The organism is Rhizobium mongolense USDA 1844 (genome assembly GCF_000419765.1).
Taxonomy (GTDB): domain Bacteria; phylum Pseudomonadota; class Alphaproteobacteria; order Rhizobiales; family Rhizobiaceae; genus Rhizobium; species Rhizobium mongolense.
In genome coordinates, this window is sequence record NZ_ATTQ01000003.1 from 395,350 (window position 1) to 452,505 (window position 57,156).

A 57,156-nucleotide genomic window follows, 5' to 3' on the forward strand; every position below is an offset into this window, starting at 1 on the left:
GAGCAGCGGCGTCACCCAGTCGGCAATGCATTCGTCCATGCTAGAATAGACGCCGACGGCCACTGCGGCCATCATCGCCACGCCGGCGGCCCCCGTCTCATCGCGGCGCGACTGGCGGATCGGTGCGTTAACGGCGGCCGAGAGTGAACGGCGAAGGGCGACCGAGCGTGTTGCGCCGCCCGTGATCCGTAACTCGTCGGGCATCGCGCCCATTGCCGCGTAGCAATCGCGGGTGGCAAGCCCCAACCCTTCGACCACACTGCGCAGCAGGTCGGGGAAGCCGTGGCGCGTAGAAAGCCCCGTGAAGCCCGCGCGTGCATTGGCGTTGACGAAGGGCCCACGTTCCCCAGCTTCGGAGATGTAGGGATGGTAAAGCACCGAACCCGGCCGGCTTTCCGCAAACCAGCCGTCGATGCGCGCAATCAGGTCTGCATGCGAAGCAGGCTTGCCCGCCTCGGCCATTAAGTAGGCGGCGACGTCCAGGATCCAGTCGATGTTGATCGTAGCGCCCATGTTGGTCTGGACCTGGGTGACGATGCCGGGGACGGGCAGAGCGATCACATATCCCGTACCCTCATGATTGAGCTGAACGTTAGCAACAGCCTTGGCACGCATGTGCACGCCCGTCGAACCGATCGTCGAGCAGGCGGCATTGCGAGCGCCGCTGCGCACGCCTGCACCCAGCGCCGTCATCGCCATGTCGACATAACCAAGGCAGACCGGCGTACCGGCAAGAAGTCCGCAGGCCCTCGCCGCCTCGGATGTCAGCGGGTGAGTGATCTCGGTGCCGTCGATGATTTCAGGAAGAAGCGCCCGTCTATGGCTCAGGCCGAGCGCATCGATCACCACCGCATCATATTGCCGCGTCCGGAAGTTGCCGAAGGTAAAGCTCGCTTCGGACGGATCGGTCGCCCGCACGGTTGTCAGGTTGAGATAAAGCCAGTCCTTGCAGTGCAGCGCCGTCTCCGCTCGGTCGAGAAGGTCCGGTGTGAAGCGATCCATATGGGCGAGTTGTGCACCCTGCTGGCAAGTGTTGAGGCCGGTGCCTGTTGCCTCGAAGCGGGCACGGTTCTCATTTCCGCCGGCAAGCGACGTGACGGTCGGTGCGGCGCGCGCATCGAGCCATAGCCAGGCATCAGCGACCGGCATATTGCCGCGGCCGACGAGCCAGGTGCCGTCGCCCTGGCCGGTGACCGCGACGGATGCGGTGCGTGATGCGAGATTGGGTACCTTTTCTCCAAGGCCACGTAACGCGCTGGCGCAATCGAGCCAAGTCTGACCGAGCGCCTGCGTTGCGGAGCCGTCGTCTCCCGTCGTGTATCTGTTGCGTACGGAGGCCGTGGCGATCTGGCGTCCGGACAGATTAAAGGCCACCGCCTTGATGACGGAGGTACCGGCATCGATCCCGATGATGATCTTCTCAGTCGATGTCATCGCAGGACTATCTCGCCTCTATTGCGAACGCCTCGGCGGCTGTTACGCGCGTCCAATTCATCTGAAGTCCTCCCGATCGGCAAGATTCGTTGGGGATTCGGCATCCGGCTGCCAACTGCTTCGGTCCTTCTGTGGCCTGCGGCAACGCTCTGCCTTTTGCAAATCCTCGATGAAATATGTAGCGGAACCTCAGACAGGCGCCTCGTTGCGGAACATAACATAATGATACCATAAGACCAGTAAGATTTTGCTGGCATTGCAATTTTTTTCAGCTAAAATAAATCCCATAAGAGTGAAGAGAGCCTCTTGCGAAATGATGGGCTGCAAGGCCATCGTCGCCAGTCTCTGCTGCGTCGGATCTGAATAATACGCAATCTATACAGTGGGTTATATGCGTATGCCGGGCAGGGAGCGCAGAGGCGAGTTTGTGCGTTTGCTTCCAATTATTCCGCGCTGCAGCGGGAAAAACTGAACGCAAAGTCACGCGTTTTTGCTCACGTTCTCATCAAGTGGCCATTGACACGTGCCGAAAAATATAACATGGTTTTCGACGTAAATAACACAATTCTATCACGGAGGTGCGCTTCCGGATCGAGAGCCCAGGCGGTTGGAGGAGACAGTCGCCGGTCGTGCTGAGGAGGCTTCCAGATGAGGATTTTTGTCCACGGTTGCGGTCCTGCCGGTGATCTGCCGATTGTTTGCTCTGGTGCGGCACGCAACGGGTCCGCCGGTCTGAGATTGCTTCCGCGCGCGCCCTTCTTTCCTAACCGTTCAAGTCAAAGGCCGTCCGGACATGAGTACACCGCCTGATTATGCAGCATCAAAGCCGAGCAGCGGCAATTTCAAGCTCATGGCAAGCGCGGCGCTTGCCGTCATCGTCCTTGGGGCGATTGCGCTCGATACCACGGTCGTCAAGATGGGCTCCGCCAACGATGTCCGCCAACAGGCATTTTCCGCGGAGACTTTCGGCGCAGAGCAGTTCCCGAAGATTAAGGCGAATGTCGAGGATCGGGCCGTTGCGGTCTCCGAGCTTGCGGCCGCAATCGCTGCCGACAAGAAGGCAGCCGCCGACAAATACGGGACTGCGACGAGCACCGGACCGGTGATCCCTGTTACGCTGACGGGTGTCTTCGGCGCCCGCAAGGCGAACATGAGTGAGCTAAAAGTCGATGGGTTGCCTCCCGAGACGGTGGTCCGTGTCCAGACCGGTCCTGCGGTCAATGGCACGGACCTCCGTGACGCGACCGGAACCATCGAATTCGGGCAGTTTACCAACCAGATCCAGTATCAGGATGCCGGTTCGGCTATCAACAACGAGATGAAGAAGGCGGTCTTTGCAGGCCTCGATCCTGACGCGCTGGATGGAAAGACGGCGACCGTGGTGGGTGTCTTCAAGCTCATCAACCCGAAAAACTGGCTCGTCACGCCAGTGAAGGTCGAGGTCAAATGAGCCAGCCGCTATGCAACTCCGGAAGCCGGGGCGAGGTTGTTCTTGCCGCTCGCAACATCGCCAAGTCCTATGGCAATGTTCACGCCCTGAAAGGAGTGAACTTTGACATCCACCGCGGCCAGGTCACGACTCTGTTCGGAGAGAACGGCGCGGGCAAGTCGACTTTGATGAAAATCCTTTCGGGGGTGGTCCAGCCGAGTTCCGGGGAGATCATCCTCGACGGCTCGCCTGTCAGCTTTGCATCGTCGACCCATGCGCGCGGGTGCGGGATTTCTATCATTCACCAGGAGCTCAGCCTGGCACCCAATCTCAGCGTCCGTGACAACATCTTCATGGGTCGAGAGATCATCAAGGGTGGGGTTGTCGACTTCGCCGAGGAAGAGCGTCAGACACGTGCGCTCATGGAAGAGCTCGAGGAAGACATCGATCCGCTGACGCGCGTCGAAGATCTCCGCCTCGGCCAGCAGCAGATCGTCGAGATCGCGCGCGCCCTTTCTATCAATTCGCGTATCCTCATCATGGACGAACCGACTTCGGCGCTGAGCGCCACCGAAGTGGAAGTGCTCTTCAAGGTCATCCATGACCTAACCAGCCGCGGCGTCTCGATCGTCTACATCTCGCATCATCTGGAAGAGGCCCTGCAGATCACCCACCACGCCGTTGTCCTCCGCGACGGGAACATGACGGCCTATGCGGAGCGCAAGGATATCGACCTCGAATGGATCGTCCGCAACATGGTCGGCGAGAACTTCGACCTCGGCAATCCACCGCAAGGCCATCAGTTCGGCGCTGTAGCGCTTTCCATCGAAAACCTGAGTGTTCCCGGTCCTTCCGGCGCTGCCTACAATGCGGTCGACCGCCTATCGTTGCAGGTGCGCGCCGGCGAGGTCGTCTGCATATACGGGCTGATGGGGGCCGGGCGGACGGAACTCCTTGAATGCATCGCCGGTCGCCTGCGTTCGAACGGCGGCAAGGTTCTGCTCGAAGGCCAGGACGTCGGCGGGCTTAGCATCGCGGGGCGCATCGCCGGCGGTCTCGTCCTTGTACCCGAAGATCGCCAGCGCGATGGCCTGGTCCAGACGATGACGGTCGGATCCAATCTGTCGCTTGCGAGCATCGGCGCCTTTACGAAGAGGCTGTTCACTTCCGGTCATCGGGAGCGCGATCTCGTCAACGATGCGATCCGCCGGGTGCATGTGAAGACCGATGGCGGCGCGGCAGCTATCGGCTCGCTGTCCGGCGGCAACCAGCAGAAGGTCGTCATCGGCAAGATGCTGGCAACCCAGCCGAAGGTGATCCTGCTCGACGAGCCGAGCCGTGGGATCGATATCGGCGCCAAGGCCGAAGTGTTCAAGCTGCTCGCGGAGCGTGCCAAGCAGGGACTGGCGGTCGTCTATTCGACGTCCGAAGTCAATGAATGCCTGAGCATCGCGCACCGCATCATCGTTATGCACCGCGGCAGGATATCGGCCGACTTTGGCTCGGACGTCACCAAGGAAAAGATCATGGCAGCCTCCGGCGAAGCCGTGGTCGCGCACTAGCCTGGAATTATGGAGCGCTGAGTATGTCAGTCACAAACATCATCGAGAAGAAGTCAGTTTCCACCGGGCAGAAGCGCAATACCAACGTCGTGCGTCTCATCCTGGAAGGCCGGGCATTTTTTGCGCTGATCGTCATCATCGCAGTCTTCTCGTTCCTGTCACCCTACTATTTCACGCTGAACAACTTCCTGATCATGGCGTCGCATGTCGCGATCTTTGGCATTTTGGCAATCGGCATGCTGCTGGTGATCCTGAACGGTGGCATCGACCTGTCGGTGGGCTCGACGCTGGGGCTCGCAGGCTGCATCGCCGGCTTCATGATGCAAGGCGTCACGCTCAACTATTTCGGCGTCATCCTCTATCCGCCGGTCTGGGCCGTCGTCATCATCACATGTGCGCTTGGTGCTTTGGTGGGTGCCGTCAACGGCGTGCTGATCGCTTACCTCAAGGTGCCGGCCTTCGTCGCTTCACTGGGTGTGCTTTATGTAGCCCGCGGTATTGCGCTATTGATGACCAATGGCCTGACCTATAACAATCTCGGCGGCCGGCCGGAGCTCGGCAATACCGGGTTCGATTGGCTCGGCTTCAACCGGCTCGGAGGCATCCCGATCGGCGTGATCGTGCTTGCGGTTCTGGCAATCGTCTGCGGCATCGTGCTGAGCCGCACGGCCTTCGGCCGTTGGCTCTATGCCTCGGGTGGTAATGAACGTGCGGCCGACCTTTCGGGCGTTCCCGTCAAGCGCGTCAAGATCGTCGTCTATGTGCTGTCGGGTGCCTGTGCCGCGATCGCCGGCCTGGTCTTGTCGTCGCAGCTGACCTCCGCCGGTCCGACTGCCGGCACCACGTACGAACTGACCGCGATCGCAGCCGTCGTCATCGGTGGTGCAGCGCTGACCGGCGGCCGCGGTACGGTTCGCGGCACCATGCTCGGCGCCTTCGTCATCGGCTTCCTCTCGGACGGCCTCGTAATCATCGGGGTCTCAGCCTACTGGCAGACCGTCTTCACCGGGGCGGTGATCGTTCTCGCCGTCCTCATGAACAGCATCCAATACGGCCGCCGGGTCAAATCATCCTGACGGCTTCAAATGAACTTATCCGCGACGGCAGGCTGGATTCCATGAACGCCGATTGGGGAAAGCACCGCCGGGTCTCCGGCAATGACTGAGCTCACTAATGGGAGAGAGACTATGTTTAAAAAAGGCATGCGCATTCTTCTTGCCGCCGCGACTGTGGCACCGCTTCTTGCAGGCTCGGCCTGGGCGGCCGGGATGATGACGATCATCGTCAACGACCCGTCGAACCCGTATTGGCTGACGGAAGGCAACGTTGCCAAAGCCGCCGCCGAAAAGCTTGGCTATACCGCCTCGGTCAGCGCGCACAAGGGTGATACCAACACCGAAAGCAACCTGATCGATACGGCCATCACCAACAAGTCGGTTGCGATTATCCTTGATCCGGCGAATGCTGACGGTTCCGTCGGTGCGGTGAAGAAGGCCGTTGCCGCAGGCATTCCGGTCATCCTCGTCAACGCGGAAATCAACCAGGAAGGCCTGGCGAAGGCGCAGCTCGTTTCCAACAACGCCCAGGGTGCAGCACTCGGTGCCCAGCAGTGGGTCGAAGCCATAGGCGACAAGGGCAACTATGCCGAACTCTTCGGCGCACCGTCGGACAACAATGCCGCGACGCGCTCCAACGGCTATGAGACCGTGCTTTCGCAGTATCCGGACCTGAAGAAGGCTTCCAAGGAAGTCGCCAACTGGGACCGTACTCAGGGCCATAACAAGATGCAGTCCATGCTGCAGGCAAACCCGGACATCGTCGGCGTCATCTCTGGCAACGACGAAATGGCGCTGGGCGCCATCGCCGCTCTCAAGGAAGCCGGCAAGCTCGCCAACATCAAGGTCGGCGGTTTTGACGGTTCTCCGGATGCTGTTGCGGCCATCAAGGCAGGTGAACTCCAGTACACCGTCCTGCAGCCGGTTGCCGTGTTCTCCGAAGAAGCGGTGAAGCAGGCAGACAGCATCATCAAGACCGGCAACACCGGTGCCAAGAGCGAGAAACAGCTGTTCGATTGCCTGCTGATCACCAAGGACAATGTGGATAAGTACACGGGTCCGTTCGTCTTGTCGCAGTAATCGTCGAAGGGGCGCTCGAAAAGGCGCCCCTTTCAGCGACGGCGGCACAGGCTCGGCTCTTCGGATGCCGGAAACGCTAACTTGCGGGCCGCAATCGCCCGTTTCATGTCGCCTTTTTGCCTTGGGGCGGCAATCACTGTACGAAGCTGGGATCCAGAGTTCAGCGACAAGGGTGACCCGTGACACAGAAGACGAGCCAGGGCGACGATCTGTTGGACCAGCTTACAAGCGACAGCCGCCAGACGCGCCAGATCGCTCGCCGGCGCATGATTGCCGAAGCCGTCATGAATGAAGGCTCGATGCGGATAGAAGACCTCACCGACCGTTTCGGGATCAGCCTGATGACTGCTCATCGCGACGTGGACGAACTTGTCAGCCGCGGTCTCTTCAGGAAGACGCGCGGCATCGTCACTGCGGCTGCCACCAATCTCATAGAATCAAGCGAGGTCTATCGCTCGAACCGCCAGTCGGCGGAGAAGAAGCTGATCGCCGAAGCGGCGATGCAGTTCGTGGAGCCGGGGCAGGCGATCTTCTTCGATGATTCGACCACGGTCCTACAGATGGCGGCGCATCTGCCGTCGAAGGTACCGGTCACGGCCATCACCAATTCGCTGACGCTCATGAACGCGCTGAAGGGCATGCACGACGTGACGCTGCTCGCACTCGGTGGACAGTATTACAACTGGTGTAACGCCTTCATGGGTCGCATGACCATAAACGAGATCAGAGGTCTCAGGGCCGATGTCGCGTTCATCTCCATGTCGGCGATCAGCGACGGCACGGTGCTGCACCAATCCCCGGAGACCGTCGATACCAAGCGTGCCATGTTCGACTGTTCCGTCAAGCGCATCCTGCTTGCCGATCACACGAAGTTCGAGCAGCGGGCGCTTCACAGTTTCGCGGCACTGGACGAGTTCGACGTCGTCATCGTCGACGACAAGACGCAGCCGGTGCACATCGACCGCATGCGGTCCAGAAATATCAACGTTGTCATCGCCAAGGGCGCCGGAGGGCGCTCGTGACCGGACAAGCCGTTGCTGATAGCGAGGTAAAAGCGAATGCCGAGTCTGCTCGGGATCGATAGTGGCCTGACGGTCACCAAGGCCGTCATCTTCGATATTGACGGCACGCCGCTCGCAGTCGCCCGGCGCCGCGTGACGCAGTTTATCCCAAAGGCCCGCCATATCGAACGGGACATGGACGAATTGTGGAGCGCGACGGCAGACGCGATTCGGGAGGCGATCACCCTCAGCAATCGGCCGGCAAGCGACATCCAGGGCATCGCCGCAACAGCCCACGGGGATGGCATCTATCTGCTCGACCACGAGCGGAGACCTTTGGGCCGGGCCATCCTGTCCCTGGACAGCCGGGCCGGTGCCGTCATCGATCGGTGGATGGAAAGCATTGTCGCCGACCAAGCCATCGAGCTCACGGGTCAGATTCCGCATGTCTCCGCACCATCGGCACTGCTTGCCTGGATCCGCGACATGGAACCCGAGCGGTTCAAACGCATTGGTCATTTCCTGAGCTGCAAGGACTGGCTGCGGTTTTGCCTGACAGGCATCGTCGGTACGGATCGCACGGAGGCAAGTACCTCCTTTACCGATGTGAAGACACAGGAATACAGCCAGGAGGCCCTGAGGCTCTTTGGGCTGCAGAAACTTGCCCATGCGCTGCCGCCGGCCGCGCGTTCCGATCAGATCATCGGGCGGGTGACACCTGAGGCGGCGCATCTGACCGGCCTTGCCAACGGAACGCCGGTCGTTGCCGGGCTGCATGACGTCACGGCCTCCGCGCTCGGGGCAGGCGGCTATGCCAAGGGCGTCGTCGCCGTCATTGCCGGTACCTATTCGATCAATGAGACGCTATCGTCGGAACCGCGGGTCGACCGACGTTGGTTCTGCCGCAACGGCATCGCGCCGGGCATCTGGAACAACATGTCGATCTCGCCGGCATCGACCGCGAATTACGACTGGTTTCTCGACAAGCTGTGCGCCGGCGAGCGGACGAAGGGCGAGACGCAAGGCAGCTCCATTCACGCGCTGCTCGCGCCGGAAATCGATGCGGCTTTCGATCGGCCATCGACGGCGCTCTTCCATCCCTATCTGTTCGGTTCGCCCTATGGTGCTTCGGCAAGTGCCGGCTTCTTCGGTCTCGGCGGCTGGCACGATCGCGGCGACATGCTGCGGGCCGTGCTTGAGGGTATCGCTTTCAATCATCGCATCCATGTCGATGCACTTGGCGACGGCTTTGAATTTGAAGAGGCAAGGCTTGCCGGGGGTGTCTCGCGCAACCCGCTGGTCGTTCAGATGTTCGCCGATGTGCTCGGCATACCGGTGACCGTGACCGAAACGGATGAGGCCGCCGCCTGGGGTGCTGCTCTTTGCGCCGGATCGGGCGCCGGCGTTTATGCTGATCCGCAGAGCGATCCGCGCGACATCACCCGCATCGCGAAGACGTGCCAGCCGGATGCGGCACGCAGCGCGGACTACGACAAACGCTACCGGGTCTTCCGCCAGATCGCCGACGCTATGACGCCCCTTTGGCCGAAAATTGCCGGCCTTGCGCCGGAGCAATCGGTAACCGACGAGGCAGAACCCCGGCACTGATGTGTGGGCGATTTAGGACGAACAAAATCATGACTCCCGACATGCAGCAACGCTTCTCGAACCTTGGAGAGGGCGACATCGACGTTCTGATCATCGGAGCGGGCATCAATGGTGCCGGACTGTTTCGCGACCTTTCGGCGCAAGGCGTCAATTGCGTGATCGTCGACAAGGCCGATTTCGGCTCCGGGACGAGTGCTGCGCCATCGCGCCTCATTCACGGCGGCCTGAAATATCTCGAGACGGGCGAGTTCGGCTTGGTCGCCCAGTCGACGTTGGAGCGCAATTTGCTGCTGAAGAACGCTCCGCATTGCGTCGAGCCATTGCCTACTTTCATACCGGTATTCTCCTGGACACGGGGTATTTGGGCAGCGCTGCGCACGCTGCTTGGCTCCAAGACTGCGCCACGCAGCCGGGGGGCCGTTCTCATCAAGATCGGGCTTAGGCTCTACGATTTCTTTGGATCACGCGACCAGGTCATGCCGCGCCATCGGCTGATCCTGAAAAAGCAGGCGCGCAAGGAAATGCCGCACCTCACCCCGGCAATCGTCGCCGGCGGAATTTATTACGACGCCAAGATCAGCAGGCCCGAGCGGCTCGTCTACGAACTCGTCATGGACGGGCTCGAGGCAAATGCGAAGAGCCTTGCCGCCAATTTCGCGACGCTTGCGGCAGTCTCCGGCGGACGCCTGATATTCAGGCAACCGGACGGGGGCGAATTTGCAATCTCTCCCAAACTGGTGGTGAACGCCGCCGGTCCCTGGATCGATCATGTCAATGGGGCGCTCGGCGCTCCCTCTCGGATGATCGGCGGTACCAAGGGTTCCCACATTCTTCTGGATCATCCTGAGCTGGTTCGCGGCCTGAACGGCCACATGATCTATTTCGAGGCCGACGATGGGCGCATCTGCCTCGTCTACAGCTATCTCGGGATGGCGCTCGTCGGTTCCACAGATATCCCTGCCGACGACCCGGATAATGTCCGCTGCGAGGAACCGGAAACCGAATATTTTCTCGATAGCGTCCGCTCGCTGCTACCGACGCTTCGCTTCGATCGTGATCAGATCGTCTACAGTTACAGCGGCATCCGTCCGCTGCCGGCCTCCGAGGCGACCGCCCCGGGGCTGATCAGTCGCGATCATTCCGCACCGGTGAAGGAGCCGGAAGAAGGCAGGCCGTTTCCGATCATCTCGCTGGTCGGCGGAAAGTGGACTACGTTCCGCGGTTTTGCCGAAGAGGTTGCCGATTCCGTTCTCGCGCGCCTGCAGCATGTTCGCAAGCAATCGACCCGCTACCTGCCGATCGGTGGCGGAAAGGCCTTCCCAATGGATGTGCAGCAACGAAGCGTGTGGATCAGGGAGATCGCGGTGCGGACCGGCGCACCGGTCGAGCGCGTGGACGAACTGCTTGGCCGCTACGGAACAACGGCTGCGGCCGTGCTCTCCTTCTCGTCGGCATATTCCGATGAACAGCGGCTGACGGGCGCGGGGCACTACAGTTTCAAGGAAGTCGACTGGATTGCTCGAAACGAACTCGTCGTACACCTCTCCGATATCGTCTTTCGGCGCACGACGCTTGCTATCGAAGGCCGCTTGAAGCTCGAAGGTTTGCGGGAAATCGCCGGTGTCGCCGGGGCTGCGCTCGGCTGGAACGCCGAACGCATTGCAGGCGAAATCGAGGATGTCGTCAACCAGCTTGAAAAATTCCATGGCCAGACGCTCGCAAGCAGGATGCCTGCCGCCGGGCCCGAGCAGGCACAGCACCCCGCGTCAGCATAGGCTCAAGCTCAAGAGAAGATCGGATCGAGCGAACCGGATTTGTAGCGCTTGGCCATTTCCGACACCGGAAGCGGCGTAATCCGGCTTGCCATTCCGGCCGTGCCGAACTGTTCGAAGCGCTCCTTGCAGAGCTTGCCGAGCGCGGCCATCGCCGGCTTAAGATATTTGCGCGGGTCGAATTCGCTTGGATCTTCCTGCAGCACTCGGCGGATCTGGCCGGTCATCGCCATCCTGCCATCGGTATCGATGTTCACCTTGCGCACGCCGTTCTTGATGCCGCGCTGGATTTCTTCGACCGGCACGCCCCATGTCGGCTTCATCTGGCCGCCGTACTTGTTGATGATCTCCTGCAGTTCGATCGGGACTGACGACGAGCCGTGCATGACGAGGTGCGTATTCGGCAGTTTGCGATGGATTTCTTCGATGACGCTCATCGCCAGTACGGATCCGTCCGGCTGGCGGGTGAATTTGTAGGCACCATGGGACGTCCCCATGGCGATCGCCAGCGCATCGACCTTGGTTTCGCGTACGAACTTTACGGCCTCGTCGGGGTTTGTCAGCAGCTGGTCATGCGACAGCTTGCCTTCGGCGCCGTGGCCGTCCTCGGCCTCGCCCATGCCGGTTTCCAGCGAGCCGAGAACGCCGAGTTCGCCCTCGACCGAGATGCCGCCGAGATGCGCCATGTCCGTCACCATCTTGGTGACGTCGACATTGTAGGCCCAGTCAGCCGGTGTCTTGGCATCCGCCTTCAGCGAACCGTCCATCATCACCGAGGTGAAGCCTGCCTGGATCGCCGTCATGCAGCTCGACGGATCGTTGCCGTGGTCGAGATGAACGCAGACCGGAATATGTGGATAGATCTCAACGACGGCATCCATCATGTGCTTCAGCATAATGTCGTTGGCGTAGGCGCGCGCTCCGCGCGACGCCTGCATGATAACCGGTGCATGAGACGCGTCAGCGGCCTCCATGATGGCGAGCGCCTGCTCCATGTTGTTGATGTTGAAAGCGGGAACGCCGTAGCCTTCCTCCGCAGCGTGATCGAGCAGCTGCCTCAGCGTGATGCGTGCCATCCAAGATTTCCCCATATCGATGGTCGAACGGAACGCCGCCATCCTGTCGAAAGTAGAGCCCGGGCGCGCGCTCCCGGTTTTAAACGGCAGAATGGCATAGGAGGAGGAATGTAACAAGCGGTAATAACAATATCACAAACAGTATGATATTTGCGGGGAGCCATCTTCGCATGCGTTCAACCGATTAAAGCAGCGACGAGGAAGGCAGCGGTCCTATAAATGCTCGCTTAACCGCGCTTTCCAGGCGAATAACGTTGGTTCTTGGCGGCAAAGCGGACTCTCCGCCGCAATTTCTCACTGAAACCGCATCTCTTGGTCGCCCAGCTCGTGCAGGCGCAGGGAGTGACAAACCCTGGCTGCGTCAGTAATCTCGCGCGACTAGCCGGCAATCCCGCTGCAACAACGAAAACAACCCTGATAGAGAGGAACCATGAAGCGAACCTGTTTTGCGGTCACCTTGGTGGTGGCGTGGAGCCTGACATCGGCGCTGACCTTCGCGGCGGATGACGCTCTATCGGAAATCAAGAAGGCTGGCGTGATCAAGATAGGAACGACGGGTGACTACAAGCCCTTCAGCTACAAGGCTGCTGATGGCACCCTTACGGGTGCCGACATCGCCATGGCCAAGGATCTTGCCGCCGATCTCGGTGTCAAGGCGGATTTCGTTGCCACGACCTGGAAAACGATGTTGGACGATTTCAAGGCCGGCAAGTTCGACATCGCACTCGGCGGCATTACCGTAAACGCCGCTCGTGACGAAGTGGGCGACTTCTCGGTGCCCAATGTGACCGACGGCAAGCGACCGATTGCCCGCTGCGAGGACAAGGAAAAATATACCACGCTTGATGCGATCGACCGGCCCTCCGTGCGGGTGATCGTCAATCCGGGCGGGACCAACGACAAATTCGCCCACGAGCATTTCGACGAGGCGTCGATCGAGGTATTTCCCGACAACAAGACAATTTTTGACCAGATTGCGTCGGGCAGGGCCGATGTGATGGTCACGGACGGCGTGGAGGTGGACCTGCAGTCCAAGCTGCATGCCAGCGTCTTGTGCCCGGTCGCCGTCAAAGAGCCGTTCACGCATTTCCAAAATGCCTATCTGCTGCGCGAAGATCCCGCCTTGAAGGCGGCGGTGGACGCTTTCATGCGCAAGCAACTGGAAAGCGGTGGATGGAAAGAGAAACTCGACGCGGCAATGAAGTAAGGGATCTCTGCTGCGTAATAGCGGACGAAAAAATATTCTCGGTTGACGAGCGCGCAGCTGCGTCGCGATCCCGTGTTCCGGGCACAAGCGACGGTGCATCAGTGACGACTCTAATCGCTGGCGTCGCATGGCTGTGGATTTCCTGACGCAGCCTGGGGCTGGACGGTTTGTGCACTCCTCTCGACGCCGATGTGCTGACGATGCCTTGGAATCCTTTGGAAAAACGCGTGCCAAGACAAAGGTGCGCAAGGGAGGGTCGAAATAGGCGCCTGCTTTCGAGCCGCCTGAAAGGCCTGCGGAGACTTTCCCGATGCGGCCAAAGAAACATGAGCAGCGCGCACTCATCTGCTGGGATCATCGCCAGCATTCAGCGGAACCAATAGGCCTAACTTGACGTCCTTCAGCACTACATTCGTGTGCATGCGCCGGATCTGCGGGTTTTCTTTCATGATCAGGGCCGCGATGTCGTCATAATGCTCGACGTCGCGTGCCGTGATAATGGTGATCAAGTCCACCGCTCCGGTAACATAGTAAACTTGCTGGATGTGATCCTGCTTTTCCGCCCAAAGGCGGAACTTCGCTAGCGCATCGTAGTTGTCACGCTCGATTTCCAACCCGGCGATGAACACCATCGGCGTGCCCGTCGCCTTGCGATCGACGACGGCTACTTCGGCCTTGATGATGCCGTCATCGCGCAGGCGTTTCAGCCGCCTCTGCACCGCCGAGGTCGAAAGCCCGACCTTTTCGGCGATGGTTTCCGCCGTCAGCTGACAATTGCGCTGAATGATATCGAGAATATCGCGATCAAAGCCATCTAATCTTTCCATGTGCTCCTCCGCCTCCGGCGGCGAAATTACCCGGCGATACCGGTATTCTGTCATATTAAACGCATCAGAAACAGATTTCTGCATAATTAATGCAAAACAATCAGAATTTGCGCGCAAAAACCGCAGCTATTCGCGATATTCTCCGAACACTATTTGAACCGGTACCGCGCATGACAAAAACGTCTTTCCAGGCACTTCGTGTGGATGATCTTCACAAGAGCTATGGCCCACATGAAGTCCTCAAGGGCATTTCGACAACGGCCCGTAAAGGCGACGTGATTTCGATCATCGGGTCGTCGGGCTCCGGGAAGAGTACATTCCTGCGCTGCATCAATTTGCTGGAGATGCCCGATCGGGGCCGCATTGTCGTGAACGGCGAGGAAGTCGCCTTGAAACGCAGCCGCAGCGGGCAGATGCAGCCGGTGAACTGGCGGCAGATCGAGCGACTGCGCACCGGCCTCGGCATGGTTTTCCAGAACTTCAATCTCTGGGCCCATCGAACGGTGCTAGAGAACGTCATCGAAGCACCGGTCCAGGTCATGGGATTTGCGCGCCGCGAGGCCATCGAGAAGGCAGACGCTCTCCTCAACAAGGTTGGGCTCTACGAGAAGCGCGATGCGTACCCCGCCTTTCTTTCCGGCGGCCAGCAGCAACGGGCAGCCATTGCCCGGGCGCTTTGTGTCGACCCGGCCGTTATGCTGTTCGACGAGCCGACCTCGGCGCTCGATCCCGAGTTGGTCGGAGAGGTGCTCAAGGTGATCCGTGAGCTCGCGGAGGAGGGCCGCACAATGCTGATTGTCACCCATGAGATGCGCTTTGCCCGCGACGTTTCAAGCCACGTTCTCTTCCTGCATCAGGGCCTGATCGAGGAGGAGGGATCGCCGCGGCAGATCTTCGACGCTCCACTCAGCGCCCGTTGCCGGGAATTTACCGGCATGCTCGCCCATCATTGATCCCGCCGATTGGTCACAGATACCCCCAACAGGAGAAATCCACGAATGAAACTGCTCCCCCTGCTGCTCGCCGGCGCCACGCTTGCCATTTCTGCCATCACGGCTCAGGCTGAAGTCCGTTTTGGCGTCATGAACGAATCATATCCCCCCTTTTTTGCCAAGGATGCCTCCGGTGAGTGGCAGGGCTGGGAAATCGACCTGATGAACGCCGTGTGCGAGCAGATGAAGGAGAAATGCTCGATTGTCGAGGTCTCCTGGGATGGGCTCATTCCGGCGCTGCAGAGCAAGAAGTTCGACGTCATCTGGTCGTCGATGTCAAACACTGCAGAGCGTTCGAAGGTCATCGACTTCACCGACAAGTATTACAACACGCCGAGCACCTTGATCGGCCCAAAGGACCAGAAGCCGGGCGCGACGGCCGATGACGTGAAGGACAAGACTCTCGGCATTCAGGTCTCGACCATCCAATCGGAATACTACAAGAAGTATTTCGCTGATGTCGCTGACGAGAAGACCTATCAGACCCTGGACGAGGCATTCCAGGATCTTGCCGCCGGCCGCATCGACTATGTGTTCGGGGATTCGCTTGCGCTTGATGCATTCCTGAAAAGCGACGCCGGCAAGGATTGCTGCGTCAAGATGGGTGACGTCGCCGACGACGAGGAGATTCTCGGAGCCGGCGTTTCCGGCGGTCTGCGAAAGGAAGATTCCGAGCTCAAGGCAAAGCTGAATGCTGCGATCGCTGCCGTGCGCGCCAGCGGCAAGTACGGTGAAATCACCAAGAAATATTTCGCCTTCGACATCTACGGTACGAACTGACCTCGATCCCGGACCCGGCCGGACGATGGCAACCGAACCACGAGGCATATTGGACCTGCTCTCCCCCTATCCGCCCGGATGGGGCGGAACCCTGCTTGTCGGTGCCGCCTCCACGATTGCCATCTCAGCTGGCGCTTTCCTGATCGGCATCTTGCTCGGGACGGGAGGTGCGCTTGGCAAGCTTTCCGGCAACAGGCCGCTCGGCCTGCTGCTCAATGTCTATACGACAGCCATCCGCGCCATTCCGGAACTGATTTTGATCGTCGGGCTCTATTATGCGGGAATGGACGGCCTCAACCGGCTTTTGGCCGGGCTCAAGCTGCCTGCGATCGAAGTGAACGGCTTCGTCGTCGCCGTCGTCGTGCTCGGCTTCGTGCAGGGAGCCTATATGACGGAAGTGCTGCGTGGCGCGATCCTCGCCATCCCCGTTGGTCAGATCGACGCGGCGAAAGCCTTCGGCATGGGGCCGATGCTGCGTTTCCGCCGAGTCATCCTGCCGTCATTATTGCCAAATGCCCTGCCGGGCCTTGCCAATCTGTGGATGTCGGTCACCAAGGACAGCGCGCTGGTTGCCGTCGTCGGCTATCAGGAACTGGCGCTCGCCACTCGCCTGGCTGGCGCGAGCACCAAGCATTATTTCATCTTTTTCCTCGCATCTGCCCTTCTCTATCTCGCCCTCACGCTCGTCTCCAATATCGTCTTCAACCTGATCGAGCGCCATGTGCGGCGCGGACAGCCGAAGCTTGCCTAAGGAGCACACGGCATGACCTTCTCGTGGATAGCCTCCTATTGGTCGCTTTTATTGGCGGGCGCCGCGCAGACAGTGCTGCTGCTGGTGATCTCGGTCGTCTTCGGATTCGTCCTGGCGATCGGCCTCGCCTTCGCGCAGGTGAGCGGCGGCCCGCTGACGCAATATCTCGCTCGCGGCTACTGCACCTTCTTCCGCGGCACGCCGCTGCTCATCCAGCTCTGGCTTTTCTATTACGGCGTCGGTTCGCTGCTGCCAATGATCCCAGGCCTGCGCCAGAGCCTGTTCTGGCCCATCCTGCGTGAGGGCTTTTTCTTCGCGGCCGTGAGCTTTACGCTAAACTATGCCGCCTACGAGGCGGAAGTGCTGCGCGGCGCGTTGCTCGCAGTGCCCAAGGGCGAGTTGGAAGCGGGCCGATCCTTCGGCATGCGGCCCTTCACGCTGGTCCGGCGCATATGGCTGCCCCGGGCCATTCGCATCGCATTGCCGACAATCGGCGGCGAAATCGTCATGCAGCTCAAAGCGACGCCGCTCGCATTCACCGTCACAGTGATGGATCTCTACGCGGTGGCGAGCAAGGTGCGCCAGGATACGCTGCTCGTTTATGAGCCGCTGATCGTCGTTACCGTCTTCTATCTCATTCTCACGGCAATCATCGCTCGCGCCTTCCGCCTCCTCGAGACGCAGATGCCATCGCGACGCTAACGCCAACGGGGAAATGAACGGTCATGACGCCACACCTTTCCGGACTGTTTCGCCGTGCTGGCAGAAATGAGTGCTTGAAGGCCATCCGCCAGAGACGCTTTCGGTTGTCGATCGGCTCGCTGCGGACGACACCATCGCCAACTGCGGACTGGCTTTGCTGCCGGCTTTGATTCAATTCCCTTTACGGAGACCTATCCATGAGCAGACTGTGCATTCTCGACGGCGGCATGAGCCGCGAACTCCTGCGCCTCGGTGCCGAACTGAAGCAGCCGGAATGGTCGGCACTGGCGCTAGTCAATTCGCCAGACATAGTCCGAAAAGTCCACGAGGAATTCATCGCCGCCGGCTCGGACGTCGTCACCACCAACAGCTATGCGCTGGTGCCTTTCCACATCGGCGAGGAGCGGTTTCAGAAGGAAGGGGCGGCGCTAATCGCGCTCTCAGGCCAATTGGCACGCAAAGCCGCCGATGCCGTCAAGGATCGGAACGTTCTGGTTGCTGGTTCGCTGCCGCCAATCTTCGGGTCCTACGAACCCCAGAACTTTGATCCTTTGCGGGTCCAGGACTATCTCAAGGTGCTCGTTGAACAGCTCAGCCCCTTTGTGGATCTGTGGCTCGGGGAAACCCTCAGCCTGATCGCCGAGGGCGAGGCTGTGCGCACTGCAGTCGCCGCAGACAGGAAGCCGTTCTGGATCTCGTTCACGCTGGCCGATGACGAGGCACAGGTAAGAGGAGGTGAACCGAAGCTGCGTTCCGGCGAGCGGGTCGACGATGCGGCGAATTGGGCAGCCTCGTCCGGCGCGCAGGCACTCTTGTTCAACTGCAGCAAGCCAGAAGTCATGCGGGCGGCGGTTGAAACAGCATGTCGTGCATTCAAGAATAGGTGCTCCACGGTAGAGATCGGTGTCTATGCCAATGCTTTCGAAGGGGAGCAAAATGATTCCGGCGCGAATGAAGGCCTCCATACTACCCGCAACGATCTGAACGATGATAGCTATTCGCGCTTTGCCTGCTCTTGGGCGGAGGCCGGTGCAACAATAATCGGCGGTTGTTGCGGCATTGGTGCCAGGCATATCCATCGCCTTAAGCAGACCCTGGCTGGGTGAAGCTGTATGAGCGAATGCTGCAAAGCCGCGTTTGTGCCGCAGGTTTCCGCCGAGGCTGTGATGAGTGTACGACCGATCAGGAGGCATATACCTTTGGATCTTACGCGTCGCGTGCTCTTGGGATCGATGTGGACCGTGATCGGCTGGAAGCCGTCATTGGCGCAGCAATCCGGTCGAGATTCGTCTCACGGGGAAACAATGATGCAAACCGAGGCGAAAGGATCGTCAGTAACGCCCCGGCATGTTCTCTGTTTTCTCGGCAAGAAGCGCGACCTGACGCCTTTGTCCCGTGCGGCAACGCAAGCAATCCGTGACTTCGCCACGGGTTCAGCGTCGACGAGGGCTATTCTCAGGCCGAGCCGGATGATCGTATGGAGCAGTCATTCGCCGTGTGCTGGGATCGGGTCGAATTTAAAGCGTGGAACCCGGCAGACGAGGAAGCCGTCGCCAATCACCAATCCGTGCTCTATGTCCTTGGGCCGAGCATGGCCCAGGTGGAGACTGTGAAGGTTTCGATGGCTGCCCTGCGTCTTGTCGAACGGTTGATCGACGCGGAAGCGGTTGCCGTAAAAGGAGAAAGCGCTGGCGTCGCCCATGGGCTTTGTCGATGGAGAGAACTGTTACGCCAAGGAGCCGAAGCGCTCAAGGCCGCCGACCTTTTGGCTCAACGGCGGGTTGGACGCCTGACTTTCGCGAAACGTCCGCTATCAGCTCGGGGATACCTGGAGAGTGTTGGTTTTCATCTCGTGGGGCTGCCGGAAGTGTATGTGCCGGAATCGGTTGGCACTGAAGGCAGGCTGTCGCCACGATGGATGCGGTGGCTGACGAGATCGCGAAGCGGGGGCTCGAGCCGACATCTTAAGACACGTCATGCAACACTTTCCTTTGATTCAACGTACCAGGTGGATGAGTTCAAGTTCAATCCATATGGAATTGTCAGACTCGCCGCGTGAGCTGGGCGGATCCAGGCGAGCGGCCGTCGGTTAAAAAGAAGGCGGTGGGCCCTCATGTTTGCCCACCGCCCCCCGCCTCCGAGCGTCCGCCGCCACGCGCTCGAGAGAGAGGCTGAATCTATCGCGGCGGCCCCTCGGTTTGTATCGAGGCCGACAAACAAATGCATAGTGTCATCCAACGGTCACATAGCAATTCTGTGTTGTGATTGCCGTCACGCAAATGTCATTGAAGTTGCTGCGGTCGTAGCCGCCGTCGCTGTGGATAAGCTGTGGATAACCGGTGGATAACGCAATCAGTCAGCGCATGACATGGTCCCCAAATCCAATCCCATGTTGCCTATCCGTTCCGAATCTCTTCATTTTGTCGGTGCCTGCTGTCGACCTCCGCCGCAAACGTCGTCGACCCGCATGCTACGGGCGCTCCGACATGAAGTCGTGGAGCGCCCTTTCTCGTCCGGCAAGATCACGGCAAAGCTGGCGGTGAGCCCAGAACCCGAAATGTTGCATTACCTTGTCGCGCAGTCGCTGGATAAAGTAATCGCTGAGGCCCCCGCCGTAGGTATCCAAAGCACAGGGATGACTTGTCCAGGCCGTCATGTCACAACGCGACATATCCCGTTTCCGATCTTTGCAGGAACTTGCCATCGAACGCGGCACCCTCTACCCCTGCATCGGGACGCACGGGCGAACTCTAGGGCAATGGAAACGTCCTGGGCTTAGCGGTGGATGGAACCGAGACATTCCGACGACGGTTGAATGGGCAAAATCAGAGCTCGGTCTTCAGTGTAATTCAAGATATCAGAGCTAGAATATGAATGTGAAGAACTGCCACAATTTCCATGATTTCCGCCAATTGGCCAAGCGGCGCCTCCCCGGGCCGATCTTCAATTATATCGACGGTGCGGCTGACGACGAAGTCACCTATCGTCGCAATACGACATCCTTCGGTGACTGCGACCTGGTGCCTAGCGTATTGCGCGGGGTGAGCGATGTAGACATGTCGGTGACGATCATGGGCCAAAGACTAGCAATGCCAGTCTATTGCTCGCCGACGGCGCTGCAGCGGCTGTTTCATCATCAAGGCGAGAGGGCGGTGGCTGCAGCAGCAGCCAAATACGGCACTATGTTCGGGGTGTCGTCCCTGGGAACTATCAGTTTAGAAGAAGCACGTCAGATCAGCGACGGGCCGCAAGTCTATCAGTTCTATTTCCACAAGGACCGTGGCCTGAACCGGGAAATGATGGCACGCTCCAAGCAAGCCGGCGTGAACGTGATGATGCTGACCGTCGACAGCATCACCGGCGGCAATCGCGAACGCGACAAGCGCACAGGCTTCTCGATTCCGTTCAAACTGAACCTTGCCGGTCTCACGCAGTTCGCGGTCAGGCCGGCTTGGGCAATCAACTATCTCATGCATGAACGCTTTCGTCTGCCGCAACTCGACAGCCACGTCGACATGGGCGGCGGCGCCATGTCGATCAGCCGCTATTTCACCGAAATGCTGGATCCTGCGATGTCATGGGCCGATGTCGCCGAAATGGTACAGCATTGGGACGGACAGTTCTGCTTGAAAGGCATCATGTCGGTTCAAGATGCTCAGCGAGCAGCGGAGATAGGATGTACCGGTATCGTGATCTCCAACCACGGCGGCCGCCAGCTGGACGGCTCGCGCAGCGCATTCGACCAACTTGCCGAAATCGTCGACGCGGTCGGCCACAAGATCGACGTGATGATGGATGGCGGCGTTCAGCGTGGCACCCATGTGCTCAAAGCATTGTCATTGGGCGCGAAAGCTGTCGGTCTAGGTCGATACTACCTATTCCCACTCGCGGCCGCGGGGCAAGCGGGTGTCGAACGCGCGCTGGATTTGATGCGGAGCGAAATCGCGCGCGATATGAAGCTTATGGGATGCACATCCGTCGATCAGCTCACAAGACAGAACCTGCGCTTCCGTCAAAACGCCCCATATTAAATTGACCAGAGACCAAGCTCGCTCAGGTTTTGGCGACTTCGCCCGTGCCGCAAACGACCCATACTGCCAACCGTCTTCCTGATCGTGGAAAACTCGCTGCGGGGATAGGCGCGGTGTCGGTTCCATCGAGACGCAAGGTGCGAATAGCGCGATCGATGCCGGTGCCGGATCGCGTGCATGTGCAGTGGCGATAGCGGAACATCTGCGCTTATGCAGAGTTGAGACGCGATGGAACATAATGGGGACCATCAGCCGACGTCCAATCCATATTGACTGGCTTCAAGGGAAGATGCCCCAGATGCCAGCAAGATCACCTGTTCGCGAGCAATCTAAAGCTTGCTCCCCCATGTGATGTGCGGGCTCTGCTATTTCTTCGCCGACCCGGCGGGTGGACCAGCTTATTTCTCCATGAGTCTCCTAGCGGTCCCGGCACCAGCTTTGCCCTCTGGTTCCAGCTTGCATCGGATCGGCCGTTTGGCTCAGTTTGCTTTCTTGGCCTTATCAAGACGCCAGGCCCTGCAGCGTTGTGGAACAAGTTGCCGGTACCGGCCATTTGTTGTCCATGAAAACAGCCCTGCCGATGTCGCTGCTCGCTCTGGTCTTCACCGTTGGTGGTGTTGGCGCGCAGGAACTTCGGCGCGAAGCCGTCAATGCCGCTTCGATTGCTTCCATCGTTGCAGAAATGCCGACTAAGGCGCCTACCGATCCAGATCCAGCGGTCGTGCGTCTTCAGGTCCTGCTCGACCGAGCGGGCTCGTCTCCAGGTGTGATCGACGGCTTCTACGGCGAGAATGTCCGCAAAGCCGTGGCCGGGTTCGAGATGATGATGAGCCTTGTTGCCGATGGTAAGCCGGATCCGGAGGTGGTCGCCCGCTTGGAAGGCAATTCGCCCATCGTTGAGAGCTATGTCGTCTCGGCAGAGGATGCCACGGGCCTCGTCGACAAGATCCCTGAAGATTACGACGAGAAGGCGAAGATGCACAGCATGGGATACACCAGCGTTGCCGAGAAGCTTTCCGAGCGGTTTCACATGGACGTCGGCCTTATGCAAGCGCTCAATCCCTCTTCGCGGTTCGCTCCTGGAGACACGGTTTGGGTCGTGACGCCCGGCCCTCCGAAAGAAGGAAAGGTCGAGAGGATCGAGGCCAACAAGAAGACAGGGCAGATCCTGGCTTATGCCGAAAACGGATCGCTGCTTGCAGTCTATCCCGCGACGATCGGAAGCGAAGACAATCCGGCCCCGTCGGGCAAGCACAAGGTGAAAGGCGTCGCGAGGATGCCGGTGTACAGGTACGACCCAAGGCGCAACTTCAGGCAGGGGAAGAACAACAAGGTTTTGACGATACCAAAGGGGCCGAACGGTCCGGTCGGCAGCGTCTGGATCGACCTGACTGAACCGACTTATGGAATACATGGGACGCCTGAACCAAAACTCATCGACAAGGTTGGATCGCACGGTTGCGTGCGACTGACGAACTGGGACGCCGAAGAGCTGGCCGGAATGGTCAAGCCAGGAGTCGTGGTGGACTTTGTCAATCAAGGTCCGGCCGCTCCGAAGTGAAGCGTGTGGCATTTCAGTCGGTACGTCGAAAAAAGCTGTGGGACTAGCGGTCATGAAACGGCGCCACCTTGCTCAGTCGCGGATCTTGGCTGTTTTCCGCTTTTTGACGAGTGCTCGCTGGCGGCAAACGATGCCTGCCCGCCGCCTCAGAAGTGGGCGGCAGGCGATCGATGCCAAGGTAAGGAACTGAGGCGTGCCATTGACCGAGTGTCCTAAGGGGCTTTTTATGGCACTCACGACGATTGCGGACGCAATGACAATGCTCCGAATCCAGACACCACGGCGGTGGATTTTACGCTGTGTTTACCAACTTTAAGGCGAAAAAATAGCCCTATATGATTAATTAACTTCGCCTTCTAGCTGTACGAATTATCCCGCGGGCTGGAAAACGGAGGGTGTTGCCAATGGCAATCGTTTTTCAATCACACGGGGGTACCGAGCAAAAGCGCACCGTTTCTATCTCAAGCCTTCGCGCCGGGCCGCCAGCGACAGGTGACGTCGCGGTCGACGAAGAGGCTGACTTTCGGCTATTTCGTACCGCCACTGGATGCGCCTGAGAACTACTTGCCCAACACGGCGGAGACGGTTGGGGAGCTCGATGAACTCGGCGCAATGTTGATCGACATTGTCGCTACGCCGACGAGTGAGGATCCGACTGAAGATTCTACGCTCCCGCCGGTTTTCACATATTGGGGGCGATCATGAGCTGACAGCCCGAACTGATCGCGAAGGGGCGATTTCGAGCATGGTCAACGCACATCCGCCTGTCGCCTCGTCGACAGTGGAGAGCCAGTTCAGGAACGCCCGTTCGCCCCGCTTCGATCTTGATAGTGTCTACGGCGGATCTGCCGTCGGTGACGGTATAGACGCAGACGTTGTCAAAGTGATTTCTGGTCTTCGCCACCCCACGCTGAAAGACAAAATGCGTGTCGGAACAGCGATCGAACCGGGGCCTTTGCCCGACAACCTCGACCAACATCGAGACCTGCCGCGGTATGGCCAGGTCCAGTCGTCCGTCCGGGAAGCGGCTTTACGTCTGGCTCAAGCGGCGATGACTCCTGAGGCGTTTCAGAAATTCTCTGATACGTTGCCCCAGCGCGCGATAATCGGGGACAATCGCAACGACGAAAATCTCGTCGTTGCGCAGTTCCATCTGAGCTTTCTGCGGTTCCACAACAAGGCCATCGACTACCTTGCGTCGCACGACACGGGCTGGATCGCCGATTTCAGCTCAGCGCAGGCTCTAACCAGACTCCATTATCAGTGGCTGATCGTTGATGGATATCTCAAGGGCGTGTGCGACCCGGTTGTGGTGGACCGCGTCGTCAACGATCGGGCATCTCATTTCTTCAAGTTCAGAGCCGAGTTCGATGCCCGAAGGCAGAATACCCGACTTGGAAATGCTTTGCCGTTAGAATTCTTCGCGGCGGCTTATCGGTTCGGTCATTCCATGGTCAGAGCCTTCTATGATTACAACAAGAACTTTGGGCGACCGGGCACCGGTTTCCTACCGCGCGCCACCTTGCGGTTACTTTTCGAATTCACCGGCGGCGGCGGCAGGCTGGATGACGAGAAGAAGCTGCCCAAGAACTGGATAATCGACTGGGCGCGCTTTACAGGGGTCGATCCCCACGACGGGAGCGACGGCGAGCCGGCCCGTCTTGCCAGAAAGATCGACACGGAACTCGCTCCGCCATTGCATATGATGTTCAAGGAAGGCGAAGACCAGGGCGATCAACAGCTCAAGGCGTTGTTCAAGAGCCTGGCAAGGCGGAACCTTCGTCGAGGCTACAATCTCAGGCTTCCGACGGGCCAGGCGCTACACAAGCATCTCAAACAAATCGGCGCAGTGGAGTCCTCGCCGATCCAAGATGTCTCAGCCCTGTTTGCCACGAAGCCCGATTTGCAGAACTTCCTCGCCGGCACCGCGACCCGCTTCCACGAACGCACACCGCTGTGGTTCTACATTCATGCCGAAGCCGAGGCTGCAGGTGGAAACCGATTGGGCGAAGTTGGGAGCTGTCTCGTGGCATTGACATTGGTGGGCGTGCTGCTTGCCGATCCCGACTCGGCCCTTTCGCGCGGGTTCACGCCCGATCAGAGCCCTCTCAAGATGCCGGACAACGCACCGATCGACTCGATCGCCAAGTGGATGCAGTTCGCCGCGGTTATGCAGTAGGGCGCTTGGAACTGCTGCCTCGCCGCATTGCGGCGAGGCAAAGTGACATACTCGCTGCTTTGGGAAATCACTGGAGACGAGCTTTGACAAATCAGGATCGACACCGTTTAACGGGCGTTCTGACGGCGCCCCTATCCGCTGTGTCGCTGAGCTCGGCATTGGCTTTTGCCGGAATGGACCGAGGCTGCCGAACCCGTTCTTCGAGCTGAACAAGGTCCGGCGCTAAGGATCGGATTGGATGTTGCCCGCAACAAGCAAGTTCTGTGTCACGAACCCATGCCGCCGATCGTGTTACCGCAGGCGGAGAGTGCAAGCACAGTGTCGCAGGCGGCCGCAATTGTTGTCACGGTCTTTGTCATCTTCACGTTCCTGTTGCCATCATCAGGGTTGCTCACGGGTGCCGGGCGCGGCCTCGCGCTGATCGGCATCTTCAAGGTCGGTTGCAACCAGGAACGCGTCGGTATGTTCGCGTGCGGCTTCTCTCAGGGCGTCCAAGCTTGGAAGGTCGTCGCCTTCGATTTCACCGGCCTCCCGTTCGATCTCTCCCTTCGCCTGGATCCAGTGATCTTCCTGACGACCCTCAGGTCGTCCTTCTCGCTCCCAAATGGCATGCGCTCGTCTCCGCACTTCGTCTTCGTGAATGGAGCCACGCCGTCCTCCATATTCATCAATACTGTGCGATCGAGCGTCATTTTGCTCTCCTGCCATGTCATTACCTCCAATACCGATTTCTAGTGGAGACGGACGACCTGCCCAGCAGGTAGCCAATGCCGAAGGCTGCCGCTCCAATACCGAGGATGAGTGAGCTTGCGGCCTGCGGATGGTCTGTCACGCCGACTACGACTGCGTTGGCCTCCCGCTTGATTGCGGAGGCGGTGTCAGATGCGACTTTGCGGATGCCCTCAGGTTTTTCAACTGGCGATCCGGTGAAGCCGGCTTCGAGTTCATTTGCCATTGAGTTTTCCTTTCATAAAAGGAGAACTGGCGGGGAGGGGTGTCGGTTCCTCAGTATTTTATCGGCCGATGCGGATACTCCCGAGGTGGTCCGGACAAAGTTCCTGATCGCGTCCAATGAGGCGCATTTGCAGGATGGGCTTTTAAGATCGGCGGTTAGATGCCATTCAGGCGTCTGCCTAAAGAGCGAGCCAATGGCGATCGTCGCAAGAACTCCGGGCCATATGCGCCAGACGCATAGCTGCGGTGACGGATTGTCGCTGTTTTAAAACGATTGAAACACCTATATTCCAATCATCGAAACGACGCCAGAGCCCAAGCACGGTTGCTGACGTCAGACAGCCCTCGGGAAAGGGGATTATCATGAACGTGGCACGCTCTTTCAACAACTGGCGCAAGTTCCGGCAGACCGTTTCCGAACTTGGCCGGATGTCCAGCCGTGAATTGCAGGATCTCGGCATCGCCCGCGCCGATATTCGTAGCATCGCCCGGGCATCGCTCGCTCGCTAACAGCGCTCCTCCAAGCTTGCCGACACTGCCGACGCCCGCTCACGCGGGCGTTTTCGCGTCAATGTTTATGTTTCCGTATTCTCCCAGGGCTTTTGCCGGTCGCGAGCCTGGTGGCCTGTGTTTCTTGCATAGCTGCAGTGCAACATAAAGCCTATCAACCGCCGAGCGATCGCGTATGATCTCTCTTGACGAAGCAATTGCATCTCCTCCCGCAGAGCTTCGTGTTTCAGGCGGCCCGCTCCTCCTCCCAAGGGACGTCTGTAGGAACGGCGGCACTCCTCCTCCCAGTCGCTGTTCGGTTTTCTTGAGAAAGCCTGCCGCACCTCCTCCCGCGGCAGGCTTTTTTCGTATGTCGGCTCTGCTTGAGCACCACGTAGCGATGATAACGCATGTGAATTATAATTCAGGAGATGAATTATATTGACAGGCGTGGCGCGTTGCGTTTAGCTAGCCCCTACCGGAACTTCGAGGAGGAAATCCGGTCATCACTGCGATCAACGGCGCCGGTCTGGCGCCCTTCGGGCTTTTTTGGGAGGGGCTTTGGCCCCGAGGAGGACACTTGCGCACTTTTTTCAGCACGACCGCGATGGCGGTCCTTGCGTCGACGCTCTTTGCCGGTTCCGCGGCCGCCGAAACGGACAACCCGTTCCGCTGCAAGCCGGGCGAAAAATACGTCATGAACGTCATGGTGTCGGGCGTGGAATACTGGTTCCCTGTCTATGAGATGTTCAAGCAGGCCGGCCAGCAGCTCGGCTGTGAGACGGAATATACCGGCACGCCGGAATATGACGTCAACAAACAGATCGCCACCTTCGACCAGGCGTTGGCACAGAACCCGGCCGGCATTCTCGTTCATCCGATGAACTCAGATCCCTTCATCGAGCCAATCAACCGCGCGATTGACCAAGGTACGGCGGTCGTCACGTTTGCGGCCGACTCGCCGCTTTCCAAGCGCGTCTCCTTCATCACCTCGGACAACACCCGCGAGGGCACCTATGCCGCTGACGCGATCGCCGAGAAGATGGGCGGCAAGGGTGAATATGCGGTTCTCGAAAATCCGGGCCAGGACAACCACGACAAGCGGATCGCCGCCTTCATATCCCGTATGGAAGAGAAGTGGCCAGACATGAAGCTCGTCGGCCGCGCTGCTTCAAACCAGGACCCGACCAAGGCCTATCAGGGGCTTTCGAGCCTTATCCAGGCCAATCCGAACCTCGGCGCGGTCTTCATGCCCGAAGCGAACTCGGCAATCGGCGCCGCGCAGGCAAACAAGGAAAGCGGCGGCAAGGTCCTCGTCATGTGCGCAGATGTCAATGCCAACATCCTCGACATGATCAAGGCCGGTGAAGTCTTCGGCTCGATCAATCCGAACCAGGGCATGCAGGGCTATATGGGCTTCATGCTTTTGTGGTTCGCCGAGCATCCGGAACTGATCGACCCGATGAACGACGCCAAGCGCTCCGGATTCAACCCAATGAGCATCCCGGTCGTCGATAACGGCCTGTCTATTGTGACGGCGAAAAACGCCGACGACTTCTACTGGGACAAGTACTTGAAGCGTCGCGGCACGAAGGGCATCGAGGAATAGGCTTCTGAAGATCGCCATCCGCACTCAAGGGTGCGGATGGTCGTGATGGAGAGGGAGGAAAACGATGGCAGAGCCGGTGCTCAGCATTCATGGCGTGACCAAGCATTTCGGGGCGGTGAAGGCGTTGACCGACGTCGATTTCACGCTGGAGCGAGGCGAAGTCCATGCGCTCTGCGGCGAGAACGGCGCCGGCAAATCGACGCTGATGAACATTATCGCCGGCGTGCTGCAGCCGAGCGAAGGCGAAATTCGCGTAGATGGCAAGCTCGTGCGCATATCCTCCCCTGCCGCGGCCCAATCGCTCGGCATCGGTCTCGTGCATCAGGAAATCGCCCTCTGCCCGGATGCGACCGTGGCCGAAAACATGTTCATGGCGGCGACCAACCGCCGCCGTGCCCCCTTCATGAACTATCGCGCGCTGGAGCGCGATGCACAGGCCGTCATGGACCGTCTCGCCGCGATCGACGTCCGCCGCAAGGTCGCGGACCTGCCGATTTCCAGCCAGCAACTCGTCGAGATCGCCAAGGCTCTGACGCTCGACTGCCGCGTACTGATCCTGGACGAGCCTACCGCGGCGCTGACCGAAACCGAGACCCGCCAGCTTTTTGCAATCATCCGCGACCTCAAGGCGAACGGCATTTCGATCATCTATATCAGCCATCGAATGGCGGAGATTTTTTCCCTGTGCGACCGGGTTACCGTGTTCCGCGACGGCCGCTACCTGTGTACCGACCACATCGCCGATATCACGCCAGACGACGTGGTGCGCCGCATGGTGGGGCGCGAGATCACGCAGCTCTATCCGGACAAGCTCGGTGCGGACGACGCGTTCGGGGAGGCGATCCTCGAGGCCGACAATATCGGTGACGGCGAGCGGTTCCATGATGTGAGTTTCGACCTGCGCAAGGGCGAGATCCTCGGGATCGGCGGCCTCATCGGCTCCGGCCGCACGGAAATCGCCGAAGGCATCTGCGGGCTCAAAACGCGCTCGGCGGGCACGGTGCGCCTGCATGGCAAGGCGCAGTCGATCCGCGCCTATTCCGATGCCGTGAAGGCCGGCATCGTCTATCTCTCCGAGGACCGCAAGGGGTCGGGCGTATTTTTAGAAATGTCCATCGCACAGAACATCTCCGTACTGGACCTTAAGTCGCTGACCAATCCGATCGGTCTGCTCAACCGTCGCGCGGAAGCCGCAATGGCAGAGAATTTCGCGCGCCGGCTTGCGGTGCGCATGGGCGGCATTGAGGCGCCGGTCAAATCGCTCTCCGGCGGCAACCAGCAGAAGGTTGCGCTCGCCAAGCAGCTTGCGGCGAAGCCAAAGGTCATCCTGATGGACGAACCAACGCGCGGCATCGATGTCGGCGCGAAAACCGAAATTCACCGCCTGCTACGCGAGCTTGCGCGGTCGGGCATCGGCATCATCGTTATCTCATCGGAAATGCCGGAGCTCCTCGGGCTATGTGACCGCGTGCTTGTCGTCCGGGAGGGGCGCATCGCCGGCGAGCTCGGCGTCGATGAGATGACGGAGGAGGCCGTGATTCGTCTCGCTTCGGGGGTGGGCACGGCAAAGGCGGCGAGCCATGCCGCGTGAGAACAAAGTGGGAGAGACTGGAATGGCGATCGACACGTTGGCGACGGGCGCGCCGAAGACAGCGTCCTTCAAACGCATCGGCACAATGCGCGAGGCGGGGCTGATCGCGATCATCCTCGCGCTCTGCGTGATCATGAGCTTTGCCTCGCCGCACTTCCTGACGCTTGGCAATTTCCGCGCCATGCTGATGAGCTTTTCCGTTGAAGGCATCGTTGTCGTGGGCATGACGATCCTGCTCATCGTCGGCGGCATCGACCTCGCGGTCGGCTCCGTGGTCTGCTTCGCGATGGTGCTCTCGGGCTCGCTCTTCCTCGCCGGGCTCGACCCGTGGACGGCCTCGCTCATCGGCATCCTCGCGAGCAGCTCGATCGGTGGCATAATGGGGTTCTTTGTGACGGTCGTGGGGCTCAATCACTTCATCACCTCGCTTGCGGCAATGGTGATCGTGCGCGGCCTTTGCCTCATTATCACAAAGGGGACACCGCTCTCGCTCTTCACGCTGCCGGCGGGCTTCAAGGCGGTGGGGCAGGGTACGTTTTACGGCCTACCCTACGTCATCTTGATCTTCGTCGCCGTCGTCATCCTGTTCGATTTCCTGCTGCGCCGGGCCACCGCCTTCCGCAAAGTCTTCTATACGGGCAGCAACGAGAAGGCCGCGCTCTACTCCGGCATCAAGACCAATCAGGTGAAATTCTGGGTGACGGTGCTCTGCTCCACGCTCGCCGGTGTCGCAGGCGTCATCTACATGTCCCGTTTCGGCGCGGCGACTCCAACCTTCGGCGTTGGCATGGAACTTAACATCATCGCTGCGGCGGTGATCGGCGGCGCCTCTCTCAACGGCGGCTCCGGCACGATACTCGGCGCCATCCTCGGGATCGCGCTTCTCTCTGTCGTCACCAGCTCTCTGATCCTGCTCGATGTTTCAGTCTATTGGCAGGACATGATCAAGGGGTGCATTCTGCTCGCTGCCGTTTCCATCGACCATTTCCTGCACAAGCAGAAAGCCGCCTGACATGCCAATTGCGAAATTGAAACCCAAGACGACAGTACCGCGCGAGGAGATTGTCATCGCCCGCCAGATGCATCAGGCGCTCGTCCTTCATTTTATGGAGGGCCTGACACAGGCACAGATCGCCGGCCAGCTCGGCATCTCGCAAGCCACTGTCAACCGCCTCATCAAACGCGGCCGTCAGCTCGGCCTCGTCGAGATCAAGATCAAGTCTCCGGTCGAGCCCCTGGTCGACATGGAGGAGCGGCTTCTGGCACTCGGCGGCATCAGCCGCGCGATCGTGGTCCCGACCGTCTCCGACAATCCGCAGACCGCGCTCCAGGCGGTCGGGGAGGCGGCGGCGCGCCTGTTGATGGAGGAGCTCGGCGACGGCGACACAATCTGCATCACTGGCGGCAAAGGGGTGAGCGCCGTCGTCGCCGGCCTGCAGCCGCCGCGCCGCTTTGATGTCGAGGTCATTCCGGCAACTGGCTGCGTCCAGGGCAAGCACTACACCGACGTCAACCATGTTTCGACCCTGATGGCCGACCGGCTCGGGGGGCGTTCCTACCAGATCCACGCGCCGCTCTTCGCCGACGATGCCGAGCAGCGGGCGATGCTGATCAACATGCGGTCTGTCGCCGACGTCTTCAAACGTGCGCGCGAGGCGAAGGTGGCGGTGGTCGGTATCGGCTCGATCCTAACGGACGACTCCAGCTATTACGACCTGCATCCCTCCTCTAGTACTGATCGGGCGGCGATCGAGCGCTCAGGCGCAAGCTGCGAATTGCTTGCCCACCTGCTCGATGACCAGGGCCGGGTCTGCGATTACAGCCTCAATCGTTCGCTGGTGTCGCTTACCCTGGCGGAATTCGCCTCGATCCCGATGAAGATCGGCGTCGCCAGCGGCCCGAACAAGGCAGGCCCGATCCTCAGCGTCCTGCGCGGCAACCATCTCGACACGCTCGTCACCGACGAGGCGACCGGGGCACGCATTCTTGAAATTGCATCCAAGGAAGGGGTTTCGGCATGAGCGGCGAACAACTGATCCGCGAGATCGGGCGCTCCGGCGTCAAGGCGTCGGCCGTTGGGCTCGGCACCTGGGCGATCGGCGGTTGGATGTGGGGGGGAACCGACGAGGCGCAATCCATCGCCGCCATTCAGGCCTCGCTCGAAGCCGGCGTAACCCTCATCGATACGGCGCCCGCCTACGGGCTCGGCCGCTCGGAGGAAATTGTCGGCAAGGCGCTTGCCGGCCGGCGTGACAAGGCAGTGATCGCCACGAAATGTGGCCTCGTCTGGCACACGCAGAAGGGTAATCACTTCTTCGACCAGGACGGCAAGCCGGTTCACCGCTATCTCGGCGGGGATTCGATTGTCCATGAAGTGGAGGACAGCCTGCGCCGGCTCGGCACGGATTATATCGACCTCTACATCACCCATTGGCAGGACGTGACGACGCCGGTCGAGGAGACCGTCGCGGCGCTGGAGGAACTGCAGCGGGCCGGCAAGATCCGCGCCATCGGCGCCAGCAATGTCAAACGGTCCGCGCTTGAGCAGTACATAGCCACTGGCTCGCTTGACGCGATCCAGGAGCGGTACAGCATGATCGATCGAGAGATCGAGGCGGATCTTTTGCCTCTCAGCGTTGCTAACGGCGTATCGACGCTCAGCTATTCCTCGTTGGCGCTCGGGCTACTTTCGGGCAGCATGGGGCCGGACCGGATCTTCTCCGGCGACGATCAGCGCAAGGACAATGCGCGCTTTTCCGTCGCCAACCGGCAGAAGGCCCGCGATTTCTCCGACGCGATCCGGCCCGTCGCGTACCGTCACGATGCGAGCATCGCCCAGACGGTGATCGCCTGGACACTGGCGCAGCCAGGTGTGACTTTTGCCCTTTGCGGCGCGCGCAACCCGGCACAAGCGCTCGACAATGCCCGGGCCGGCACGCTTCGGCTGCCTCCGGAAGATCTCGCGGCCATCGACGCCGCCCTATCGGCGAAGCTGGCCAACATGGACGGATAACGGATTGTCATGATGAACCGCGAACAGACATTGGACGGGCTTCGCCGAAGCCCGAAGGTGGACGTGTGCGTCCTTGGCGGCGGTATCAACGGTCTCAGCGTGTTCCGCGAGCTGGCGCTGCAGGGCGTCAACGTGCTCATCGTGGAAAAGGGCGACTATTGCTCCGGGGCAAGCGCCGGGCTCTCGCGCATGGTGCATGGCGGACTGCGCTACCTGGAAAACGGTGAGTTCAACCTCGTGCAGGAATCGCTCGTCGAGCGTGACCGGTTGCTGCGCAATGCCCCTCACTATGTCGCCCCGCTGCCGACCATGGTGCCGATCTTCGATATCTTTTCCGGGCTGGCAAACGGCATCGTGCGCTTTCTGGGCCTCACCCGTCGGCCGAGCCGCCGCGGCACCGTCGCCATCAAGGCTGGACTGAGCATTTACGACTTCCTGACGCGCAAGCGCGCCCTGATGCCGCGCCATCAGTTTCGCGGTCGCAAAAGCACGCTTTCGAAATGGCCGGCGCTCAATCCGGCGATCCGCAACTCCGCCACCTATTATGATGCCTGGGTGAGTCACCCAGAGCGCATCGGCATTGAGCTCCTGCTTGATGGGCTCTTGGCCGGCCCGAGCGCCGGCGCCTTGAACTATGCGACGATCGAGCATGCACCGGCCGGGGAATTTCTGCTGCACGACGGGATTTCGGGCGAAACCTTGGCAATCAAGCCGTCACTGGTCGTCAACGCGACCGGCGGCTGGATTGACATCGCCAATGGCGCGCTCTTTCCTGAGGCAGCTCGTCCCGCGCCGCTGATCGGCGGCACGAAGGGCTCGCACCTCATCATCGACCATGCGGGGCTTCGCGACATGCTCGATGGCCACATGATCTATTACGAGAACGAGGACGGGCGCATCTGCATCCTCTTTCCTTATCTCGGCAAGGTGCTCGTCGGCTCGACGGATATCCGCGTGGACGACCCCGCAAAGGTGCGCTGCGAGGCCGAGGAGCGAGACTATATCCTGCAATCGCTCGCCTTCGTGTTGCCGGGTGTCCGCATCCGCCCGGAAGAGATCGTCTTCCAGTTCGCAGGCGTGCGCCCGCTGCCGGCAAGCAATGACAGCTTCACCGGCCGCATCCCGCGTGACCATTATTGCACCGTTCTCGAAGGCCGCGACGGCGGGCCACCAGTGCTCTGCATGATCGGCGGCAAGTGGACGACCTTTCGCTCCTTCGGCGAACTCGCCGCCGATATGGCGTTGGAACGGCTTGACCGGAGCCGCCGCTTCGACACGGCGGACCGCACTTTCGGCGGCGGACGGGCATTTCCGATAGACCGTAGCGACTGGATTCGGGACCTGTCGGAATCGACAGGTCTTTCCCTCGATCGCGCCGCAACGCTTTTCGAGCGCTATGGTACAGATGCGAAGGCCGTTGCCCGCTTTACCGCCGCGGGGCCGGACAACCTCTTGCCTCATGCCGGCTACAGCGCCCGGGAGCTCCTGCATCTCATCCGCACGGAGGCGGTCGAGCATCTGGACGATCTGCTCCTCCGGCGCACGACACTTGCCATCACCGGCGAGCTTTCCCTGGACATGGCCGAGATCGCGCTTGACCTCCTCGCCGACGAGAAAGGCTGGCCAGTGCAGCGCAAGGACGAAGAGCGCACCCGTTTTCTCACCCTCATGCGCGACCGCCACGGCGTCGCGGAGGCAACCCTTTCCGCAAGGAACAAACAAAGGAGTGAACCATGCGAGACAACCGCAAGATCCGGATGAACCGGCTGTTCGGCAACGGCCGTTGCCTGGACGTGGCGATCGATCACGGCGTGTGCAACGAACCGTCCTTCCTCGATGGACTGGAGAACATGCCGGCCATCGTGAACGCGCTGGTCGATGCGAAGCCGGATGCGATCCAGATGAACTACGGCCAAGCCGACCTGCTGCAGGACATTTCCGGCAAGGAGAAGCCGGCGCTCGTCATGCGCATCGACATGGGCAACCCCTATAACCGGATCCGCCATCGCGACATGTGGGCGGTGTTGCAGAACGAGGCGGAGCCGCTGATCGGCGCGTTGCAGATGGATGCCGCCTGCGTGGTGGTCAACCTCTTCATGCTGCCGGACGAGCCGGATCTCTTCCGCCAGTGCGTGCAGAACATTTCTCGCGTGCGGGCAGACTGCGAAAAGTACGGCGTGCCGCTGATGATCGAGCCGCTCGTCATGCAGCCGGTCACTGAACGCGGCGGCTACATGGTCGATGGCGATGCCGACAAGATCGTCACGCTGACGCGGCTTGCCCGCGAGATGGGCGCGGACATAGTCAAGGCGGACCCGACGACGAATACGGAAGATTTTCACCGCGTGGTCGAGGCTGCGCGCTGCCCGGTTCTGGTGCGCGGCGGCGGCAAGGAAGACCTGCGCGCCGTGTTCGCCAAGTCCGCGGCCTTGATGCGGCAAGGCGCGGTGGGCATGGTCTATGGGCGCAACATTTACCAACATGCCAATCCGAGCGCCGTCGTGCGCGGGCTCATGGCGATCGTGCACGAGGATGCGGGCAGCGAGGACGCCTTCGCGCTTTATCAGCAGGTATGAAGGCATAACCGAACCTGGGAGGGGTTGCGAATGGGAGACTATCTTTTAGGGATCGACGCCGGCAACACCGTCATCAAGGCGGTGATCTTCGATCGGACGGGCCAGGAACTGGCGCATGCGGGGGAGGAGGGCCACAGCCGTATGCCATACCCCGGCCATGTCGAGCGCGATCTCGGCGAGCTGTGGGCCCATGCCAAGCGTGTCATCCGCACCTGTCTGGACAAGGCGGGCATCGCGGCGACCGATATCGCCGCAATCGGCTGTGCCGGCCATGGCAACGGGCTTTATGCGCTCGACCGGGACGGCGAACCGCTCCTCGCCATCCAGTCGCTCGACACGCGGGCGATAGGTCTCGTCGACGAATGGGCGGCGGAAGGCGTTGGCGACCGGACCTATCCGATCGGCCGCCAGCGCCCCTGGCCCTCGCAGACGCCAACGCTTCTTGCCTGGCTGAAGCGTCACAGGCCCGAGCTCTTCGAGCGCATCGGCACGGTGTTCTTCTCCAAGGATTTCCTCGTCAACCGTCTGACCGGCCGTCGCGTCAGCGAGGTCTCGGACATGTCCGGCGCCGGCCTGCTCAATCTCGCCGCCCGCCGGTACGACCGGACGCTGATGGCTGCCTATGGGCTGGCTGATTGCATGGACCTGCTGCCGCCGCTCATCGAAAGCGCCGACATCGCTGGCACCGTGACTGAAGAGGTCGCAGCGCAAACCGGGCTTGCAGCCGGCACGTCAGTCATCGGCGGGCTGTTCGACGTCGTCGCCTCAGCACTCGGCTCGGGCGTCTCGCGCACCGGCAGCGCCTCGATCATCGCAGGCACCTGGAGCATCAACCAGGTGATCATCGATCGCCCCGCCCTCGACGGGCCGGTCTTCATGTCCGCGACCTTTGACCGCAGCCGTTACATGGCGATGGAAAACAGCGCGACCTCGGCAGCCAATCTCGAATGGCTGGTAAGGGAGTTCTTCGAGGGGGAACATCAGGATGGCGTATCGCCCTTCGACGGCTGCTGCGCTTTGGCGGCTGCGATCGAGCCGACGTCCGACGATCCACTCTACCACCCCTACCTCTACGGCGCCCAGCAGGACGGCCATGCGCGCGCGGGCTTTTATGGAGTTGCGGGCTGGCATAGCAAGGGGCACCTGGTTCGCGCGCTACTGGAAGGTGTCGCCTTCGGGCATCGTCAGCACATCGAGACGATCCGCAAGGCGGGCGCCATCTTCGACGAGGCCGTGCTGTCGGGCGGCGGATCGCGCAGCCGCCTCTGGCCGCAGATATTCGCCGACGTGCTGGGTACGCCGGTTTCCGTCGCTGTCTCGCGGGAAACGGGCGCGCTGGGCGCGGCGATTGCGGCGGGAACGGGCGTCGGCCTCTTTGCAGATTTCACGGAAGGGGCGAATGCCATGGTGCGGGTCGAACGGCACTACAAGCCGAACGATGCGCTGACGGCGCACTACAACAGGCGCTATGCACTGTACAAGGATATTGCAGAAGCCATGACCCCCCTCTGGCGGCGGCTTTCGGCAACCAAAGACCAGGTGGCGGGAGCTGGGGCATGACCATGCATGGCACTGAAATGCCGGTGGACGAAGGCAGCTACGATTTCATCGTCGTTGGTGCCGGCTCGGCCGGATGCGTCCTGGCAAACCGTCTGTCGGCCGATCCGAAGAACCGGGTCCTGCTGCTCGAAGCCGGCGGCTCGGATCGCTACCATTGGGTCCATGTGCCGATCGGCTATCTCTATTGCATGGGCAACCCGCGCACCGACTGGATGATGAAGACGGCCGCGGAAGCTGGCCTTAACGGCCGCGCGCTGAACTATCCGCGCGGCAAGCTGCTTGGGGGCTGCTCGTCGATCAACGGCATGATCTATATGCGCGGGCAAGCCGCCGACTACGACGGCTGGCGGCAGGCCGGCAATGTGGGCTGGGGCTGGGACGACGTCCTGCCCTACTTCTTGAAGTCAGAAGATAACTATCGTGGCAAGTCCGCCACGCACGGCGCCGGCGGCGAATGGCGCGTCGAGCGCCAGCGCCTCTCCTGGCCGATCCTCGACGCCTTTCGCGACGCGGCGGAAGAACTCGGCATCCCGAAGACCGGCGACTTCAACGACGGTGACAACGAGGGTTCGGGTTATTTCGAAGTCAACCAGCGCGGCGGCGTGCGCTGGAATACAACAAAAGCCTTCCTGCGGCCGGCGATGAAACGCACGAATCTGCGCCTGCTCACAGGCGCCGAAACTGAGCGGCTTGAATTCAACGGAAAGACGGTCACCGGCGTGCGCTTCCAGCACCGCGGCCGCCTCTGCGTTGCTCGCGCATCCCGACAAGTCGTGCTGTCGGCTGGCGCGATCAACTCTCCGAAGATCCTGGAGTTGTCGGGCGTCGGCCGGCCGGAGGTGCTCTCGGCCAACGGAATTCCCGTCCACCACGACCTTCCGGGTGTGGGAGAAAACCTTCAGGACCACCTCCAGATCCGCACGGTCTTCAAGATTGAAGGCGCGCGCACATTGAACCAGCTCTATCACAGTCTCTTCAGCCGCGCCGGCATGGGTTTGCAATATGCCATCAGCCGGTCCGGCCCGCTCTCTATGGCGCCAAGCCAGCTCGGTATCTTTGCCAAGAGTGATCCTGCCGTCGCGACGGCCGATCTCGAGTACCATGTCCAACCGCTCAGCACCGATCGTCTTGGCGAACTGCTCCATCGCTATCCGGCTGTAACGGTGTCCGTCTGCAATCTCCGGCCCGAAAGCCGCGGCACGGTGCATTTGACGACGCGCGACGCGGCGCTGCCGCCAGAAATCCGCCCGAATTATCTCTCCACCGCCGGCGACCGGATTTTGGCGGCACGGTCCATCCGCCACGCTCGCAGCCTTATGAAAACGAAAGTGCTCGCGCGCTTCCGGCCGCAGGAAATTCTTCCCGGTCGGGAGCACGACAGCGACGAGGATTTGATCCGCAGGGCGGGCGACATCGCGACGACCATTTTTCACCCCGTCGGCACGTGCAAGATGGGGAATGACACTTTGGCGGTGGTGAATCCGATGCTGAACGTGCACGGGATCGATAGATTGCGTATCGTCGACGCCTCTATCATGCCGACGATTGTCTCTGGCAACACGAACTCACCGGTGATTATGATCGCGGAGAAGGCTTCGGAAATCATTCTGAAGCAGTTGTGAGCATTAATCGAAAATGTGCTTAAAGCCGGCGAAGGCGTTCACGTTCAAACGCAGTGAGCAAGGCTCCAGTTCCGATCCTTTTAAGGTCGTTTGTATTGTTCGTTTGCCCCGAATATAAGCTTTCGCGGCGGCATGGACGCTCACCCGCCCTTTGGGAGTCAGACAGCGAAACGTTTCTTCCTCGGAGCGTGGCTGCCGTTAAACCGCTTCTCTGCCATTGCGAGCTATCGTGGTCAACGACACTCCCGTGCAAGGTTGAGCCTCCATTCACCCAACGGTGTCCGCGGCTGTGCACCGACTTGTAATGCCGACGGGCACCTCTTATCTGTTGGCAATCATCCACATAATCCCACACCGCACGGCTGGCGTCCTGATGACGTCGACAATCCGCGTGTCGAAGGGCCTAAGGTACTCGATTGAACACAACAAGCACTGCTGCCGCGCCTGCGGCCACGAAGCCGCGCGAGCGCGGTGGGTCGTCGCTCGGCCGGACAACAACTGGAAGCCTTACCCCTGCCTTCTAACGCGCAGGGAACTGAAGGCGATCATTGCCAAGCAACTCGGCTGAACATTAACCACAATGATAAGGGAGAAGCAGTTGCAGGTCATCGTCAGAGACAACGATGTCAAACAGGCCATCCACGAGTTGAAAATGAGATGCAACGCGAAGCCCGTTCCGTGAGTGAAGGAACGCCGCGCCTGCGAGAAGCCCTCGGAACGTCGGGTTCGCGAACGAGCCTAGGTGATTGCCAGATGGCGAAAGGCAGTCCGCAAGAAGATGCAGCGCGCGAGGGCCTTTTCCCTATCGCCATGCGCCGAGCGTCTGCCCGTAAATGATTCTGGCCCGCCGGCACATTAAGCCGGCAGCCGACACCCTGAAAGGTCGAACGATGGAAGAATTGCACAGCATAACGATCTCGGACGAGCGGCTCGACGATTGCCGCGATGTCGTCGAGCCTGATCTGCAGGATCTGATCCGCACTACGATCGCTTCTGGCTTCTCGGCCGAGGAAGTCCTGATTGCGATCAGCGAACTGGTGGCAGAGGATTTCGCAGCAGTCGTCAAAACGCCGAGTGTCCACTGACACGCCGGCGAGGAACTGACCATGAGCATTTCGCCGCAAGGAGACCTGTTTGCTGAAGCGGAGGCGCGATTGCCCCAGGGCTTCCGCTATCAACCCGCCGTCGTTCCCGAGGCGGTCCAGTCGGATCTGCTTCGAGAGATAAGACAATTGCCGCTGAAACCCTTCGACTTTCATGGCTTTGAGGGCAAGCGAAAGGTCATCTCCTATGGCTGGAAGTATGACTTCGATAGCGAGCGGGTGAGACGCATTGACGACGTTCCGCCGTTCCTTTTGCCCGTGCGCTCCCTTGCGGCAGCTTTCGCCGATATCGAACCCGATGGCTTGCAACAGGCGCTGATTACCGAATATGCGCCGGGCGCGCCGATCGGCTGGCATAAAGACAAAAGGGTGTTCGGCAGGGTTGTCGGTGTCTCATTGCTGTCGCCATGTACTTTCAGGCTGAGGCGCCGCGCCGGCCCGAACTGGGAGCGTGTCTCGGTGATTGCCGAGCCGGGCTCCGTCTACCTGCTGTCGGGTCCCGCCCGGAGCGAATGGGAGCACTCGATCCCGCCCGTCGAGCAGCTTCGCTATTCCATTACCTTCCGGGAGATCGGCTGACGGAACCGTGCAGGTTCCCTGAACAGCGGCGCGATGATCTGGTTGGCCTTACGGTCTTGAACAGTCGGAGACAACTCCCAATATCATTTCGTCAGGATCATTGGTGGCATGAAAGGAGGAAAAGATGCCGCTGAACGATGTTCCATGGACCCGGCCGGTAAGGATTCGGCTGCAATGCGGTTTGGAGCGGATCTTCACAGGCGCTTACGACGCGTTGGATTTTCTCGAAAACGAATGGCCACTGCGCCACGGAGAGCGCCACGAGCGCGCGGTGAAGACGTGCCGGGGTGCCCTCAACGGAACCATTCCCGCGGTGATCGCGCGCGAGGCATTCCTGGCGGCTTGTCTTGAAGCCGGCATGCCTGCCGTCATGGTCCCGTGGAAGAGAAGGCCGTCCGTCCATCCGGGCCGGCCAGCACGTGTAGCCATTATCTAGGGCATCAGCGATGGCCTCGTCTCCGAAGAGGCGAGGCCTGGTACAAGCTTCCTGTTTTCGGCTGCAGGAACGCCATCATGGAACTTCCAGCTGCCAAGCAGCATTCCGCTGTCGGACGCTGTTTTCGGGAACAACCATGGCCAGTGACAAACTATCGACCTATCGATCGAAGCGCGATTTTCAAAGGACCGCTGAGCCGAGCGGTGAAGGGCGCATTGCGCGCAGCAATCGCCCTCGTTTCGTCATCCAGAAACACGACGCGACCCGCCTTCACTACGATCTGAGGCTCGAGTTCGATGGGGTCTTCAAGTCCTGGGCCGTAACGAAGGGCCCGTCGCTCGACCCCCACGACAAGCGGTTAGCGGTCGAGGTGGAGGACCACCCACTCGATTATGGCGATTTCGAAGGGACTATCCCGAAAGGCCAGTATGGCGGCGGTACTGTGATGCTATGGGACCGTGGCTATTGGAAGCCGGAAGGAAAGAAGAGCCCGAAGCAAGCTCTGGAAAAGGGCGACTTCAAATTCACCCTCGAAGGCAAACGCCTGCATGGCGGCTTCGTGCTGGTGCGCATGGGCAACGATCGCGAACGTGGTAAGCGAACCAACTGGCTGCTGATCAAGCACCATGACGCGTTCTCGGTCGAGGAGAATGGCGCGGCGATCCTGGAGGAGAATGACACATCGGTCGCCTCCGGCCGAACAATGGAGATGATCGCCGCTGGCAAAGGGCGCAAGCCCAAACCATTCATCGTCGCGGGAGGCGACGTTCAGGCTGATGCGGTCTGGGACAGCCATCAAGGGCTGGCCGCTGACGAGCGAAAATCGGATGTACGAGCCGGCAAGGCGTCGGTTTCGCCTGTCGACCTGCCTGACTTCGTCGCGCCACAGCTCTGTCAGACCCTGGAGCGCCCTCCCGTGGGCAAGGGCTGGATCCACGAGATCAAGTTCGACGGTTACCGGATCCAGATGCGCGTGCTGGACGGTGAGGCGACACTGAAGACCCGCAAGGGCCTCGACTGGACAGCCAAATATCGCGAAATAGGCGAGGCGGCATCTGCACTGCCCAATTCGATTATCGATGGTGAGATCTGCGCCCTCGACGAGAATGGTGCGCCCGATTTCGCAGCCCTGCAAGCGGCGCTTTCGGAAGGCAAAGCCGGCGATCTCGTCTACTTCGCATTCGATCTTCTTTACGACGGTGGTGAGGATTTGCGATCTCTGTCAGTTGTAGATCGGAAGGCGCGGTTGCAGGCCCTGCTGGCCGGGGCAGGCAACAATCCCCGCATCCGGTTTGTCGAGCATTTCGAGACTGGCGGCGACGCGGTCCTCAGATCTGCCTGCAAGCTGTCGCTGGAAGGCATCATCTCAAAACAGGTGGACGCGCCGTACCAATCTGGCCGATCCGAAACCTGGGCCAAATCCAAATGTCGGGCCGGCCACGAGGTCGTGCTGGGGGCTTATGCCAAGACGAATGGCAAGTTCAGATCCTTGTTGGTCGGCGTCTACCACGGCGACAACTTCGTCTATGTCGGCCGCGTCGGTACCGGATACGGCGCGAAGAAAGTGGAAACGTTGCTTCCGAAGTTGAAGGCGCTCGAGACGACGAAATCGCCCTTTACTGGCATCGGCGCGCCGAAGAAGGAGGCGGAGGTCACTTGGCTGAAGCCCGAACTCGTGGCGGAAATCGAATTCGCAGGCTGGACCGGCGACGGTCTTGTCCGCCAAGCTGCTTTTAAGGGACTGCGCGATGACAAGCCGGCCAAGGAAGTCGAGGCCGAACGGCCGGCGAAGCCTTCGAAGACCGACGTGCCCCGCCCGGCTCTGGCATCTACGGGGTCTAGGTCAACCCGGCGGAAGGGTGTTAAGGCAGAGGTGATGGGCGTGCTGATCTCCAACCCGGACAAGCCGCTGTGGCCGGATGCCAATGACAAGGGACCCGTCACCAAGGAAGAGCTGGCCCGCTATTACGAAGCCGTCGGCTCCTGGATGATCGAGCACATCAAGGGGCGGCCCTGCTCCATTATCCGCGCGCCTGACGGGATCGGTGGCGAGCAGTTTTTCCAGCGACATGCCATGCCTGGCACCTCGAGCCTTCTCGAACTGGTGAAGGTCTTCGGTGACAAGAAGCCTTATCTGCAGATCGACCGGATCGAGGGTTTGGCTGCCGTCGCTCAGATCGGTGCTGTCGAACTGCATCCTTGGAATTGCGAGCCGCAGCAGCCGGAAGTGCCGGGACGCCTCGTCTTCGACCTCGATCCTGGTCCGGACGTACCCTTTTCCACAGTCGTTTCAGCAGCTCGAGATATGCGTGACAGGCTTGAGGAACTCGGCCTGATCAGTTTCTGTAAGACAACTGGCGGCAAGGGCCTTCATGTGGTCACTCCGCTTGCCATCAACAAGCGCAAGCCGCTCTCCTGGTCGGAGGCGAAAGGGTTTGCGCATGCCGTCTGCCAGCAGATGGCGCGCGACAATCCCGAACTCTATCTGATCAAGATGACCAAGAGCTTGAGGAACGGCCGGATCTTCCTCGACTATTTGCGCAATGACCGCATGGCGACGGCGGTTGCACCATTGTCACCACGGGCCCGAGCGGGCGCCACCGTCTCGATGCCGCTGACATGGACGCAGGTCAAATCCGATCTCGATCCGCAGCGATTCACGATCAGGTCTGTGCCGGTTCTGCTCGCAAAGACGCCGGCCTGGCAGGGCTATTGTGATGCCCAGCGGCCGCTGGAGCAGGCGATTAAGCGTTTGGGCAAGACAAGAGCCACCGCATGAGCGGCATCTCCGATCACTCTGCTGCGGATCATATTGCCTTGATGGTCATGGCCTGAGTTGCCGTCATGCCAAAACGCATGACGGCTGGCTTATCGCCATAGATGATTTCATGCTGGCATGCCGTGCATGCCAATAATCCAGCTCGCGCTTGAGAAGTGGCCTTTCGTCATCACTGACCTGCCGTGCCGAAGCCGCTCCTCCAGGGATGCAATCGCCGCCGATCATCTCGGCGGCCCTTTCGCGTGAACAGGTTCCGCGAAGCGCTGATCGCCTGTTCCGGCGCCAAAGGTGTGATCTATTTCCATCACCAATCCGTCACATCGAAGACGGCCGCGTTGTCCTGGATCTCCCGAAGCCCCTTGTAGGAAGCGTGTCGTAGATTGCGGTCATGCGTCCAGCCGCGAAATTCGATCTCGACGATCAGTGTCGGCTGCGCGAAGACGAAGCGCTTGCCCTTAAGCGGAACCACCGGCTTGTTCGTTCTCAGCTGATCGAGCGTCTTTTTCAAGTGCTCGGCATCGCTCCTGGTGAAACCGGTGCCGACCGACCCGACATAAACCCAGTCGAAGCCCTTTTTGCCGGCCAATAACAGACTACCGATGCCGCCGCGCGCTGACGCCGATTGTTCGTAGCCGACGACCATGAAGCTTTCGCTCTGGACGCACTTGATCTTCAGCCAGTCGCCAGTCCGACCGCTGCGGTAAGGTTGATCCCGATGCTTGGCTATGATCCCTTCCAGGCCGACCTGGCATGCGTGCTCAAGGAGATCTTCGGCTGGCAGTTCTATCGCTTCGGAAAGGCGGATCGTCTCATTGCCGCCTTCTGGTATCAGATCTTCAAGAAGGCGCCGGCGCACGGCAAGCTCGGTGCGAGTGAGATCGCGTCCGTCGAGATAGAGAAGGTCGAAGGCGTATAGGATGGACTCGGTCGAGATCCGTTTGCCGCCCCGACCTCCGAGCGAACGCTGCAAGGCGCCAAAGTCCGACCGGCCCTGATCGTCGAGAACAACGGCCTCGCCGTCGAGAATGGCGGTCGTCACGCCGAGGTCCTTTGCGGCCGCGGCGATCGACGGAAAGCGGTAGGTCCAGTCATGGCCGCCGCGGGTAATGATACTCACACCCTTTGGTTCGATATGGATCGCGAGCCGGTAACCGTCCCACTTCACCTCGTAAAGCCAATCAGGTCCCACCGGGACCACGCTCTTCAGCAGCGCGAGGCAGGGTTCCACGCGCTGCGGCATCGGATCGAAAGGCAGGTTCGGCTGGTCGGGATCGCGCTTGCGGATCGGACGCGACTGGAGTGCAGAACGAGACACGTCGAGCAATGGCAAAGAGGGCCGGCGCGGGCGCGTCATGAGGCTACTGCCTCTCCGAGCGGTTTTCAGCTTCGACCGATTTGCGCAATGCATCCATGATGTTGATGACGTTGGTTGGCGCCGGCTCTTCCTTGCCCTTGCCTTTCGGCTTTGCCCTGGCGGGCTTCTTCATCAGCTTCTTCTTCGCCTCGATGATGTCGAGGAGCTTATCCTGGACAGGGTCGGAGGCCATCTTCGGGTTCCAGGGTTGTGTCTGCTTTTTGATGAGTTGCTGGACGAGGGGCATCAACTCATTGTCGGTCATCTCGTCATCGATCTTCTCGAAGTAGGTCTCGGCATCGCGGACCTCATCCCCGTAACGCAGCGTCCAGAGCACGATGCCCTTGCCGCGCGGCTCAAGCATGACAGCGCGTTCCCGCCGTGAGATGACAAGTCTGGAAATACCGACCATATTTTCGGCCGCCATGGCGTCGCGAATGACCGAGAAGGCTTCTTGGCCGACAGGGTCGTCCGGCGACAGGTAGTAAGGCGTATCGAGCCAGATCCATCCAACGCTATCGCGCGGCGCGAACACCTCGATGTCTATGGTTTTGGTGCTCTCGAGTGCGACATTTTCGAGTTCCTCGTCTTCGAGAATGACATAGTCGTTCTCGCCTTTTTGGTAACCTTTGACTTCGTCTTCGTCCTTCACCTCCTTGCCGGTGACGGAATCGACATAGTGGCTCACGACGCGGTTCTGGGTTTGCCGGTTCAGCGTGTGGAAGCGCACCTTTTCGTTTTCCGACGTGGCCGGCATCATCTGTACCGGGCAGGTAACCAGCGAAAGCTTCAGATAGCCTTTCCAGTAAGGGCGGAGAGCCATGGGGTCCTCTTCGATCAGCCAGCACGACGCTGGTGGGCGCCACCAGTGCTGCGGGCCGTGGATGCGGTGGCGCGATTGGCTTTTTGCCGGCCTTTGCCGCCGTTGGCGTTGGCCGCGGTGCGTTTGCTCTTGGCAGGCGTGGACATTCCGGCACTTTCACGCAGGGCCTGCAGAAGATCGCTCGGCTTGGATGCTGGGGGTGCCTTCTTCTTCGGCAGCGTGCGGCCTTCCATCTTTGCTTTCACGAGCTCGGCCACCGCCTCCTCGTAGCGGTCGTCGAACTGTTTCGGGTCGAACTCACCCTTCTTGGTGTTGATGATGTGCTTTGCCAGCTCCAGCATCTCGCCTTCAATCTTCAGGTCCGGCATCTCCTCGAACGCCTTTTCGGATGAACGCACCTCGTAGTCGTAGTTCAACGTCGATCCAATCAGGCCCTTGCCGTGCGGTCGGATAAGTACGGTGCGCAGGCGCCGGAACAGGACCGCGCGAGCGATTGCGGCGACCTTGGCTTTTTTCATGCCGTCGCGCAGGAGCTTGTACGCATCGCTCCCCATCTTGTCGGGCGCAAGATAATACGGTTTGTCGAAATAGACGGCGTCGACCTCGTCGCAAGGAATGAATGCCTCGACCTTTAGTGTCTTGTCGCTATTTGGAATCGCGGCTGTAACTTCTTCGGGTTCGAGGACAACAAAACGCCCGTCCTCGATCTCGAAACCCTTCACCTGTGCCTCGCGCTCCACCGGGTCGCCGGTTTCGCTATCGACGAATTCGCGGCGAACGCGATTGCCGGTCTTGCGGTTCAAGGTATTGAAGGCGATCCGCTCGGAGGACGAGGCAGCCGTGTAAAGCGCGACCGGAAACGCAACTTCGCCGAACTTGATGTAGCCCTTCCAATTCGCTCGCGGGGTAACCATTTACGCGGACTCCTGACTCCAACTATCGCGAATCAACCCAATCACTGATCGATTGTTCCGATTCGAAACGAATCTAATTTCAATGACTTAGCCTTGCGTCGCGGCTCTCTTTCAGAGTCATCCTCATGGCCTTGATTCGATGCATCTTTTTGCAGAGCGTGCGTTCATCGTTCGTCGCAATTGACGGATGGATGACGACCAAGCCCGAACTGATCGATACAGGCAGCGACGAACGCTTTGTCGGCCGCAATGAAAAGGGACAGTTCAAGGAGAGCGACGACGTCGGCGGCTCTCTTTTCCACAAATCGCCACCGAACGGCAAAAACCAAGGCAAGGCCTGGTGAGGGCGACCGGGGCGATGGGAAGGTCAAGCACTGACCAGGTTTCGCCGTTGAACTGGCATCAACGGCGGATAAGAGCTTTAAGCGTCTGCGGGCGAAACGGGGGATGTCATTGAAGTGCTTCGATCAGTTCCCCGATCGTCCGGATTGGTCGGTGCTATGCGGCCACTTGCATTGTGACTTGGCTCCAGTCAGGTTACTCGCGAAGATTCCCATGAGAAATTCGCCAGCGGTCAAGGCAAGAGTGGCGATTTCGTGGTATAGCGCGCAATCAGATGAGGCAAAGGATTGGGAGGACCTGGAAATGGTTGAAGCCGGCTCCAATAGCCGACTAACTGGCGGTTGCCGTTGCGGCGCTGTTCGATATGAGTCAGATCGACCTGTTCATGCCGCGATCTGCCACTGCGAGGACTGTCGTCGTTCGTCTGGTGCGCCGATGGTCGGCTGGATGGGGGTAGCGGCCGGCAGCTTCCGAATTACCAAAGGCGATCCTCGCATCTGGTCATCCAACGGCCAAGCGCGCCGACATTTCTGCGCGACATGCGGAACAGGCCTTATCTATCTGAACGAAGCCCTCATTCCCGGCATCGTTGACGTGCAAATCGCCACCCTTGACGACCCAACGATGGTTGCCCCTGACATTCAGGTTCAGGTTGCCGAGCGCTTGCCTTGGTCCGCGCACATCCACGCGCTTCCAATATTCGATCGGTATCCAGATTGAGGCGGCCGCGAGAGGAAACCGCGGAAGAAGCTGAAGCCTGAGCCGCGAGAGGCGGGCAATATAGTCTTCCCAGCTCGGTCCAATGACGCGTTGGGGAGGACCAACGGCTCAATGCAAAAACGGAGACCTTGTGCGCCGTACAACGGCGCCCCCCTTGACCCATTTTGCCGCTAAGGGATCGCTGAATGGCAGCACCGCGGATGGGTTCGGGCCGGTAAAGCTGCGGCCGTGGTGGATTGAGACTACTCGACAAGCTGAATCTCCGGTTTCGGCTCGTACCAGCCATGACGGCGCCGTGACCAGAAGATCGCAGCTGGCGGCGCGAAATCTGGCTCGGCGAAACAGCCAATCGAGACGACGATCTGCTCGTCCAGCACCTCCGCCTCCATATAGATCAGCGTGCCGCAATTCGGGCAGAAGATCTGATCCGTCCAGCGGCCCTTGTCGGTGAAGCGCCGGAAGCGCCGTCGCTCGCCGTCGTCGGCGATGATGGCCTGTTTGCGATAACGCGCCCGGTAAGAAAATGCCGAGCCAGTCGCTTTCTGGCAGTCCAGACAAGCGCAGGCATAGACCCGCTCCGGCGCGCCGCGGAGGGTCAGCTTCAGGCTGCCGCAGGAACAGCGTGCCGTGCGGACGACGGGCTTTTCCGCACCGGTCATGGCGCACTCATGAAACGGGCCAGTATCGCGAAATCGTCGCCGACGTGACCATTTTGGATGACAGTTCTGAAGAGGCTGGCGTAGGCATCGGCAAGCACCGGATTCAGGCCGCGCTCGGCGTTGATATGCCGCAGATGCTGCAGAGCGACATTGTGAGCAGCGATTGTTGCAAATGTTTCATCGTCGCCGCCGTCGCGACCGTCGCGGACCCGTTGCATGAGGTCCCGCTCGGCCCCGTCGATGACCGGCTGGACGAGCTTGAGATAGGTCGCGTAGGTGTCGGCATTGATGTTTTCTGCCCGGTTGATGGTGAGCGCTTGAAGCGTGCCGAACAACGTGCTCCACATCTGCCCAAGAAGGGCGCTGTCGAGGGCCGATGCAGCCCCGAAATCCTCGCTGAGGAAGGCGGATTTCCCCGCGAGCGCGACAAATACCCTTTCGTGCTTTTGGTAAAGCGACTTCGACCCGACGAAGAGGATCAGCGTTTCGGGTTCTCCGATGACATTTGGTGTCGCCATAATGGCGCCGTCGAGATAGGCGATCCCGTGGCCGGTCGCCCAGGCGCCGGTGTCGCGCGACGCTTTTGGGGAGCCCGAGGTGAGTTGCACCAGGAGCTTGCCCTTCAGCGTCTGTGTGACCTCCGGCTTTCTCAGCTGTGCGTCGGAGGCCGCATAGTCGAGCAGGTTGACGAAGACGATCTCGGCCTCAGCCGCCGCCGCTTCCGGCGTTGGTTTCGCCTGCACACCGAACGGCGCCAGCGCTTCCGCCTTCGCCGCCGTTCTGTTCCAGACATGCACCTCATGGCCGCTTTTTGCGAGCGTCCGAACAAGTGAAGCTCCCATCCGGCCCGCGCCGAAGAACCCTATTGTCGTCATCGAATTGAACTCCAATATTTGAGACGTCATTTGATACGGCTGCGAGTCGGAGAGGTAAATTGCGTACCTTCAGGTAAGCGGTTACTCTGCAGTAAGGGAGAACGGAAATGAAACGCCTGCCGGACGACGATTGCGGCTTTGCAAGTGCGCTCAACGTGATCGGTGGAAAGTGGAAGACCGACATCCTCTGGGAGATCAATCTCTCTCCCCGCCGCTTCGGCGAGCTGAGGCGCATCCTGTCAGGGATCAGCGAGAAAGTGCTCGCCCAGCAGCTTCGCGAGATGGAGGCGGACGATCTCATCAGCCGCAAGGTATTTCCGGGGAAGGTGCAGCGGGTGGAATATTCCGCGACCGAGTTCGGCCGCAGCCTCAACCATGCCGTGACCGTGATGGCAAACTGGGGTAAGGCATACGAAATCCGCATGGCGGAGAAGGCAGAGGAGGAGCGTCGGCCCGTCTTGGCGATGGGGGCCTGAGGCAGATCCTGCCGAAATTCATCGCCGTTCCGCACTGGCTTCACCGTATTTGCTGAGCAGCCGAGGACTCTTGCCTTGTCGCTCAAGCGGGACAGCACCACCCCCTGCGGCTAGAATTTCTGTTCTACGGGAGTCGCCAGTCCAGTTCGTGGGACCTCCAGTCAAGCCTCCCCATGTCAGGTTGATGTTCCCTCTTGCTCTACGTCCTCGTCCTGTCGGACGTTCACCCCAATTGCTTCGGGCATGAGATACCCGTCTTAAGGTCGTGCTGGATCATGATGCCGTGGTGTCCGTCGGAATAAGGGCATCTGCGAATCACCGGCGAATTCGGCGGTGGGATCCCCGCGCGAAGGCGTGGATCGCAATAGTTCGATCTTGGAATTCGCGACGTGAGCGGCAATCAGCCAGATCACGTCTTGTTCAAAAAATGTTGCAACGCAGTATGCTGCGAGACTCTTTTTTTGCTCTCGTCCTGCCCTTTATTGTGCATGTGCGAACAGATCGCTTCTGCAACCCGCCGGATGAGAGACATCCTCCCAGTCCGACGTCCGGCCAGAAAGAGGATCCGATATATGGGTGATTTCCTGAAAGGTATCTCTAGTTTTCGTGGCGCCGTGTTTCCGAATCATTCGGCGCTTTACCGCAAGCTGGCGCGCGAAGGCCAGCAGCCGCATGCTCTGATGATATCGTGTGCCGACAGCCGAGTGATGCCGGAAACGATTACGCAGGCCGGTCCCGGCGATCTCTTCGTCTGCCGCAATGCCGGCAATATTGTTCCCCCCTTCTCGACCCTCAATGGTGGGGTTTCTTCCGCAATCGAATATGCCATCCTGGCGCTCGGCGTCAGCGACATTGTCGTTTGCGGTCACTCCGATTGCGGGGCGATGAAAGGGCTGTGCCACCCGGAAATTCTGGAACCAATGCCGAATGTCGCAGCCTGGCTGCGGCACAGCCACGCCGCCTATTCGATTGTTTGCCAAGCCTATGCCGACGATCTCTCCGAAACTGACCGCGTGCGCGCGGTAGCAATGGAAAACGTCGTCGTGCAGCTCGACCATTTAAAGACCCATCCGTCGGTAGCTGCGAAGCTTGCGACCAACGAGATCACGCTGCACGGCTGGTTCTTCGACATAGAGACGGGCGAGGTGCAAGTTTATGACGGGGCTTTGACAACGTTTACCGAGGTGCAGGAGGGCGAGCCGCTGCCGGTCGCCATCACAGGACGAGATCACCCGCATGTCATGCCGCGGGTTGCCGCAACGCTTGCCGGGGAGTAGCGCCATGATAAACAACGGCTCTGCATTCTCGCGCGACCTCGCTTCGTCACTGGTGGTTTTTCTTGTCGCCATTCCGCTCTGCCTGGGAATTGCGATCGCCTCCGGGGTACCAGCGGCCATGGGGCTTATCTCCGGTATCATAGGAGGCCTCGTCGTCGGCCTGCTGGCAGGCTCGCCTCTTCAGGTCTCCGGGCCTGCCGCCGGTCTTGCCGTCATCGTCTTCGGCTTCGTCGAACAGTATGGCATTGCCATGCTCGGTCCCGTGCTGCTCATTGTCGGCCTCCTGCAGATCATGGCGGGTTTCCTCAGGATCGGCTCCTGGTTCAGAGCGATTTCGCCGGCCGTCGTTCATGGTATGCTGGCCGGCATCGGCATTTTGATCATCCTCGGACAGGTCCATGTACTCATGGATGCCAAGCCTGCCGCAGGTGGTATCGAGAATGTCACCGCGATAAACGAGAGTGTCGGTAGATTGTGGGGCGCCAGCGTGACCAACGAGGCCGTCGCGCTGCTGGTCGGTCTTATCGCCCTCCTCGCCATGGTCTGCTGGGAACAATTCCGCCCCAAATGGCTGGCGCTGGTTCCGGGGGCGCTTCTCGGGGTTGCTGGCGCGACGGTCCTGACGACAACACTTGAACTCCCGATCGCTCGTGTGGAAGTGCCTGCCTCACTGGCAGAGAGCATATCGATGCCGACGGCCGAGAATTTTGGCCAGCTAGTGCAGCCCGGCATTATCTTGACGATCCTGATGATTGCCGTCATTGCGAGCGCCGAAACGCTTCTTTCGGCCGCCGCCGTCGACCGAATGCATGACGGGGGACGCACGCGCTTCAACAAGGAGCTGTTCGCCCAAGGCGTCGGTAACGGGCTTTGCGGATTGCTCGGGGCATTGCCTATCACCGGTGTTATCGTCCGTTCATCGGCCAACATCCAGGCTGGGGCTCGCACGCGGACCTCGGCAGTATTGCATGGCGTGTGGATCCTGGGCCTTGTTGCGCTTTTGCCGGGATTGCTGGAAATGGTCCCCTTGACGGCTCTCGCCGCCGTGCTGCTCGTCACCGGCTGGCGGCTGATCAGCCTTCACCATGTGCGCCACCTGTTCGAACACCATGGTCTCATGCCGGTTGGAATCTGGGCCGTCACGGTGGCCATGGTCGTCCTGCAGGACCTGCTGGTCGGGGTGGCGCTCGGCCTTGCGCTGTCGATCCTCGAAATTTTTCCCTATCTGCGCCGAAAGCTCGCAATCAGGCATTCCGAGATCGACGATGAAATTCATGTCCGACTGGGCGGAGCGGTCACTTGCAAGGACGTGCCGGTGCTGCTTAGCACGCTCGAAGGGCTGCCCGAAGGCCGTAAAGTCAATATCATCGGCAAACACCTGCTTTACATGGATCACACCAGTGCGGAGACCATCAGCGAATGGCTCAGGCGTGAGACGAAATCCGGCCGAACCGTCGAGATTCATCCGCCGCAGGCGGCGCGTCATCCCCGCCTTAAGCCGCTATTTGCGCGTTTCTCTGCAGAAGCCGCCTGATTGTTCGCGGGGAGGGCAATTCTTGCGGTTGCCCTCCCGTCTAAAGCCCGTCTCACTAAACCGGCAGCCTGTAACGAACCCGCCATGATGGCGGGAGAGAGAACGCTCCAACCCGGGCGCGATCACGTTGCATTCGTGGAATTTGCTTCGTAATTGCGAGGATGATTTGCCGCAGAAAATGCCACCCAGCTCGTGGAGCTCTTTGGATTGCGCGGTGCCCACGTCCACCTTATGGCCCAAGCCCGTAAGAACGCGAGCCCGCTCGCTTGAACCGGCTGCTCCAAGACAGAGCCTTTGGAAGAGTTCGTCGTTAAATCCTGTTCCGCATCGATTCCTCGTTCAGGCTCCGCCGGCCAGTCAATCGATTTCGCGACCCTTGCCGTAGTCTTCATCGGAAACCTTCTCCATCCAGGTGACCGAACTGCCGTTTAGGGCTTCGGCCACGGCAAAATGCGTCATCGGCTCGCCTGCCGAGGCGCCGTGCCAGTGCTTGACCAGCGGCGGTATCCAGACCACGTCGCCCGGTCCGACCTGCTCGATAGCCTTTGCTTCTGTCTGAATCCAGCCGCGGCCGGAGATGATGAAGAGCGTTTGACCAAGCGGGTGGGTATGCCATGCCGTGCGGGCCCCGGCCGGGAAGGATACTGTCGCTCCGCCTATGCGGGCGGGCGCATCGCCCCGATAGAAGCCAGAGGTCTCGACCTCGCCCGTGAAATATTGTTCGGGAGCCCTGGCCCGGCCCTGGTTCACGCGGGTTATCTTAAGATCGGCCGAGGCCGCAGATGCTTGAGAGGCGGCCTCCCGACTGTCGAACACCCGCTGGAGCACCTGCACTGCGGACATGGCTCGTGGCCAACCCGCGTAGAAGGCAACCTGGGTTACGACCTCAGATGCTTCTGCGCGGGTCAAGCCGCTGTCCATCGCCCGGTTCGCATGGAAAGGAAGCTGCTCCGGTTGTCCAATAGCAATCAGCGCCGACATCGTTACCAGGCTGCGGTCGCGGGCCGAAAGATCTGGCCGCTGCCAGAGGTCCCCGAAAAGCACGCGGTTTGTGAGATCGGCAAGCCCAGCGGCGGTCGGAGCGACGGAGGCATTGACCGTCGCCGCGCGAGCCGCCTCGGCGGCAGCCTCGAGCTCGATCCGGGCCGTCACACTGTTCTTGACCGGAGCGATGTTACGCTCGTCAAATACCGTTTTAGTCTCTGCTACGGCGGAGATGGCGTTCGGCCAACCGGAATAAAAGGCGAGCTGCGTGACCAGTTCGCCTATCTCTTCGGCTTTGACGCCGTTGTCGAGGGCACGTCGGACATGACCGCCGATCTGCGCCGTCTTGCCGGTCGAGATGATCGCCGAGACGGTGACGAGGCTCCGATCGCGAGGTGCAAGTTCTGCTCGTTCCCAAACCTCGCCGAAGAGCACATCGTCGGTGAAGTGGGCAAGGCCGGGCGCGACGTCGTAGACGGCGGGTGGAGCGACCCGGCGACGTTCCTGAGCCTCGACTCCTGCCGCGGCGAGAGCGGAAATGGCGATGCCTGCGGCAATGTTCTTCATCTGGCTTTCCTCTTCCATGGTCTGTTCCCGTGAACGCTAGCCCTCCAGTAGCGCGCCGTGTCTAGTGTATGAGATGGGTGACGTATCCCATTCGATTAGATTGCTGCATCCGATTAGGTCCATATCTCCCATTCATGAACCGGACTGTGTGCACGCGTCCCGCAGTAACAGCGCCTAGCCGACGTTCAATTGGACCCTGAGCAGCGTCTTTATTGCGCGGCGTTCGTCCATGGCGCCATAGCCTTCGGCGACTTTGGCAAGTGGCAGTTCGAGGTCGAAAACCTTGCCTGGGTCGATGATGCGATCGAGTATCTGGTCCGTCAGGTAGGGCAGGAAGCGGCGGGCTGGGGTCAGACCGCCGAACATCAATCTTGCCGCACGGGCGGGCACAGTTCTGCGCCAACCCGTCCAAGCGTCAGCGCCCGGTAGTGGCCATCAACTGTTCCGGATAGCGTTCCCCCTCAATTTCGATCGTCGCGGCGGCATCCTCGATCTCGGTAAGGTCCGCGGCCGTCAGGGCGACGTCGACTGCTCCCAGATTCTCTTCCAGGCGATGCAGCTTCGTGGTGCCCGGAATTGGCACGATCCACGGCTTTTGGGCAAGCAACCAGGCCAGAGCGATCTGAGCCGGCGTCGCGCTTTTCTCTCTTGCGATGCGTTTCAACAGATCGACGAGGGCCTGGTTCTTTTCAAGCGCTTCAGGAGTGAAGCGCGGCAGAATTTTACGGAAGTCATTGTCTCCGATCTCCGTGTCCTTGCTGATCGCACCGGTGAGGAACCCCTTGCCGAGCGGACTATAGGCAACAAGGCCGATGCCGAGTTCCTCGCACGCGGCCAGGATGCCGTTGGTTTCCGGCCCGCGGGTCCAAAGCGAATACTCGTTCTGTAGTACCGCAACGGGCTGGACGGCGTGGGCGCTGCGGACCGTTTGCGCGCCAGGTTCGGACAGTCCGAAGTGCCTGACCTTGCCCTTTGCGATCAGATCCTTCACCGCGCCGGCGACATCCTCAATCGGCACGTTCGGATCCACGCGGTGCTGGTAAAAGAGGTCGATGAACTCGACACCGAGCCGCTTCAGCGATGCGTCGCATACCTCGCGTATGTGTTCCGGATGGCTGTTCAGTCCCGCCATCTTCCCGTCTTCGATGTTGAAGCCGAACTTGGTTGCGATGACCGCGCGGTCGCGGACCGGCGCGAGCGCTTCACCTACGATCTGCTCGTTCGTAAATGGGCCGTAGACCTCAGCCGTGTCGAAGAAGGTCACGCCGCGTTCGACCGCGGCGCGGATGAGCGCGACGCTGTCCTGCCTGCTCAGGGAATGACTGTAACTGAAGTTCAGCCCCATGCACCCGAAGCCGAGAGCCGATACCTCCAGGCCGCTCTTTCCAAGGACACGTTTCTGCATTTGCATTCTCCATTTTTGCGTGGTGGGGCCTGTCGGGGCTACACCTGCCATGGCGCAACCGCCGATGATGATGAAAACGCGTGACCTTCAAATTAGCGCTGGCGGGGACGATCTATTAGGTGCTAGGTTCGGCATGGACCTATGCTGTGGATTCATGAATGAAGCGGGACGAACTCGGGGATCTTGTGGCCTTCCTCGCTGTCGCGGAGGAGCGTAGCTTTACCCGCGCGGCTGCACAGCTCGGAACATCTCAGTCTTCGCTGAGCCACAACGTGCGCCGTCTGGAAGAGCGCATGGGCGTGCGGTTGCTCACACGAACGACGCGCAATGTCTCTCCCACTGACGCAGGCGAACAACTGGCCGAAACTCTGCGCCCAGCCTTCGATGACATCCGGAGCAGGATCAATGCCCTGAGCGCGTTGCGTCAGCGGCCCGCCGGAACGATACGCATCACGTCAAGTCGACACGCGGCCGAGACCATACTCATGCCTGCGGTGAAACGTCTGATGGCCGAATTTTCCGAGATCAACGTGGAAATATCGATCGAGCAAAGGTTCGTTGATCTGGCCGCTGAGCGCTTCGATGCTGGCATACGGCTTGGAGAGGGCGTTGAGAAGGACATGATCGCTGTAAGGATCGGACCGGAGCTTCGCATGGTGGTTGCCGGATCGCCGCAGTACTTCGAGCGTCATACGAAGCCTCGGACACCTCACGACCTGACGCAGCACACCTGCATCAATCTGCGCCTTCCTACGCTCGGCGGGCTCTACGCATGGGAATTCGAGAAAGATACACGTCCGCTGAACGTCCGCGTCGACGGCCAATTCATCTGCAATGATGTGCCGATGATAATCGACGCCGCTTTGAGCGGTATCGGGTTGACGTGTCTCCCCGACGATCATCTCGGTCCGCTGGTGAAGGAGGGCAAATTGGTTTCGGTGCTGGAGGACTGGTGCCCACCATTTCCTGGCTATCATCTCTACTATCCGAGCCGCCGCCTGGCTTCGCCTGCATTCGCGCTTCTGGTCGACGCTTTGAGATATCGGTCGGCCTAGTGTCAAAGAAAAAACAGCTCTGAGTGTTACGACAGCACTCGGGCCAGTGCTCTTTCAGCGCTATTCGGTATCAAAGCCCCGTCGATCTCGGATGTGACGGAGCTGGCAGAGAGGAGGTATGTCGATGAAACCGCGAATTTCTGTCTTGACGCTGGGTGTTGCCCATCTTGAGCGCGCGCTTGCCTTTTATCGTGACGGCCTGAAACTGCCCACTCAAGGGATCGTCGGCCGTGAGTTCGCGCATGGCGCCGTCGCGTTCTTTGACCTTTCCAGCGGGGTTAAACTTGCGATTTGGGCTCAGGATGATCTGGCGCACGACAGCGGTCTGGCGAAAGCGCCCGCGAGCAGCACCTCGTTCTCGATCGGCCACAACGTCTCGCATCGACGTGAGGTTGACGAGGTCATGGAACAAGCCCGGCTTGCGGGAGCAGACATCGTAAAGCCCGCTGAGGAAACGTTTTACGGTGGATACGCTGGATACTTTACTGATCCGGACGGCCACCTGTGGGAAGTGGTGTGGAATCCGGCCAATCTGCCACCGCAGGATTGAATGACTTGACGTCCGCTACAGCGAACGGAACGGATGCCCGCATCCTGGCCAACGTGCCGCGCCGGCGGATTCTGCCTTGCAGATTTGTGCGGCCGTAGGCTCTGAGCCCTGCACGGTACAGAACTCAGACCTTAAATCAGCCCGGCCTTCTAAACTGCCCAACGAAATGGGGTCAGTTCAAAGGCAGTCCTCCTTGATCCGAAAGATCACTTGTTCAGAGCATCCTTCACTGCCTTGGCCGGCGTGAAGGCGAGCTTCTTTGC

General features: G+C 60.1%; 51 protein-coding genes and 4 pseudogenes (2 of these 55 cut by a window edge). 40 read left to right on the top strand and 15 right to left on the bottom strand.

Annotation, left to right across the window (positions count from 1 at the left end):
* Positions 1–1,434 carry the 5' portion of an FGGY-family carbohydrate kinase gene (locus A3C3_RS0107635; protein WP_022714016.1) on the bottom strand. The gene continues 141 nt to the left of window position 1, outside the view, so the window shows 1,434 of its 1,575 coding nt (coding positions 1–1,434); the start codon lies at positions 1,432–1,434; its stop codon lies off the left edge, out of view.
* Between the two features lie 793 nt (positions 1,435–2,227).
* Here A3C3_RS0107635 and A3C3_RS0107645 point away from each other — a divergent pair.
* From A3C3_RS0107645 to A3C3_RS0107675, 7 genes are all read left to right on the top strand, one after another.
* The gene (locus tag A3C3_RS0107645; protein WP_022714018.1) at positions 2,228–2,884 is read left to right on the top strand and encodes a DUF2291 domain-containing protein; all 657 of its coding nucleotides are present in this window, start codon (positions 2,228–2,230) and stop codon (positions 2,882–2,884) included.
* Positions 2,881–4,425, top strand: coding sequence for a sugar ABC transporter ATP-binding protein (locus A3C3_RS0107650; RefSeq protein ID WP_022714019.1), 1,545 nt, complete (start codon positions 2,881–2,883; stop codon positions 4,423–4,425). Before A3C3_RS0107645 ends, A3C3_RS0107650 begins: the two co-directional genes overlap by 4 nt.
* A 23-nt stretch (positions 4,426–4,448) precedes the next feature.
* A complete protein-coding gene (locus A3C3_RS0107655) occupies positions 4,449–5,501 on the top strand; it encodes an ABC transporter permease (protein WP_022714020.1) in 1,053 nt (350 codons plus the stop codon).
* Between the two features lie 111 nt (positions 5,502–5,612).
* Positions 5,613–6,560, top strand: coding sequence for a D-ribose ABC transporter substrate-binding protein (locus A3C3_RS0107660; protein ID WP_022714021.1), 948 nt, complete (start codon positions 5,613–5,615; stop codon positions 6,558–6,560).
* Positions 6,561–6,739: 179 nt separating this feature from the next.
* Complete coding sequence (locus tag A3C3_RS0107665; RefSeq protein WP_022714022.1) at positions 6,740–7,582, top strand: DeoR/GlpR family DNA-binding transcription regulator; 843 nt, start codon at positions 6,740–6,742, stop codon at positions 7,580–7,582.
* 36 nt (positions 7,583–7,618) lie between these two features.
* Positions 7,619–9,169: an FGGY-family carbohydrate kinase gene (locus A3C3_RS0107670; RefSeq protein ID WP_022714023.1), complete on the top strand. Its 1,551-nt coding sequence runs from the start codon at positions 7,619–7,621 to the stop codon at positions 9,167–9,169.
* A 29-nt stretch (positions 9,170–9,198) separates the two neighbouring features.
* Entirely contained in the window at positions 9,199–10,944 is a 1,746-nt protein-coding gene (locus A3C3_RS0107675; RefSeq protein ID WP_028739473.1) for a glycerol-3-phosphate dehydrogenase/oxidase, read from the top strand.
* A gap of 8 nt (positions 10,945–10,952) precedes the next feature.
* Here A3C3_RS0107675 and fba read toward each other — a convergent pair whose 3' ends face one another.
* A complete protein-coding gene (gene fba / locus A3C3_RS0107680) occupies positions 10,953–12,017 on the bottom strand; it encodes a class II fructose-bisphosphate aldolase (protein WP_022714025.1) in 1,065 nt (354 codons plus the stop codon).
* 430 nt (positions 12,018–12,447) lie between these two features.
* Here fba and A3C3_RS0107685 point away from each other — a divergent pair, with 430 nt between their 5' ends.
* Positions 12,448–13,224 carry a transporter substrate-binding domain-containing protein gene (locus A3C3_RS0107685; RefSeq protein WP_022714026.1) on the top strand — a complete coding sequence of 259 codons (777 nt, stop codon included), beginning with the start codon at positions 12,448–12,450 and terminating at the stop codon, positions 13,222–13,224.
* A gap of 341 nt (positions 13,225–13,565) precedes the next feature.
* On the opposite strand, the gene A3C3_RS0107690 is transcribed toward A3C3_RS0107685, so the two are convergent.
* Complete coding sequence (locus A3C3_RS0107690; RefSeq protein ID WP_022714027.1) at positions 13,566–14,051, bottom strand: Lrp/AsnC family transcriptional regulator; 486 nt, start codon at positions 14,049–14,051, stop codon at positions 13,566–13,568.
* A 170-nt stretch (positions 14,052–14,221) separates the two neighbouring features.
* Between A3C3_RS0107690 and A3C3_RS0107695 the strand changes: the two genes are divergently transcribed.
* The 6 genes and pseudogenes from A3C3_RS0107695 (at position 14,222) to A3C3_RS41320 (ending at position 19,335) form a co-directional block, all read left to right on the top strand.
* Complete coding sequence (locus A3C3_RS0107695) at positions 14,222–15,004, top strand: ABC transporter ATP-binding protein (RefSeq protein WP_028739474.1); 783 nt, start codon at positions 14,222–14,224, stop codon at positions 15,002–15,004.
* 45 nt (positions 15,005–15,049) lie between these two features.
* Positions 15,050–15,823 carry a transporter substrate-binding domain-containing protein gene (locus tag A3C3_RS0107700; RefSeq protein ID WP_022714029.1) on the top strand — a complete coding sequence of 258 codons (774 nt, stop codon included), beginning with the start codon at positions 15,050–15,052 and terminating at the stop codon, positions 15,821–15,823.
* A 25-nt stretch (positions 15,824–15,848) separates the two neighbouring features.
* Positions 15,849–16,574, top strand: coding sequence for an ABC transporter permease (locus A3C3_RS0107705; protein ID WP_022714030.1), 726 nt, complete (start codon positions 15,849–15,851; stop codon positions 16,572–16,574).
* Between the two features lie 12 nt (positions 16,575–16,586).
* Positions 16,587–17,276: an ABC transporter permease gene (locus A3C3_RS0107710; protein ID WP_022714031.1), complete on the top strand. Its 690-nt coding sequence runs from the start codon at positions 16,587–16,589 to the stop codon at positions 17,274–17,276.
* Between the two features lie 197 nt (positions 17,277–17,473).
* Positions 17,474–18,382, top strand: coding sequence for a homocysteine S-methyltransferase family protein (locus A3C3_RS0107715; RefSeq protein ID WP_022714032.1), 909 nt, complete (start codon positions 17,474–17,476; stop codon positions 18,380–18,382).
* 126 nt (positions 18,383–18,508) lie between these two features.
* Positions 18,509–19,335 (top strand): annotated as a pseudogene (locus A3C3_RS41320) (hypothetical protein).
* A gap of 411 nt (positions 19,336–19,746) precedes the next feature.
* On the opposite strand, the gene A3C3_RS0107725 reads toward A3C3_RS41320, so the two are convergent.
* Positions 19,747–19,947, bottom strand: coding sequence for a hypothetical protein (locus A3C3_RS0107725; RefSeq protein ID WP_022714033.1), 201 nt, complete (start codon positions 19,945–19,947; stop codon positions 19,747–19,749).
* Between the two features lie 199 nt (positions 19,948–20,146).
* Here A3C3_RS0107725 and A3C3_RS0107730 point away from each other — a divergent pair, with 199 nt between their 5' ends.
* The 3 genes from A3C3_RS0107730 to A3C3_RS41325 all read left to right on the top strand — a co-directional run bounded on the left by A3C3_RS0107730 (position 20,147) and on the right by A3C3_RS41325 (position 25,047).
* Positions 20,147–21,307: an alpha-hydroxy acid oxidase gene (locus A3C3_RS0107730; protein WP_022714034.1), complete on the top strand. Its 1,161-nt coding sequence runs from the start codon at positions 20,147–20,149 to the stop codon at positions 21,305–21,307.
* Between the two features lie 553 nt (positions 21,308–21,860).
* Positions 21,861–22,868, top strand: coding sequence for a L,D-transpeptidase family protein (locus A3C3_RS0107735; RefSeq protein ID WP_028739475.1), 1,008 nt, complete (start codon positions 21,861–21,863; stop codon positions 22,866–22,868).
* Between the two features lie 883 nt (positions 22,869–23,751).
* Positions 23,752–25,047: a peroxidase family protein gene (locus A3C3_RS41325; RefSeq protein WP_233450582.1), complete on the top strand. Its 1,296-nt coding sequence runs from the start codon at positions 23,752–23,754 to the stop codon at positions 25,045–25,047.
* Positions 25,048–25,428: 381 nt separating this feature from the next.
* On the opposite strand, the gene A3C3_RS43365 is transcribed toward A3C3_RS41325, so the two are convergent.
* Both A3C3_RS43365 and A3C3_RS0107750 read right to left on the bottom strand, forming a co-directional pair.
* Positions 25,429–25,755 (bottom strand): DUF2934 domain-containing protein, encoded by a 327-nt coding sequence (locus A3C3_RS43365; protein WP_084796917.1) that lies wholly within the window; start codon positions 25,753–25,755, stop codon positions 25,429–25,431.
* Between the two features lie 4 nt (positions 25,756–25,759).
* The gene (locus A3C3_RS0107750) at positions 25,760–26,002 is read right to left on the bottom strand and encodes a hypothetical protein (protein WP_022714037.1); all 243 of its coding nucleotides are present in this window, start codon (positions 26,000–26,002) and stop codon (positions 25,760–25,762) included.
* A 362-nt stretch (positions 26,003–26,364) separates the two neighbouring features.
* Here A3C3_RS0107750 and A3C3_RS43370 point away from each other — a divergent pair, with 362 nt between their 5' ends.
* The 16 genes and pseudogenes from A3C3_RS43370 (at position 26,365) to ligD (A3C3_RS0107835) (ending at position 43,358) form a co-directional block, all read left to right on the top strand.
* Complete coding sequence (locus tag A3C3_RS43370; protein ID WP_022714038.1) at positions 26,365–26,511, top strand: DUF1127 domain-containing protein; 147 nt, start codon at positions 26,365–26,367, stop codon at positions 26,509–26,511.
* Positions 26,512–27,070: 559 nt separating this feature from the next.
* Complete coding sequence (locus tag A3C3_RS0107760; RefSeq protein ID WP_022714039.1) at positions 27,071–28,099, top strand: substrate-binding domain-containing protein; 1,029 nt, start codon at positions 27,071–27,073, stop codon at positions 28,097–28,099.
* A 64-nt stretch (positions 28,100–28,163) separates the two neighbouring features.
* On the top strand, positions 28,164–29,690 hold the full coding sequence (locus tag A3C3_RS0107765; protein ID WP_022714040.1) for a sugar ABC transporter ATP-binding protein: 1,527 nt from the start codon (positions 28,164–28,166) through the stop codon (positions 29,688–29,690).
* A 22-nt stretch (positions 29,691–29,712) separates the two neighbouring features.
* Complete coding sequence (locus A3C3_RS0107770; protein WP_028739476.1) at positions 29,713–30,702, top strand: ABC transporter permease; 990 nt, start codon at positions 29,713–29,715, stop codon at positions 30,700–30,702.
* 1 nt (position 30,703) lies between these two features.
* Complete coding sequence (locus A3C3_RS0107775) at positions 30,704–31,711, top strand: sugar-binding transcriptional regulator (protein ID WP_022714042.1); 1,008 nt, start codon at positions 30,704–30,706, stop codon at positions 31,709–31,711.
* Entirely contained in the window at positions 31,708–32,703 is a 996-nt protein-coding gene (locus tag A3C3_RS0107780) for an aldo/keto reductase (protein WP_022714043.1), read from the top strand. The genes A3C3_RS0107775 and A3C3_RS0107780 overlap by 4 nt, the downstream gene beginning before the upstream one ends.
* A 12-nt stretch (positions 32,704–32,715) precedes the next feature.
* The gene (locus A3C3_RS0107785; RefSeq protein ID WP_028739477.1) at positions 32,716–34,464 is read left to right on the top strand and encodes a glycerol-3-phosphate dehydrogenase/oxidase; all 1,749 of its coding nucleotides are present in this window, start codon (positions 32,716–32,718) and stop codon (positions 34,462–34,464) included.
* Positions 34,437–35,279, top strand: a complete 843-nt coding sequence (locus A3C3_RS0107790; RefSeq protein WP_022714045.1) for a class I fructose-bisphosphate aldolase — start codon at positions 34,437–34,439, stop codon at positions 35,277–35,279. Before A3C3_RS0107785 ends, A3C3_RS0107790 begins: the two co-directional genes overlap by 28 nt.
* 30 nt (positions 35,280–35,309) lie before the next feature.
* Entirely contained in the window at positions 35,310–36,839 is a 1,530-nt protein-coding gene (locus A3C3_RS0107795; protein WP_022714046.1) for an FGGY-family carbohydrate kinase, read from the top strand.
* A gap of 2 nt (positions 36,840–36,841) precedes the next feature.
* On the top strand, positions 36,842–38,461 hold the full coding sequence (locus A3C3_RS0107800) for a GMC family oxidoreductase (protein ID WP_145611758.1): 1,620 nt from the start codon (positions 36,842–36,844) through the stop codon (positions 38,459–38,461).
* A 373-nt stretch (positions 38,462–38,834) separates the two neighbouring features.
* Complete coding sequence (locus A3C3_RS45975) at positions 38,835–39,029, top strand: hypothetical protein (RefSeq protein ID WP_167521906.1); 195 nt, start codon at positions 38,835–38,837, stop codon at positions 39,027–39,029.
* A gap of 30 nt (positions 39,030–39,059) precedes the next feature.
* Positions 39,060–39,298 (top strand): annotated as a pseudogene (locus A3C3_RS46810) (30S ribosomal protein S21).
* A gap of 53 nt (positions 39,299–39,351) precedes the next feature.
* Entirely contained in the window at positions 39,352–39,546 is a 195-nt protein-coding gene (locus A3C3_RS0107815) for a hypothetical protein (protein WP_022714050.1), read from the top strand.
* 21 nt (positions 39,547–39,567) lie between these two features.
* Complete coding sequence (locus A3C3_RS0107820; RefSeq protein WP_022714051.1) at positions 39,568–40,143, top strand: alpha-ketoglutarate-dependent dioxygenase AlkB; 576 nt, start codon at positions 39,568–39,570, stop codon at positions 40,141–40,143.
* 124 nt (positions 40,144–40,267) lie between these two features.
* Positions 40,268–40,579 carry a DUF982 domain-containing protein gene (locus A3C3_RS0107825; RefSeq protein WP_022714052.1) on the top strand — a complete coding sequence of 104 codons (312 nt, stop codon included), beginning with the start codon at positions 40,268–40,270 and terminating at the stop codon, positions 40,577–40,579.
* A 136-nt stretch (positions 40,580–40,715) separates the two neighbouring features.
* Positions 40,716–43,358: a DNA ligase D gene (gene ligD / locus A3C3_RS0107835; RefSeq protein WP_022714054.1), complete on the top strand. Its 2,643-nt coding sequence runs from the start codon at positions 40,716–40,718 to the stop codon at positions 43,356–43,358.
* A 304-nt stretch (positions 43,359–43,662) separates the two neighbouring features.
* Here ligD (A3C3_RS0107835) and ligD (A3C3_RS0107845) read toward each other — a convergent pair whose 3' ends face one another.
* The 3 genes from ligD (A3C3_RS0107845) to ku (A3C3_RS0107855) are packed head-to-tail and all read right to left on the bottom strand — an operon-like array spanning position 43,663 to position 46,449.
* Positions 43,663–44,712 (bottom strand): non-homologous end-joining DNA ligase, encoded by a 1,050-nt coding sequence (ligD, locus tag A3C3_RS0107845; protein WP_022714055.1) that lies wholly within the window; start codon positions 44,710–44,712, stop codon positions 43,663–43,665.
* A 4-nt stretch (positions 44,713–44,716) separates the two neighbouring features.
* The gene (ku, locus tag A3C3_RS0107850; protein ID WP_022714056.1) at positions 44,717–45,535 is read right to left on the bottom strand and encodes a non-homologous end joining protein Ku; all 819 of its coding nucleotides are present in this window, start codon (positions 45,533–45,535) and stop codon (positions 44,717–44,719) included.
* Positions 45,536–45,549: 14 nt separating this feature from the next.
* Positions 45,550–46,449, bottom strand: a complete 900-nt coding sequence (gene ku / locus A3C3_RS0107855) for a non-homologous end joining protein Ku (protein WP_022714057.1) — start codon at positions 46,447–46,449, stop codon at positions 45,550–45,552.
* Between the two features lie 191 nt (positions 46,450–46,640).
* On the opposite strand from ku (A3C3_RS0107855), the pseudogene A3C3_RS41330 reads away from it, so the two are divergent.
* Together A3C3_RS41330 and A3C3_RS0107865 are read left to right on the top strand one after the other, a co-directional pair.
* A pseudogene (locus tag A3C3_RS41330) lies at positions 46,641–46,827 on the top strand (hypothetical protein).
* 267 nt (positions 46,828–47,094) lie between these two features.
* Positions 47,095–47,511: a GFA family protein gene (locus tag A3C3_RS0107865; protein WP_028739478.1), complete on the top strand. Its 417-nt coding sequence runs from the start codon at positions 47,095–47,097 to the stop codon at positions 47,509–47,511.
* A gap of 242 nt (positions 47,512–47,753) precedes the next feature.
* On the opposite strand, the gene A3C3_RS37985 is transcribed toward A3C3_RS0107865, so the two are convergent.
* A complete protein-coding gene (locus A3C3_RS37985) occupies positions 47,754–48,170 on the bottom strand; it encodes a GFA family protein (RefSeq protein WP_022714059.1) in 417 nt (138 codons plus the stop codon).
* On the bottom strand, positions 48,167–49,075 hold the full coding sequence (locus tag A3C3_RS0107875; protein WP_084796918.1) for an NAD(P)-dependent oxidoreductase: 909 nt from the start codon (positions 49,073–49,075) through the stop codon (positions 48,167–48,169). Before A3C3_RS0107875 ends, A3C3_RS37985 begins: the two co-directional genes overlap by 4 nt.
* Before the next feature lie 77 nt (positions 49,076–49,152).
* Here A3C3_RS0107875 and A3C3_RS0107880 point away from each other — a divergent pair, with 77 nt between their 5' ends.
* From A3C3_RS0107880 to A3C3_RS0107890, 3 genes are all read left to right on the top strand, one after another.
* The gene (locus A3C3_RS0107880) at positions 49,153–49,521 is read left to right on the top strand and encodes a winged helix-turn-helix transcriptional regulator (RefSeq protein ID WP_022714061.1); all 369 of its coding nucleotides are present in this window, start codon (positions 49,153–49,155) and stop codon (positions 49,519–49,521) included.
* A 572-nt stretch (positions 49,522–50,093) separates the two neighbouring features.
* A complete protein-coding gene (locus A3C3_RS0107885; protein ID WP_022714062.1) occupies positions 50,094–50,798 on the top strand; it encodes a carbonic anhydrase in 705 nt (234 codons plus the stop codon).
* A 4-nt stretch (positions 50,799–50,802) separates the two neighbouring features.
* Positions 50,803–52,332 (top strand): SulP family inorganic anion transporter, encoded by a 1,530-nt coding sequence (locus A3C3_RS0107890; protein ID WP_022714063.1) that lies wholly within the window; start codon positions 50,803–50,805, stop codon positions 52,330–52,332.
* A gap of 357 nt (positions 52,333–52,689) precedes the next feature.
* On the opposite strand, the gene A3C3_RS0107895 is transcribed toward A3C3_RS0107890, so the two are convergent.
* The 3 genes and pseudogenes from A3C3_RS0107895 to A3C3_RS0107905 form a co-directional block, all read right to left on the bottom strand.
* Positions 52,690–53,883 (bottom strand): (R)-mandelonitrile lyase, encoded by a 1,194-nt coding sequence (locus tag A3C3_RS0107895; protein WP_028739480.1) that lies wholly within the window; start codon positions 53,881–53,883, stop codon positions 52,690–52,692.
* A 174-nt stretch (positions 53,884–54,057) separates the two neighbouring features.
* A pseudogene (locus A3C3_RS0107900) lies at positions 54,058–54,243 on the bottom strand (IMP dehydrogenase); the annotation flags it as partial.
* Positions 54,244–54,298: 55 nt separating this feature from the next.
* Positions 54,299–55,288 (bottom strand): aldo/keto reductase, encoded by a 990-nt coding sequence (locus A3C3_RS0107905; protein ID WP_022714066.1) that lies wholly within the window; start codon positions 55,286–55,288, stop codon positions 54,299–54,301.
* 158 nt (positions 55,289–55,446) lie between these two features.
* Between A3C3_RS0107905 and A3C3_RS0107910 the strand changes: the two genes are divergently transcribed.
* Both A3C3_RS0107910 and A3C3_RS0107915 read left to right on the top strand, forming a co-directional pair.
* Positions 55,447–56,343 carry a LysR family transcriptional regulator gene (locus A3C3_RS0107910; RefSeq protein ID WP_022714067.1) on the top strand — a complete coding sequence of 299 codons (897 nt, stop codon included), beginning with the start codon at positions 55,447–55,449 and terminating at the stop codon, positions 56,341–56,343.
* 124 nt (positions 56,344–56,467) lie between these two features.
* Positions 56,468–56,893, top strand: a complete 426-nt coding sequence (locus A3C3_RS0107915) for a VOC family protein (protein WP_028739481.1) — start codon at positions 56,468–56,470, stop codon at positions 56,891–56,893.
* A gap of 206 nt (positions 56,894–57,099) precedes the next feature.
* On the opposite strand, the gene A3C3_RS0107920 is transcribed toward A3C3_RS0107915, so the two are convergent.
* Positions 57,100–57,156, bottom strand: partial view of an HU family DNA-binding protein gene (locus tag A3C3_RS0107920; protein WP_022714068.1) — the end only. 222 nt of this gene lie beyond the right edge of the window; only the last 57 of its 279 coding nucleotides appear in the window; its start codon lies beyond the right edge, outside the window; its stop codon occupies positions 57,100–57,102.

Coding starts and splice junctions, on each gene's coding strand:
- A3C3_RS0107645 (WP_022714018.1), top strand. CDS start 2,228: ATGAGTACACCGCCTGATTATGCAGCATCAAAGCCGAGCAGCGGCAAT.
- A3C3_RS0107650 (WP_022714019.1), top strand. CDS start 2,881: ATGAGCCAGCCGCTATGCAACTCCGGAAGCCGGGGCGAGGTTGTTCTT.
- A3C3_RS0107655 (WP_022714020.1), top strand. CDS start 4,449: ATGTCAGTCACAAACATCATCGAGAAGAAGTCAGTTTCCACCGGGCAG.
- A3C3_RS0107660 (WP_022714021.1), top strand. CDS start 5,613: ATGTTTAAAAAAGGCATGCGCATTCTTCTTGCCGCCGCGACTGTGGCA.
- A3C3_RS0107670 (WP_022714023.1), top strand. CDS start 7,619: ATGCCGAGTCTGCTCGGGATCGATAGTGGCCTGACGGTCACCAAGGCC.
- A3C3_RS0107675 (WP_028739473.1), top strand. CDS start 9,199: ATGACTCCCGACATGCAGCAACGCTTCTCGAACCTTGGAGAGGGCGAC.
- fba (WP_022714025.1), bottom strand. CDS start 12,017: ATGGCACGCATCACGCTGAGGCAGCTGCTCGATCACGCTGCGGAGGAA.
- A3C3_RS0107685 (WP_022714026.1), top strand. CDS start 12,448: ATGAAGCGAACCTGTTTTGCGGTCACCTTGGTGGTGGCGTGGAGCCTG.
- A3C3_RS0107690 (WP_022714027.1), bottom strand. CDS start 14,051: ATGGAAAGATTAGATGGCTTTGATCGCGATATTCTCGATATCATTCAG.
- A3C3_RS0107695 (WP_028739474.1), top strand. CDS start 14,222: ATGACAAAAACGTCTTTCCAGGCACTTCGTGTGGATGATCTTCACAAG.
- A3C3_RS0107700 (WP_022714029.1), top strand. CDS start 15,050: ATGAAACTGCTCCCCCTGCTGCTCGCCGGCGCCACGCTTGCCATTTCT.
- A3C3_RS0107705 (WP_022714030.1), top strand. CDS start 15,849: ATGGCAACCGAACCACGAGGCATATTGGACCTGCTCTCCCCCTATCCG.
- A3C3_RS0107710 (WP_022714031.1), top strand. CDS start 16,587: ATGACCTTCTCGTGGATAGCCTCCTATTGGTCGCTTTTATTGGCGGGC.
- A3C3_RS0107715 (WP_022714032.1), top strand. CDS start 17,474: ATGAGCAGACTGTGCATTCTCGACGGCGGCATGAGCCGCGAACTCCTG.
- A3C3_RS0107725 (WP_022714033.1), bottom strand. CDS start 19,947: ATGTCGCGTTGTGACATGACGGCCTGGACAAGTCATCCCTGTGCTTTG.
- A3C3_RS0107730 (WP_022714034.1), top strand. CDS start 20,147: ATGAATGTGAAGAACTGCCACAATTTCCATGATTTCCGCCAATTGGCC.
- A3C3_RS43365 (WP_084796917.1), bottom strand. CDS start 25,755: ATGGCAGGAGAGCAAAATGACGCTCGATCGCACAGTATTGATGAATAT.
- A3C3_RS0107750 (WP_022714037.1), bottom strand. CDS start 26,002: ATGGCAAATGAACTCGAAGCCGGCTTCACCGGATCGCCAGTTGAAAAA.
- A3C3_RS43370 (WP_022714038.1), top strand. CDS start 26,365: ATGAACGTGGCACGCTCTTTCAACAACTGGCGCAAGTTCCGGCAGACC.
- A3C3_RS0107765 (WP_022714040.1), top strand. CDS start 28,164: ATGGCAGAGCCGGTGCTCAGCATTCATGGCGTGACCAAGCATTTCGGG.
- A3C3_RS0107770 (WP_028739476.1), top strand. CDS start 29,713: ATGGCGATCGACACGTTGGCGACGGGCGCGCCGAAGACAGCGTCCTTC.
- A3C3_RS0107775 (WP_022714042.1), top strand. CDS start 30,704: ATGCCAATTGCGAAATTGAAACCCAAGACGACAGTACCGCGCGAGGAG.
- A3C3_RS0107780 (WP_022714043.1), top strand. CDS start 31,708: ATGAGCGGCGAACAACTGATCCGCGAGATCGGGCGCTCCGGCGTCAAG.
- A3C3_RS0107785 (WP_028739477.1), top strand. CDS start 32,716: ATGAACCGCGAACAGACATTGGACGGGCTTCGCCGAAGCCCGAAGGTG.
- A3C3_RS0107790 (WP_022714045.1), top strand. CDS start 34,437: ATGCGAGACAACCGCAAGATCCGGATGAACCGGCTGTTCGGCAACGGC.
- A3C3_RS0107795 (WP_022714046.1), top strand. CDS start 35,310: ATGGGAGACTATCTTTTAGGGATCGACGCCGGCAACACCGTCATCAAG.
- A3C3_RS0107800 (WP_145611758.1), top strand. CDS start 36,842: ATGCATGGCACTGAAATGCCGGTGGACGAAGGCAGCTACGATTTCATC.
- A3C3_RS45975 (WP_167521906.1), top strand. CDS start 38,835: ATGACGTCGACAATCCGCGTGTCGAAGGGCCTAAGGTACTCGATTGAA.
- A3C3_RS0107815 (WP_022714050.1), top strand. CDS start 39,352: ATGGAAGAATTGCACAGCATAACGATCTCGGACGAGCGGCTCGACGAT.
- A3C3_RS0107820 (WP_022714051.1), top strand. CDS start 39,568: ATGAGCATTTCGCCGCAAGGAGACCTGTTTGCTGAAGCGGAGGCGCGA.
- A3C3_RS0107825 (WP_022714052.1), top strand. CDS start 40,268: ATGCCGCTGAACGATGTTCCATGGACCCGGCCGGTAAGGATTCGGCTG.
- ligD (WP_022714054.1), top strand. CDS start 40,716: ATGGCCAGTGACAAACTATCGACCTATCGATCGAAGCGCGATTTTCAA.
- ligD (WP_022714055.1), bottom strand. CDS start 44,712: ATGACGCGCCCGCGCCGGCCCTCTTTGCCATTGCTCGACGTGTCTCGT.
- ku (WP_022714056.1), bottom strand. CDS start 45,535: ATGGCTCTCCGCCCTTACTGGAAAGGCTATCTGAAGCTTTCGCTGGTT.
- ku (WP_022714057.1), bottom strand. CDS start 46,449: ATGGTTACCCCGCGAGCGAATTGGAAGGGCTACATCAAGTTCGGCGAA.
- A3C3_RS0107865 (WP_028739478.1), top strand. CDS start 47,095: ATGGTTGAAGCCGGCTCCAATAGCCGACTAACTGGCGGTTGCCGTTGC.
- A3C3_RS37985 (WP_022714059.1), bottom strand. CDS start 48,170: ATGACCGGTGCGGAAAAGCCCGTCGTCCGCACGGCACGCTGTTCCTGC.
- A3C3_RS0107875 (WP_084796918.1), bottom strand. CDS start 49,075: ATGACGTCTCAAATATTGGAGTTCAATTCGATGACGACAATAGGGTTC.
- A3C3_RS0107880 (WP_022714061.1), top strand. CDS start 49,153: ATGAAACGCCTGCCGGACGACGATTGCGGCTTTGCAAGTGCGCTCAAC.
- A3C3_RS0107885 (WP_022714062.1), top strand. CDS start 50,094: ATGGGTGATTTCCTGAAAGGTATCTCTAGTTTTCGTGGCGCCGTGTTT.
- A3C3_RS0107890 (WP_022714063.1), top strand. CDS start 50,803: ATGATAAACAACGGCTCTGCATTCTCGCGCGACCTCGCTTCGTCACTG.
- A3C3_RS0107895 (WP_028739480.1), bottom strand. CDS start 53,883: ATGAAGAACATTGCCGCAGGCATCGCCATTTCCGCTCTCGCCGCGGCA.
- A3C3_RS0107905 (WP_022714066.1), bottom strand. CDS start 55,288: ATGCAGAAACGTGTCCTTGGAAAGAGCGGCCTGGAGGTATCGGCTCTC.
- A3C3_RS0107910 (WP_022714067.1), top strand. CDS start 55,447: ATGAAGCGGGACGAACTCGGGGATCTTGTGGCCTTCCTCGCTGTCGCG.
- A3C3_RS0107915 (WP_028739481.1), top strand. CDS start 56,468: ATGAAACCGCGAATTTCTGTCTTGACGCTGGGTGTTGCCCATCTTGAG.